Origin of the sequence: Erwinia magellanica, assembly GCF_039023495.1 — a bacterium.
In the GTDB taxonomy this organism is placed as follows: domain Bacteria; phylum Pseudomonadota; class Gammaproteobacteria; order Enterobacterales; family Enterobacteriaceae; genus Erwinia.
On record NZ_JBCHVC010000003.1, the window covers coordinates 1 to 57,671 of the forward strand.

Here is a 57,671-nt window from a genome sequence, read left to right on the forward strand (position 1 = left end):
GCGGCGCTGATATCAATCCTGCGAGTGCCCACACAGATTGTCTGATAAATTGTTAAAGAGCGTTGCGGTAAGCACCCGGAGGCGTTACTGCGAGGTGGCGTATATTACGCTTTCCTCTTTCAGAGTCAACCCCTTAATCAGGAATTTTCTCTTCATCTTTCAGCACGCTGAGCGTTTGCTCGTTGCCGTTCGATGGAGGCGCATTATAGGGATGCGCCGTGGGAAGGCAAGCATAAATCTGAACTTTTTTATCAACCGCTGAAACTTCGTGCAGAACGCTGCTTTTTAGCCCTGTTTGATGCGCGCAGGCAGGTCAGCGAGGCTGTTAATCACCCAATCGGCTGCTTTTTCGCCCTCTTCCGTTACCGGCTTCCCGCTGCGAACCAACACCTTTGTACCTACACCTGCCGCTTTGCCTGCCAGCATGTCATCAATTTTATCGCCAACCATATAAGAAGCGGCCATATCGATGTTCAGTTCTTTCTCCGCTGCCAGCAGCATACCCGGTTCGGGTTTGCGGCAGTCGCACTGCTGGCGATACTCTTCTACTACTGCTTCAGGATGATGCGGGCAGAAATAGATGCCATCCAGATCGATATCGCGGTCAGCGAGCGACCAGTCCATCCATTCGGTCAACTTCATAAAGGTATCTTCAGAGAACATGCCGCGCGCGATACCAGACTGATTGGTCACCATCACCAGCGCGTAGCCCATCTTTTTCAGTTCCTGCATCGCCTCAATAACGCCATCTATAAACTGAAAGTTGTCGATCTCATGGACGTAACCATGATCCACATTCATCGTGCCATCACGATCCAGAAATATGGCGGGGACTTTGTCTGTCACGTAGAAACTCCTGCTACTAATGTTGCCGTAGAGTATCGCATGATTGCGTGTAGGGTGAGAACGGCAGTTTGAATGACTTTGATTGATTTAGCCATCTGGATGCCTTAACATCCAATCGCCTGCCCCTGGGCGAGGCACTCATTACACGCCACGGATAACTGCACTACGATAATAAAATGATAAAACTTAACTCTATCACTAAAGTGTTCCAGCAGGGGACGCGCACAATCACAGCGCTGTCTGATGTCAGCCTGCACGTGCCTGCCGGACAAATTTATGGCGTTATTGGCGCCTCGGGTGCCGGGAAAAGTACCCTGATCCGCTGCGTTAACCTGCTTGAGCGCCCAACCTCTGGCAAAGTCCTGGTTGACGATCAGGAGCTGACCAGCCTGTCAGAAAGCGAGCTGACTCAGGCTCGTCGCCAGATTGGCATGATTTTCCAACATTTTAACCTGATGAATTCACGCACCGTGGCTGGCAACGTTGCCCTGCCGCTGGAGCTGGGAAAACTGTCACGCGGCGAGATTGCCGCACGGGTAAAAGAGCTGCTTGAGCTGGTTGGTCTGGCTGATAAGCACGATTCCTGGCCCGCTAACCTCTCCGGTGGGCAAAAGCAGCGCGTGGCCATTGCCCGTGCGCTGGCCACCAATCCAAAAGTCTTGCTGTGTGATGAAGCCACCAGCGCGCTGGATCCGGCGACCACCCGTTCAATCCTTGAATTACTGAAAGACATTAACCGTCGCCTGGGCATCACCATTTTACTGATCACGCATGAGATGGACGTGGTGAAACGTATTTGCGATCAGGTTGCGGTTATCAGTAACGGGCAGTTGATTGAACAGGACACGGTTAGCGAAGTGTTCTCCCATCCCAAGACGCCTCTGGCACAGAAGTTTATCCAGTCCACGCTGCATCTGGATATTCCGGAAGATTACAGCCTGCGTCTCTCTGCGGAGAATAAGCCCGGAAGCGTACCTTTATTGCGTCTGGAATTTACCGGCCAGTCTGTGGATGCCCCGCTGCTCTCCGAGTCGGCTCGCCGTTTCAACGTGAATAACAATATTATCAGTGCCCAGATGGATTACGCTGGTGGCGTGAAGTTCGGCATCATGCTGACCGAGATGCATGGCACCGAGGCCGACACGCAGGCGGCAATTACGTTCCTGAAAGAGCATCATGTAAAGGTTGAGGTATTAGGTTATGTCTGAGGCAATGATCCTTCTTCTCTGCCGGGGTGTCTGGGAGACGCTGGTGATGACCTTTGTCTCGGGCTTCTTTGGCTTCGTGCTGGGTTTACCACTTGGCGTTCTGCTTTATGTCACCCGTCCGGGACAGATTATTGAAAGCCGTTCTCTTTACCGCTTTCTCTCTGCGGTGGTGAACATCTTCCGCGCCATTCCTTTTATTATTCTGCTGGTCTGGATGATCCCCTTCACGCGCATGATTGTAGGGACATCGATTGGTTTGCAGGCCGCTATTGTGCCGCTGACCATCGGCGCTGCGCCCTTTATTGCCCGCATGGTTGAGAATACGCTGCTGGAACTGCCAACCGGTCTGATTGAGGCTTCCCGCGCAATGGGCGCCACGCCGCTGCAAATTGTGAAAAAAGTCCTGCTGCCGGAAGCGCTGCCAGGCCTGATTAACGCCGCGACTATTACGCTGATTACTCTGGTTGGTTACTCTGCAATGGGCGGTGCCGTGGGCGCCGGTGGTCTGGGGCAGATCGGTATTCAGTATGGTTATATCGGCTATAACGCAACGGTGATGAATACGGTATTAGTGTTGTTAGTTGTTTTAGTGTATTTGATTCAATTCTGTGGCGACCGCATTGCACGTGCTGTCACACATAAATAACAGCTCATTGAAATTAAGGAAGGGATATGTCTTTTAACTTTAAAACATTTGCCGCTGTGGGCGCGCTGATTGGTACTTTGGCGCTGGTAGGTTGCGATCAGAAAGAGAAAGATCCAAACCATATTAAAGTAGGGGTGATTGTGGGTGCCGAGCAGCAGGTTGCTGAAGTGGCTAAGCAGGTTGCCAAAGATAAATATGGTCTGGACGTTGAGTTGGTCACCTTTAACGATTACGTGTTGCCGAATGAAGCGCTGAGCAAAGGCGACATCGATGTTAACGCTTTCCAGCACAAGCCTTATCTCGATCAGCAGATCAAAGATCGTGGCTACAAGCTGGTGACTGTCGGCAACACCTTCGTTTACCCGATTGCTGGCTACTCGAAAAAAATCAAATCGCTGGACGAGCTGCAAAACGGCGCGCAGGTTGCTATTCCTAACGATCCAACCAACCTGGGGCGTTCACTGCTGCTGTTGCAGAAAGTGGGCCTGATCAAACTGAAAGAGGGCACCGGCCTGCTGCCAACCTCTCTGGATGTGGTTGAGAACCCGAAGAACATCAAGCTGGTTGAGCTGGAAGCTCCTCAACTGCCACGCTCGCTGGACGACCAGCAGATCGCGCTGGCTGTTATCAACACCACCTATGCCAGCCAGATCAATCTGACGCCGGCAAAAGATGGCATTTTTGTTGAAGATAAAGATTCGCCTTACGTGAACATGATTGTGGCGCGTGAAGATAACAAAGATGCAGAAAACGTGAAGAAATTCGTTCAGGCCTACCAGTCTGACGAAGTGAACGATGCCGCTAACAAGATTTTCAATGGCGGTGCCGTTAAAGGCTGGTAAGCGGGTCTTTATGCAGTTAACACTGCGGCCCCTCTTTCCACAGCGCAAAAGCGGGCTTATGCCCGCTTTTGCCTTCTTAAGCGCTTGTTATTTCCCCGAAGGCTTGTTTCAATAACGCCCACTTTATCCGAACCAGAGGATTGTCCCATGCGTGTTTTACCGCTCTGTTTGTTAGCCCTCTCGCTGACAGGGTGTTCGTTGCTGCATAAGCCTTATAAGCCTGTCGAACCCTTTAAGAAGACAACACAAACTCAGTCCGGAGCCAGTAAACCGCAGCCACGCCCTGTGCCGGTAAAGTTGTATACGGATGCCGGCGATCTGGTCAGCAAGCCGTTCCGCGACCTGGGTGAAGTGTATGGTGATGATTGTCAGGCAACGGCACAAAGCTCGCCGCCAAATCTCAATACCGCCCGTAAAAGAATGCAGATCCGCGCGTCAAACATGAAGGCGAATGCGGTACTGGTCCATCAGTGTGAAGTCGTCAGCAATGCTCAGGGCTGCTACCGTCAGGCCGTATGTCAGGGTTCTGCACTGAAAGTTTCCAATCAATGAGTGAATTTTCCTTCCAGCAAATCGGCACCATACACTCCCCCTGGAAGGAGAAGTTTGCCGTTCCCCGTCAGCCAGGTCTGATTCAGGATGGCGGCGGAGAGCTTCATCTTTGCGCGCCCTACAATCAGCCTGAAGCCGTTCGCGGACTGGAAGCGTTCAGTCATCTGTGGCTGCTTTTTGTTTTTCATCAGACCATGGAGGGCGGCTGGCGGCCAACCGTTCGCCCTCCCAGGCTGGGCGGTAATGCGCGGATGGGCGTTTTTGCCACACGTTCTACCTTCCGGCCAAACCCCATTGGGATGTCGCTGGTGGAACTGAAAGGCGTCCGCACAGAAAAAGGCGCCGTGGTGCTGGAACTGGGGAGCCTGGACCTGGTGGACGGCACCCCGGTCGTCGACATTAAGCCTTACCTGCCCTTTGCCGAAGCCCTACCGGAAGCGCGGGCAGGCTTTGCCCAACAGGCTCCGGAAGCGGCCATGCCGGTAACGTTTTCACCCCAGGCTCAGCAACAGCTTGCGCTCTATGGCAGGCAGTACCCGCATCTGGAACGCTTTATCACTCAGGTTCTGGCGCAGGACCCGCGCCCCGCTTACCGAAAAGGGGAAGAGCCGGAACGTGAGTATGCCGCCTGGCTGCTGGATTTCAACGTACGCTGGTGCGTTAACGCCACGGGAACCGTGGTGATTGCGCTCGATCCCCGTTAATTTGTTACCCTGCATCTTTTGACTCTTCGGACACGCTGGTACACTAGCCGTCAGAATTTTTTTTTGCCCTGCTGTCTTTGTATAGCTTTCCGCATAAATGGAATCGTAACTCATGCGTACTACTCAATATCTGCTCTCCACCCAAAAGGAGACGCCTGCCGACGCAGAAGTGATCAGCCACCAGCTGATGCTGCGTGCCGGGATGATCCGTAAGCTGGCCTCTGGGTTATATACCTGGTTGCCAACCGGCCTGCGCGTTCTGAAAAAAGTTGAAAACATCGTGCGTGAAGAGATGAACAACGCCGGTGCGATTGAGATCTCCATGCCGGTGGTACAGCCAGCCGATCTCTGGCAGGAAAGTGGACGTTGGGAACAGTATGGCCCGGAGCTGCTGCGCTTCGTAGATCGTGGCGATCGACCTTTCGTACTCGGTCCAACGCATGAAGAGGTGGTGACCGATCTGATCCGTAACGAGCTTAGCTCTTACAAACAGCTGCCGCTGAACGTGTTCCAGATCCAGACTAAATTCCGTGATGAAGTCCGCCCACGTTTTGGCGTGATGCGTTCACGTGAATTCATCATGAAAGATGCCTACTCTTTCCACGCATCGCAGGAGTCTTTACAGGCCACCTACGATGATATGTACCGCGCCTACAGCCAGAGCTTCAGGCGGATGGGGTTAGATTTCCGTGCGGTGCAGGCTGATACCGGTTCTATCGGCGGCAGCGCATCACATGAGTTCCAGGTGCTGGCACAGAGCGGCGAAGACGATGTGGTTTTCTCTACCGACTCTGACTACGCAGCCAATATTGAGTTTGCCGAAGCGGTAGCGCCTGCGGGCGGGCGTGCCGATGCCCGTCAGGAGATGCAGCAGATTGATACGCCAGAGGCGAAAACCATCGCGGCGCTGGTCGAGCAGTTCAACCTGCCCATTGAGAAAACCGTAAAAACGCTGATGGTGAAAGCGACCAAAGAGAGCGGCCATTCGCTGGTTGCCTTGCTGGTTCGTGGCGATCATGAACTCAACGAAATTAAAGCTGAAAAGCTTGATCTGGTTGCTGCCCCGCTCACCTTCGCTACCGAAGAGGAGATCCGCGCTGTCGTTGGTGCCGGCCCTGGCTCACTGGGTCCGGTTGGCCTGACGATGCCTGTTGTTATTGATCGCAGCGTCGCGGTAATGAGTGACTTCTGTGCAGGCGCTAACATTGACGGCAAGCATTTTACCGGCATCAACTGGCTGCGTGATTTACCTTTACCGCACGTGGCGGATATTCGTAACGTAGTGGAAGGCGATGCCAGTCCGGATGGGAAAGGGACGTTGCAGATCAAACGCGGCATCGAAGTGGGCCATATCTTCCAGTTGGGTACCAAGTACTCAGAAGCGATGAAGGCCTCTGTGCAGGGTGAAGATGGGCGCAATCAGATCCTGATGATGGGCTGCTACGGCATCGGCATTACCCGCATTGTAGCGGCGGCGATCGAGCAGAATCACGACGATCGCGGCATTATCTGGCCTGCTGCCCTGGCCCCGTTCCAGGTTGCGATTTTGCCTATGAACATGCATAAATCTTTCCGCGTGAAGGAGCTGGCAGAAGAGCTTTATGCTCAGCTGCGTGCCAAAGGCATTGAGGTGATCCTGGACGATCGTAAAGAGCGCCCTGGCGTGATGTTTGCCGATATGGAACTGATTGGCGTGCCGCACACCATCGTGATTGGCGACCGCAATCTCGACAGCGAAGAGATTGAGTACAAATCCCGTCGTGAAGGCGAGAAGCGCATGATCAAAACCAGCGAAATCCTTGATTTCCTGGTAGCTGAAATCAACGGCTAACATGCTCACTCCCTGACATCGAGGGAGGGAAAAGCAGAGAGTAAAACGGGGCGGCTGATACTTAAGCCGCCCCGTTTATTTCAGGCTGGTTATGCAGTGGGTACGGTTACCCGGCTCCGCAGGATTCAGCGTTCAGCACCGCCCCGACATCCGTTATCAGTGGCTACCTGTTCACCAGAAGCTCTTCTTTAACGCCACGATCAAATTTGTACCGGTGCCAGTCGGTAGCTGTTAGCAGTTTCGATGGGGTTCCCGTGGGTATCCATCATCTCCAGTCCACTTTCCAGCGGGCGGAAATAGCGTTTCTCTCCCTGGTCTGAAACCAGCACCAATTTTTCAGCGGTTCTGCTCCAGCGTCCCTGCTGCCGGGTCTGAACATTATCGGAACCGAGGTACTTCTGGTTCAGGCTGTAGCGCCCACCCTGCTGAAGCAGCAACGTCACCTCTATACCTTCGCAATCGGCACAGGGGATAACCCCTTTAAATTGTTGCACCGTCGTTTCTGGCCTCTGGCTGGCAGAGACAGAGTCGTGATTCTGGCAGCCGAGAAGTGAGCCAAAAGAGAGTGTTACCAGCATCGCTATAACAATTTTTTTCACACAGCCTCTCCGTTTTGTCAGGGTTATTCCGGCGTGCCGCGCATTTTGCCGCGCAGTGACTTGGTTGAGGCCTTACGCGCCTTTCCTTCAAGCCGGCGTTTCTTTGATGCCAGCGTCGGGCGCGTGGCCCGCCGCGTTTTCTCAACCACGGTCAGTTCCTGGATCAAATTCTCCAGCCGCCTGAGCGCCGCTTCCCGGTTCATCTCCTGGCTGCGGTACTCCTGCGCTTTGATGATCACCACCCCTTCCGGCGTTATCAGGTGATGGCTGGCCGCCAGCAGTTTTTCTTTATAGAACTCCGGCAGGCTGGAGGCGCGGATATCGAAGCGCAGATGAATGGCGGTCGAGCTTTTATTGACGTTTTGTCCGCCGTTGCCCTGCGCCCTGATAGCCGTCAGCTCCAGTTCACCGTCAGGAATTGTGACGTTGCGTGACAAAATAATCATGCCAGCTTGCCGTTAATCAGCCAGTCCGTAAAGCGCAGCTCCAGATGATTTTGATCGTCGGAGAGCCAGATCGTGCCATCCTGAATGGTCGCCTGTAAGGTCATAGAGCGCGAAGCCAGCCGGGTCAACGCTTTAAGCTGCTCATCATCCAGGAACCGTACCGTCAGATTATCCTGCTGGGCGAGTTTGCTCTGGTTCTGCTGCCACCAGATCTGCGCTGCACGTCCATTATAGGTATATAACACTACGCTGGCTGAGCGATTACAGGCTCTTTTCACCCTTCTCTCTTCCGGCAGGCCCAGCTCAACCCAAACCTCAATACCATTATGATCGTTAAGCAGCCAGATCTCTGGCTCATCTTCCGCGCTTAACCCGCGGGTAAAGGTCAATCGTTCATGCGCGTTTACCAGCCACGCCAGCAGCCGCAGCATCAGCCGCTCCTCGGTTTCAGAAGGGTGCCGGGCCAGGGTCAGGCTGCTGTCGAGAAAAACATTTCTGTCCATATCTGCAACGTTTACCGTCGCTTTATAAATGGTCGCTTTAAGTGCCATGGGGTTCCTTATCGTCAATACCTGCCATTGTAACCCGTTGAGAGAGCAAATCACTCGCCGGTGGGCTGATTTCCCGCAAAAGCCTGTGTTATAGTCGTTAAATAGCAACCCTGGGTGAGGTGCACATGCAAAAGTATTGTGAATTAGTTCGCCGTAAGTACGCTGAAATCGGCAGCGGCGATCTGGGATACGTGCCGGACGCATTAAGTTGCGTCCTGAAAGCACTCGATGAGGTAGCGGCAAATTCAGAGCTACCCTCTTCTGTCAGGGAACAGGCAGCCTTTGCTGCTGCAAACTTATTGGTGAGCGATTATGTTAATGAATGAAGTCTACAAACCGATAAACTGCGATGATTATGACAACCTCGAACTCGCCTGCCAGAACAGCTGGACGCTGACGCTGGAACTGAAAGATGGTGAAAAACTGAAGGCGAAAGCGACTGATATGGTGTCACGCAAAAACGTGGAATATCTCGCCATCGATCTTTCCGGTGAAGTCCGTGAGCTGCGGCTGGACCATATCGCCAGCTTCAGCCATCCCGACTTAGGCACTGTCGTCGTCAGCGAATCTGACTAATCTTCCGGGCGGAATAAATTCCGCCCCTGCCCTTCTCAGGGTTGCAAAGTGGCATAATAAGCCGCCAAATCGTCAATATCTCCGTCACTCAGCCCCGCGACAAACGCCTTCATGACCTCTGCCTGACCACCGTTGCGCTCCCCTTTCTTGTAAGCCTGTAAAGCATGGGCCAGATAGGCAGCATTCTGCCCGGCAAGATGCGGGTAAAGCGGCACGCTGGCCTTTCCTGCTGCACCATGACAGGCCTGACAGGCGCTGGCTTTTTGCTGCCCTGCCTGCACATTGCCTGCGGCCCAGGATACACCAGGCACGATTAACGCCATCATTAACACGACTCTTTTCATTTTATTGCTGTTCCTTGTTCCAGCTAAGGTGCCAGCAGGAATAGTTTTCCGGATCGCCTTCCCGGGTCACGAACACGCCTGCTGCGGCGATCAACCTGTCGCCATAAAAAAGTAAGGGGGTACGGTCTCGCTGCCAGGGTGGAACCCCTTTCTCCTGCCAGATTTTTTTCAGCGACCGACTGCCCGCCCGGTCCGTTAAATGGAATTTCCCCTGTGCCTGAAAGCGTACGCTCACCTCTTCATCTTTGAACGGTGCGCGAACCTTCATGCCCTCTTTATTCCACTGCAACCACCCTAAGTTCTGAGGAAGAGCGAGCGTTTTTTCTTCCTGGGGCCAGGGCAGCACCAGCCCGGCCACCGGCTGATTTACCGCCAGCCAGTAAAGCCTGTCGCGAAAGCGGCGGACTTCAAACTGCCCCAGCCGCACGCAGGGTTCTGCATCTTCCCGACTACAGGCCACTTCCTGCCAGATGCGGACAAGCGCCTCACGCGAAGGCATCAGGCCATGCTGTAACGCTATCCAGCGCCGGATCAGCGCAGCACGCCGCGCCTCACTCATCGCCAGCAGAGGAGGCCAGGCCAGGCCATTTTCACTGTCCACCAGTTCGCGCAGGGAATCTGCCAGTAGCTCGTCTAACAGCTGCTCCTGTTCAGCGCAAAGCGCGGCGCTGCGTGCTGCGGCCTGCGAAAAATGCGGCCAGCGGCTGACCAGCTGTGGGATCACGGTTTGCCGCAAAAAGTTGCGATCAAAACGGGTATCCTGATTGCTGTCATCCTCTATCCAGCTCAGCGCATGCTCTGCGGCCCAGGCCTCCAGCTGTTGACGGGTAAGAGAGAGCAGAGGCCTGAGCAATCTTTGGCCGGGGGAAAAGGATTCAGCCGCCATGCCAGATAATCCTGCTGGTCCGCTGCCGCGCTTCAGTGCCAACAGCAAAGTTTCACACTGATCGTCCTGATGCTGGGCAGTCAGCAAACACTCCGCAGGCCGCAGATGCTGAGTAAAAGCCTGATAACGCGCCGCCCGCGCGGCTGCCTCAATCCCTTTTCCTTTTGGAGCCAGCGTTACGCGAGCCACCACCAGCTCCACCTGCCAGCGACTGCACTGCTGCTGACAATGCTCCACCCAGCTGTCCGCCAGAGGATTCAGACCATGATGAATATGAATTGCGCGGATGTGCAGTTCGGGACGCTGCTCACGCAGCTTCACCAATTGGTGCAGCAATACGGTGGAATCCAGCCCACCGCTGTACCCAACCAGCAGTTGCTGGTGGCCATGGAGATGATGGGCAAGAGAATGCAGTGGCATGAAATTTCCGTAAAAATTGGCAACCCGGCCAGACCTGACCGGGTCAGAATGGCACTATCTTACGCCTGATACAGCTCCAGCGGCAAACCATCCGGATCGGAGAAGAAGGTGTAGCGCTTGTCGGTTACCGGATCGATACGCACCGGCTCGCAGGCCACGCCGTGTGCTTCCAGATGCTGTTTCGCAGCGTCAACGTCATCCACGCTGAAAGCCAGGTGGCGCAGGCCGCAGGCTTCAGGCTGCGTAGGACGCGCTGGCGGAAAGGGAAAGGAGAAAAGCTCAATAGTGTATTCACCATTCAGAGCCAGATCCCCTTTCCAGGAGTCACGCGCTTCACGGTACACTTCGCCCATCAGGGTGAACCCCAGGATGTCACAATAGAAGGCCTTACTGACCTGATATTGCTCGGTAATAATGGCGATATGGTGAACCTTTTTAAGACCTAACATAATAATTCCTTGATAATGGCTTCCATGCCCTACCTTACGCAGCCGCTCCGGCGCCCACAATGGCACAATTCTGGATTTAGTCCGCTTTCAGTACCCGCACCAGGTACTGCCCTTCATCGGTCAGGGTTGCGCCGTGAATATCCGTTTCGAAACCGGGGTAATGTCGGCCAATAGTGCAAAGCATCAGCAGGAAATCGAGCACGGCCCGACTCTCTTCCGTGATCATCTCTCCTGGCATCACCACCGGCACCCCTGGCGGATAAGGCAGGATCATATTGGCAGAGACGCGGCCCACCATCCTGGCGATATCGACCGTTTCAACGTTGCCTTTTACCTGTTGCTGAAACATCTGATGCGGTGTCATTTTCATCTCTGGCAGTGTGGCAAAGGCCTGTAGCATCAGCCGCGGCAGATCGTGCTGGCGGATCAGCGTATGGATCCCCTGCGCCAGATCCTGAATGCGCATATTACGGTAGAAATCAGGATCCTCAGCGTAGAGATCCGGCAGCATGTTTTTAACGCGCAGATTAAGATCGTAAGCCCGCTTGAATTCGGTCAGCCCGCGCAGCACGCTCATGGCTTTGGTTTTATCAATGCCGATGCTGAACAGAAACAGCAGGTTATAGGGGCCGGTTTTTTCCACTACCACACCGCGTTCGTCCAGAAATTTAGCCACCAGCGCGGCAGGAATGCCCTGATCCGCCATCACGCCCTGCTCACTCATCCCCGGCGTCAGGATCGTCACCTTGATCGGATCCAGATACATATGATCAGCATCAGCGTCCATAAAGCCGTGCCACTCTTCATCTCCCGGCTGGATCGGCCAGCATTCCGGTTCATCTACCCCTTCCGGCTGCCAGATATCAAAGAACCAGCCGTCGGACTCTTCCCGCAGCCGCTGGACTTCGCGACGGAAATGCAGCGCGCGCTCAACCGAGCGGTTGATAAGCCGTTTGCCGGGGTTTCCTCGCAGCATAGCCGCTGCCGTCTCAATTGAAGCCACGATAGCGTAGTTGGGTGAGGTGGTGGTGTGCATCATGTAGGCTTCATTAAAGGTTTGCTCGTCGTAGTCCCCTTTAATATGGATCAACGAAGCCTGAGAAAAGGCAGCCAGCAGTTTGTGAGTCGACTGCGTTTCATAAATGACTTTTCCCGGCGTGCGCTCGCCGCTCATCCCGCTCAGACCAGCATAGATAGGATGGAAATTGGTATAAGGAACCCAGGCTGAATCAAAATGGATGGAAGGGACGTCCAGCGTCTCTTTAATATATTGGGTGTTATAGAGCAGCCCATCATAGGTGGAGTTAGTGATCACCGCATGAACCGGCCAGGTGGCCCGTTCCGTCTGGGCCACCTTCAGCGCGATGCTCTCTTTAGTGAATTCACGCTTAGGAATGCCGCCAAGAATACCCAGCGCATTGCGCGTAGGCTTCAGCCAGATGGGGATAATGTCGCTCATCATCAACAGATGGGTCAGAGACTTGTGGCAGTTACGGTCAATCAGCACCGTACTGCCTGCGGCGGCAGCGTACATCCCGACAATTTTGTTCGAGGTGGAGGTGCCATTAGTGACCATATAGCTCTGCTCCGCGCCAAACGTGCGCGCCACATACTCTTCGGCATCCAGGTGCGGGCCGGTATGGTCAAGCAGCGATCCCAGCTCGGTTACCGAAATAGAGACGTCAGCCTTCAGCGCATTCGCGCCAAAGAAATCATAAAATAGCGTGCCAACCGGGCTTTTCTGAAAGGCCGTCCCGGCCATATGTCCCGGCGTACAGAAGGTATATTTCCCCTCTTTCACATAGGTAAACAGCGCTTTGGTCAGCGGGGGGGTAATGGTGTCGATATATTCATTGGTGTACTGACGGATACGCTGGCCAATCTCTTCCGCTGCGCCCAGGCCGTATTCAAAGAACCAGATAGCCATGCGCAATTCATTGACGCTGACATCCATCGTGGAATGGGTATTGATAAACGCATAAAGCGGCAGGTATTCATTCAGCAGTTGAACCTCGCAGCATAAATCCATTCCGTGTTCATCCCAGTCAAAGATGACGCCACAGATGCGGGGATTATGCTCAATCAGCTTCAGCAGATCGTTGGCATCTTTTGGATAGATGGTCTGGAACCCCTGAGTGGCCAACGCCCCGTCCAGTTCACGGATGGGTTCATCTTTATAAAATGCGTTATGCGGTCCCATGATCGCGATGATATTCAATGCTTACCTCCTGGTAACAATGTTGCATGGGTAAGCATAGCGAAGATTGCTGCCTTGCAGGCGCAAAGTGTTCCAAAGCCCGGTCTTATCTCATCAGGTTACCGAAGGGGTAACCAGTAGCCACCAGCCAGAGAGCGCCAGACAGGGGCCGAACGGCAGCGGATTATCCTGCATGCTTCGCCCTGCCAGGCGTAATAGCAGAACAGCGAGTATCCCCATGAATGCAGCATAGAGCAGCAGTGTTGGCAAACGCTGCCAGCCACACCAGGCCCCTAAAGCTGCCAGCAGCTTGAGATCGCCATAGCCTAACCCTTCTTTTCCGGTTGCCAGCTTAAATCCCCAAAAGAGTAACCACAGAGAGAGATAGCCCGCAACGGCTCCGATAACGGCCTCGTTTAGCGGCACCAGCGCCCCCTTCAAATTCGTCAGCAGGCCCAGCCAAAGTAGCGGCAGGGTCAGGAGATCGGGTAACTGCATGTGCTGGATATCGATCGCTGTCAGCGCTATCAGCAGCCAGGTAGAGAGCGCGAGGGCAAACGCCGTTTCTCCCGGAGGCCAGCAGTACGCAATCCAGCCGCTGCACAGGGCGGCCACCAGCTCCACCAGCGGATAACGCCAGCTGATACGATGCTGGCAACGGTGACAACGGCCTTTTAGCAGGAGCCAACTCAACAGGGGAATAGTATGGTAAAAAGCCAGCGGGCTGCGACAGCACGGGCAGCAGGAACGGGGCAAAAACAGATTGAAGCGCGCCTGCCCCTTCTCTTCCGGCGGGAGCAGACCGGAGAGCTGAAGCCATTCTCTCTGCGCCTGTTGTTGCAGCATCACCGGCAGACGCCAGGTAACGCAGTTCACCACGCTGCCAGCCAGCAGACCCAGTCCACACATTGTTATCAGCCATAGTGACAGCGTCATCGCCTCTTCTCCCTGTGAGGTTCACAGGCCATCTTACCCCTTCTTATGGCAGAAAAAATAAGCCGGGTTAAAAACTGGAAGGCGTATTCCAGACTGTTTGCATGCCGGTTTTTTTGATGAAAAAAGAAGAGTAAGGAAGAGAAGGTTGTTAAGAACGAATAAAGAGATTATCGGCAGGCATATTGCTGGTGGCGGCGCATGACCCTGCGATCCGCTGTTTTCACTCGCGGCAGAGAGGGTGAACGGATAGCCATAAAAAAAGCGGGTTCTGAACAGGTTCTGGCGGAGATCGTTCCTCTCCGCCTTCACCCTTCAGAACCCGCCTTTGGCGGTTACGCCCCTGTCAGGCGTAGCCGTAGTTCATCAGACGCTGATAACGGCGATCTAACAGCTCTTCTTTGCTCAGCATATCAAGCTCAGCCAAATCAGCCAGCAGCTGCGCTTTCATCGATTCGCCAATAGCCAGCGGATTGCGATGCGCTCCGCCTAACGGCTCCGGAATAACCGTATCGATAAGCTTCAGCTCTTTCAGGCGCGGTGCAACTATGCCCATTGCCTCAGCAGCCAGCGGCGCTTTATCTGCGCTTTTCCACAGAATAGAAGCGCAGCCTTCCGGCGAAATGACCGAGTAGGTGCTGTATTGCAGCATGTTGACTTTGTCGCCCACGCCGATAGCCAGCGCCCCGCCGGAACCGCCTTCACCGATAACGGTGCAGATCACCGGCACTTTCAACCCTGACATCTCACGCAGGTTGCGTGCGATAGCCTCAGACTGCCCGCGCTCTTCAGCACCCACGCCCGGATAGGCGCCAGGCGTGTCGATGAAGGTGACGATTGGCATATTAAAACGCTCAGCCATCTCCATCAGACGCAGCGCCTTGCGGTAGCCTTCTGGTGCCGGCATCCCGAAGTTACGACGAATTTTCTCTTTGGTTTCGCGACCTTTCTGATGACCAATAATCATCACCGGGCGACCTTCCAGACGAGCAATACCGCCAACTATGGCTTTATCATCCGCATAGGCGCGATCGCCAGCCAGCTCGTCAAAATCAGTAAATACGTTGCGGACATAGTCCAGCGTGTAAGGGCGCAAAGGATGGCGCGCAAGCTGCGCGATCTGCCAGGCTCCCAAATCGGAGAAGATCTTGCGGGTCAGCTCTACGCTTTTTTCACGCAGACGCTGCACCTCTTCATCCAGATTAATATCCAGTTTTTCATCCTGACGGCCAACGGACTTGAGCGAATCAATCTTCGCTTCAAGTTCTGCGATTGGCTGTTCGAAATCCAGGTAATTAAGACTCATAATATTCCTGTTTTAGTCAAACTCCAGTTCCACCTGCTCCGACCCTATCAGCGACCGCAATTCATTTAATAAACGATCGCTGGGCGACACGCGCCACGCTGCGCCAAAGCGCAGCTTCGCCCGCGCATCCTCTCTCTGGTAGTAGAGATGTACCGGAATGGTCCCAGAACGATGGGGTTCCAGGGATTGACGGAGACGGTTCAAAAGCTGGTCATCAATTTGCCTGTCCGTCAGCGAGATAGCAAGCCCGCGAGCATATTTTTCACGGGCTTCATCAATGTCCATCACATCGCGGGCGGTCATTTTAAGCCCCCCGCTGAAGTCATCGAAGCTGACCTGTCCGCTGACGATCAGGATACGGTCTTTTTCCAGCAGATGCTGGAACTTGTCTAACGCATCTGTAAATAACATCACTTCAAGCCGACCAGAGCGGTCGTCCAGCGTACAGATGCCAATCCGGTTACCGCGTTTTGTTACCATCACGCGGGCCGCCACCACCAAACCGACAGCCATGGTCATTTTGCCACGCTCGGTTGGGTGCATGTCTTTCAGGCGCATTCCCCCCACGTAGCGCTCGATCTCTTTCAGATACTGATTGATCGGGTGCCCGGTTAAGTAAAGCCCTAATGTTTCTCTTTCGCCATCAAGCTGAACCTGCTCAGGCCACGGCGTGACGTCAGCGTACGATTTCTCAATGTGTTCCGGCTCTTCCGCCAGTACGCCAAACATATCTGCCTGGCCAATCGCCTCTGCTTTGGCGTGCTGATCCGCTGCCTTGAGCGCCTCTGGCAGCGCGCTCATCAGCGCGGCGCGATGCGGCCCCAGACGGTCAAACGCGCCAGACATAATCAGCTTCTCTAACACGCGGCGGTTCAGCTTTTTGGTATCCGTGCGGGCGCAGAGATCGAACAGCTCGCGGAAATAGCCATCCTGATTACGCGCTTCAATAATGGCTTCAATCGGGCCTTCACCCACGCCTTTAATCGCCCCGATACCGTATACGATTTCACCGTCATCATTAACGTGAAACTGGTACAGACCGGAGTTGATATCCGGCGGCAGCACTTTCAGCCCCATGCGCCAGCACTCATCCACCAGCCCCACCACCTTTTCGGTGTTATCCATATCGGCCGTCATTACCGCTGCCATAAACTCGGCCGGATAGTGAGCCTTCAGCCACAGCGTCTGATACGAGACCAGCGCATAGGCGGCGGAGTGGGATTTGTTAAAACCATAACCGGCAAATTTTTCTACCAGATCGAAGATTTTAACCGCAAGTTCACCATCAATGCCGCGAGACTTAGCACCATCTTCAAAGCCCCCGCGCTGCTTGGCCATCTCGACCGGGTTCTTTTTACCCATAGCGCGACGGAGCATATCTGCGCCGCCCAGGCTGTATCCCGCCAGCACCTGAGCAATCTGCATCACCTGTTCCTGATAGAGGATGATGCCATAGGTCGGCTCCAGCACCGGCTTCAGCGACTCATGCTGCCACTGAATATCGGGATAGGAGATCGCCTCACGCCCATGCTTACGGTCGATAAAGTTATCTACCATGCCGGACTGCAACGGGCCGGGACGGAACAGGGCCACCAGCGCGATCATATCCTCAAAGCAGTCGGGCTTAAGACGTTTAATCAGATCTTTCATGCCGCGCGATTCAAGCTGGAATACCGCTGTGGTTTCCGAGCGTTGCAGCATATCGAAACTTTTTTTATCTTCAAGCGGAATGGCTGCGATATCGATCGGCGGCTCACCCTGCTTTTTACGCCGGGCGTTAATCATCTCCAGCGCCCAGTCGATGATGGTCAGCGTGCGCAGGCCCAGGAAGTCAAACTTCACCAGCCCGGCATATTCCACATCATTCTTGTCAAACTGCGTAACCGGGTGATTACCGTTTTCATCGCAATAGAGCGGCGCGAAATCGGTGATTTGCGTAGGTGCGATAACCACACCCCCGGCGTGTTTACCGGCATTACGCGTCACGCCTTCCAGCTTACGCGCCATATCGATCAGCGCTTTAACTTCTTCATCAGCTTCGTAAATTTCCGGCAGCTGAGGCTCGGCGGCGAACGCCTTTTCCAGCGTCATACCCGGATCCGGCGGGATCAGTTTGGAGATGCGATCGACAAAGCCATAGGGATGGCCCAGCACGCGTCCAACGTCACGGATAACCGCTTTAGCCGCCATGGTACCGAAAGTGATGATTTGCGATACCGCTTTACGCCCGTACATCTCCGCCACATGCTCAATCACCAGATCGCGCTTTTCCATGCAGAAGTCGACGTCGAAGTCGGGCATCGAGACGCGCTCCGGGTTCAGGAAGCGTTCAAACAGCAGGTCGAACTCCAGCGGGTCGAGGTCGGTGATTTTCAGCGCGTAGGCCACCAGCGACCCGGCGCCTGAACCACGGCCAGGCCCTACAGGCACGTCGTTATCCTTGGACCACTGGATAAACTCCATCACAATCAGGAAGTAGCCAGGGAAGCCCATCTGGTTGATAACGTTAAGCTCAAGCTCAAGGCGTTCATCATATGCCGGGCGTTTTTCCGCGCGTATCGCTTCATCGGGGAACAGGAAGGCAAGACGCTCCTCCAGGCCTTCACGCGACTTCATTACCAGGAAGTCTTCGGTGCTCATATCCCCGGTAGGGAACTGTGGCAGGAAGTATTCACCCAGGCGGATGGTCACGTTACAACGCTTAGCAATCTCTACGCTGTTTTGCAGCGCTTCAGGGATATCCGAGAACAGCTCGCACATCTCCTCTTCCGTACGCAGATATTGCTGAGGACTGTAGTTTTTCGGACGTTTAGGATCGTCCAGCGTAAAGCCGTCATGGATCGCCACGCGAATTTCGTGCGCGTCGTAATCCTCCTCCTCCAGGAAACAGACCTCATTCGTGGCCACCACGGGAATGTCGTGCGCAATAGCCAGATCCACGGCAGCATGCACCCAGGTCTCTTCATCCGGACGCCCTGTACGGATCAATTCCAGATAGTAGCACTCCGGGAAATGCTCCTGATAGAAGGCCAGGCACTCTCCTACCTGCGCATGGTTGCCACGCAGCAGCATCTGGCCCACATCGCCGCGTCTGCCGCCTGAAAGCAGGATCAGCCCCTCTTTCAGTTCAATCAGCCAGTCACGATCGATAATGGGGCCGGCTGCGCCATAGCCACGCTGGTACGCTTTGGAGATCAACAGCGTCAGATTCTGGTAACCCGTGTTATTTGCTGCCAGCACCGTGAGCTGCGCAAGCTCGTCGCCCATCGCCTCAGAACTGACTTTGAAATCAGCGCCAATGATCGGTTTCATGCCCTGCGCATGCGCGCCGCCGTAGAATTTCACCAGGCCGCACAGGTTAAGGTAATCCGTAATCCCTATAGCGGGCATGCCCAGAGAGGCAGCTTTTTTCACCAACGGACCGGTTTTGGCTAGTCCATCTACCATGGAGTAGTCGCTGTGTACGCGTAAATGAATAAAACGAGGTTCGGCCATATCGGGATCCCACTTAAGACTGAGGGGTAAAAATTACAGAATCTGTCCGGCTGATGCCGCTACTTCCGCATCCAGTATCGCATTTCTCACCGGCGCAAAACTACGGCGGTGGTGCGGGGTGACGCCATGAAGCGCCAGCCTCTCCATATGCAGCGCAGTCGGATAACCTTTATGCTGGGCAAAGCCGTACTCGGGAAATTGCAGATCCAGCTCGGTCATCTCCCTGTCGCGCGTCACTTTCGCAATAATCGAGGCCGCGCTGATTTCACGCACCAGACTGTCGCCTTTTACCACGGCCTGAGAAGGCATGGGTAGCGCCGGGCAGCGATTACCATCAATCAGGACGAAATCAGGCGTGATATGGAGACCGGCCACCGCCCGCTGCATCGCCAGCATGGTGGCATGCAGAATATTAAGCTGGTCGATCTCTTCCGGCTCTGCGCGTCCCAGACTCCAGCTTAACGCTTTTTCAGTGATCTCATCAAACAGAGCCAGCCGGCGCTTTTCAGAGAGTTTTTTCGAGTCGGCCAGGCCGACAATAGGTCTGGCAGGATCGAGGATCACCGCAGCGGTAACAACTGCGCCAACCAGTGGCCCACGTCCCACTTCGTCCACGCCCGCAATGCAGGTCGCCACAGGATAGATAAAATCACTCATGGACAGAGTTCCAGTACGGCTGCCGCGGCCTGCTCATCGGCATTCCAGCGGATTTGATGATGAAGTTCAGTAAAGGTAGCCAGCAGCCGATCGCGGGTTTCGCCTTCGGCCAGCAATGGCGCCAGCGCGGCGGCAAGCTGCTCAGGCTGACACTCATCCTGCAACAGCTCTTTCACCAGTTCGCGCCCCGCCAGCAGATTTGGCAGCGACACGTAATCGGTTTTCACCAGTCGCTTTGCCAGCCAGAAGGTAAAGGGCTTCATGCGGTAACCCACTACCATCGGACACTTGGCAAGCATACACTCCAGCGCGGCGGTGCCTGAAGCCAGTAGGGCCGCATCGCTGGCGATCATCGCCTGTCGGCCTTTGCCATCCAGTAAATGCATGGGCAAATCCGGCGCCACTTCAGCCTTAATTCGTTCAAACTGTTCGCGGCGGCGTGGGTTAACCAGCGGCACCACGATTTCCAGATCCGGCCATTTTTCCCGCAGGATCACCGCCGTTCTCAGGAAATCCGCGCTGAGCATTTCAACTTCCGCATTGCGGCTGCCCGGCAGCAGAGCAAGGCAAGGTGTGCCCTCGGCTATCCCCAGCTCGCGTCGCGCTGCCTGTTTATCTGGCTGGATGGGCATTGCATCGGCCATGGTATGCCCGATGAAACGGCACGGCACGTTGAAGCGATCGTAGAAAGCTTTTTCAAACGGCAAAAAGGCCAGCACCAGATCGGTTGAGCGGCCAATTTTAAATACGCGCTTCTGTCGCCAGGCCCAGACAGAGGGACTGACGTAATGAATAGTGCGAATGCCCTTCTGCTTGAGGCGCCCTTCAAGCGTGATATTGAAATCGGGCGCATCAATGCCGACGAACACATCGGGTTGCAGCTCGGTAAAGCGCTGCGTCAAATCGCGGCGAATTTTCAGCAGCCGGGGCAGACGTTCAACCACCTCGACAATGCCCATCACCGCCAGCTCTTCCATCTCATACCAGGCTTCACAGCCTTCGGCCTGCATCAGCGGCCCCGCGACGCCCACAAAGCGGGTGTCCGGATGCTTCTCTTTCAGCGCGCGGATAAGACCGGCACCAAGAATATCGCCGGAGGTTTCTCCGGCGACAAGGGCAATCGTTAAAGGATGCTTTGGCATGAGTTAACGAATCAGACCTCGCGTGGAGCGCGTGAAGAAGTCGTAGAAAGGCTGCACTTCCGGATGCTGCCGTGCAATCTCTTCGATTTCCGGCTTAGCTTCGTCCAGCGTTTTACCGCTGCGATAAAGGATCTTATACGCATTACGGATCGCGTGCAGCGCTTCCTTGCTGTAGCCGCGACGTTGCAGGCCAACCAGGTTAATGCCAAATGGCGTAGCGTGGTTACCCTGGGCGATGACAAATGGCGGCACATCCTGAGCAACGCCAGAGCAGCCGCCAACCATCACGTGCGCGCCGATAATGCAGAACTGATGAACGGCTGTCATCCCACCAATAATGGCAAAATCATCCACTACCACATGCCCGCCCAGCGTTGCGTTATTGGCGAGGATACAGCGGTCGCCAATGATGCAGTCGTGGGCAATATGAGCATTGACCATCAACAGGTTATCGCTACCGACTTTGGTGAGTCCTTCAGCCTGAGCGGTACCACGATGAATGGTGACGCTCTCACGAATGCTGTTGCGGTCGCCCACCTCAACACGGGTTGGCTCTCCAGCGTATTTCAAATCCTGGTTAGCTTCACCGATAGTGGCGAACTGATAAATGGTATTGTCTTTGCCAATACGGGTATGACCATTGACCACAACGTGAGACTTGAGAACGGTACCTTCCCCAATTTCAACGTTTGCCCCAATAAAGCAGAAGGGGCCGATGTGGACGCGAGCACCAATAATGGCGCCCTCTTCAATGACGGAACTTGGATGGATTACAGCAGTTTCATCAATCACGGATTATGACTCCCGGCTGCGGGCACACATCATCGTTGCTTCGCAGACAATTTTACCGTCTACGGTCGCCACGCCTTTAAAGCGCGTCAGACCACGGCGGGTTTTCTCGAAGGTGACTTCCATGATCATCTGATCGCCAGGCACCACAGGACGCTTGAAGCGTGCATCGTCAATACCGGCAAAATAGTACAGCTCACCCGGTTCCAGTTTACCTACGCTTTTAAACGCAAGGATGCCTGTTGCCTGAGCCATAGCTTCTAAAATCAGTACGCCTGGGAAAATCGGTTTACCAGGGAAATGGCCCTGGAAAAACGGTTCGTTAACCGATACGTTTTTTACCGCGCGAAGGAACTTGTGCTCTTCAAACTCGAGTACGCGATCGACCAGCAGAAACGGATAGCGGTGCGGCAGCAGTTCAATAATCTCTTCAATTTTCAGAGTATGAGTTTCAGTAGTCAAAATACTCTTCCTGTCCTAAAAATTCTGATGGCATCAATAACACGGCCTGCAAAGATCGCAAGATCACCGCAGGCCGCAAATCAGTTTCCGTGCGCAAGCCTTCCCTGCTTAGCTTTCTAATTCTACCCTGGTGGGTACTGAAGGCTGCTCAGGCTGCTGGCAAGGCGCTTAGTCTTTGTGGACTTTACGCTCGATGGCTTTTAAGCGTTTGCTTATTTCATCGATATTCATCACCAACGCGGCCGTTTTGCGCCAGGTTTTGTTGGGTTGCAGCGGAATCCCGGAGGAGTATACCCCAGGTTCAGTAATTGGTCGCATGACCATTCCCATTCCGGTGACTGTCACTTTGTCACAAATTTCCATGTGGCCATTAATGACACTTGCACCGCCAATCATGCAGTAGCGGCCGATTTTCAGGCTGCCAGCCATGATGACGCCACCCGCAACCGCGGTATTGTCGCCAATCACAACGTTATGTGCAATCTGGCACTGGTTATCAATGATAACACCATTCCCGATCCGAGTGTTATCCAACGCACCGCGATCGATAGTGGTACAGGCACCGATTTCCACCCGATCGCCAATGATTACGGTACCCAACTGCGGGATTTTCACCCAGTTGCCGCGATCGTTAGCGTAACCAAAACCGTCCGCGCCGATAACCGTGCCGGACTGGATCAGGCAGTGTTCGCCAATCTGAATTTCATGGTAAACAGAGACATTCGCCCAAAGACGGCTCCCTTTACCAATGCGGGTATTCTTACCGATGAAACAGCCGGCGCCAATCACCACGTTATCACCCAGCTCTACGCCAGATTCGATAACGGCATTCGCCCCGACAGAAACATGCTGGCCCAGCTTCGCGCTGGGATCGATCACCGCGCTGGGCGCGATATTTGTGGCAGGTTGTGGGGTAGTGTCCAGAATCTGCGCCATGCGGGCATAGGTCAGATAGGGATCTTTTACCACCAGCGCGGCACCCTGCACACACTCCAGATCCTCAGCTAAAAGCACCACGGCAGAGGCCTTGCAGGTTGCAAGCTGCTCGCGGTAACGGCTGTTAGAGAGAAAAGTGATTTGACCGGATTGGGCGGATTGCATAGAAGCAATGCCGGAGATGACGAGGTCGCCATCTCCGTGCAATTCTGCATCCAACTGCTGGGCTAAATCAGCCAGTCGAATTGATGACATCGATTATTTAACCTGTTTCAGAACATCAGCAGTGATGTCTTTAGATTTAGCTGCATACGCCACGGCGTTAGCATCAACAACGACGTCGTAACCTTCATCATCTGCAACTTTACGCACAGCATCCTGAATACGGCTCAGGATTTTATTGCGTTCTTCTGCCTGACGACGACGGTTATCCTGCTCGAAAGCCTGAGCTTTTGAAGAGAAGGCTTCACGCTGCGCCATCACGTCTTTTTCCATGCGGCTGCGTTCGCTCGCCTTCATGGTAGAGCCGTCACGCTGCAAACGCTGCATTTTGGTTTGCAGATCGCGCTCCATACCTTGCAGCTCAGTTGCACGGCCTTTGAACTCATTTTCAAGCTGTTTCGCAACTGTCGCACGCGCCGGTAACTGTTGGAAAATGCTGGAAACGTTCACCACTGCAATCTTATCTGCAGCCTGAGCACCAGCGGAAACCGCCAGAGCAATTGAGAGGCCTGCGGCACACAACAACTTTTTCACTATAAACTCCTTACCATCAACGTTTGTGTCTGAGACACATGTGTTGCGCGTTAAGGCAACCATGCAGGTTGCCTTTAAACGGCGCGATACTCACTTAGAAGCTTCCTTGCTGAACCGCGTTACCAGGTTTTACCAATGTTAAACTGGAACTGTTCGGCTTTATCTCCATCATACTTTTTGAACGGCTGGGCATAAGAGAAGACCAGCGGCCCCAGTGGCGACATCCACTGTAGCGCCAGACCAGCCGACATACGGATATTGCCAGGATCGCTGTAGTCAGGAATTCCAGCCGCACGCGTTTCGGCGGTGTTTTCCCACTTGGTATCCCACACTGTACCGGCATCCACAAACAGCGATGTCCGCACAGAGTTCGCATATTTCTCACTCAGGAACGGCGTTGGCGTGATCAGCTCTGCACTGGCTGTTGCCATAGCATTACCGCCAACGGCATCGTTTGAATCACAGAGTACGCCGGTTGAGCAGGTGTCTGAGTTATTGTTGTAGTAAGCCGCTTTTGGACCAATGGTATTAGAGCGGAAACCACGCACGGTGCTGGAACCACCGGCATAGAAGTTCTCATAGAACGGCAGCTCTTTGCCATCCAGGCCATCGCCATAGCCGACTTTCCCGCGACCCAACAGCACCCAGGTACGATCCTGGTTCAAAGGCACATACTGCTGCGTATCCAGCGTCGCTTTGTAGAAGGCGTTATCGGAACCTGGGATAGTCACTTTACCATTCAGGTTGGTACGGTTACCGGCCGTTGGGAAGAATCCGCGGTCCAGGTTGTTGTATGTCCAACCATAGTTAAAGGTAAAGTCGTCGGCAGCATAATCAGCATCGCCGTTGAGATCCGGGTTCTGACCCACAGAATTCAGATAGCGGAACATGGCTACCTGCGGCTGCATATTGGAGAGGTCGTTATGAACATACCCCAGACCAACGCGCAACGTGTTGTTTTCATTGACCGGGAAACCGAGCGTACCGTCTAAACCATAACTTTTGTTGGTATAGTCAGAGAGGTCAGCGTCATCCGCTTTAAAGTCGTTATAGAACACACGACCGCCGAGGCTCACACCGTCAACCGTGAAGTACGGGTCGGTCAGTGAGAATTCCGCATAGGTCTGATAATCGTTTTTCGTGCCGCTGATGCCAACGGTGTTACCGGTGCCGAGCCAGTTTTCCTGGGTCACGCCAACCTGGAAGCTCACGCCACTTTCCGTGCCGTAGCCCACGCCAAAGTTGAAGGTACCGGTGTTACGCTCTTTCACCTTGTACACCACGTCTACCTGATCCGGCGAGCCTGGCACGCGCTGCGTGTCGGTATCTACCGTTTCAAAATAGCCGGTACGGTTCAGACGCTCTTTGCCCTGATCGACCAGGTCGCTGCCCAGCCAGGCACCTTCCATCTGGCGCATTTCGCGGCGCAGAACGGAATCTTTAGAGGTGTCATTGCCTTCAAAGCGCACTTTACGAACGTAGTAGCGGTTGCCCGCATCGACGTTGACGTGCAGCTTCACCGTTTTATCGGCATCGTTGATTTCTGGCTGCGTGACAACGCGTGGATAGGCATAGCCATATCGACCCAGCATCTTCTTGATGTCATCTTCCATTTTGGTCACTTTGGCGCCGTTATAAAGCTCGCCTGGCTTAACCTTAGTCAGCGTTTCGACTTCCGCTGAGTGGCCCGCCATGCTGCCATTAACCACAACGCCGGAAAGCTTGTACTGATCGCCTTCGGTGATATTGATGGTGATGTAGATGCCTTTTTTATCCGGCGTCAGGCTGACCTGCGTCGAATCGATGTTGAAACGGGCATAACCGCGGTCCAGGTAGAAGCTGCGCAGGGTTTCAAGGTCGCCGGCCAGCTTTTGCTTCTGATACTTACGATCCCCTACCACGTTCCACCACGGTACTTCATCACGCAGCTGGAAGCGGGAGATCAGCTCATCAGATGAGAAAGCTTTGTTGCCCACCACGTTGATTTGCTGAATCTTGGCAGAGACGCCTTCGGTAAAGACCAGCTTCAGGTCTACGCGGTTACGCGGCAGAGGAGTAACCACTGCCTTCACACTGGCGCTGTATTTACCCACGCTGTAGTAGAAGTCTTCAAGCCCCTTCTCAATAGAAGAGATGGTGGTGCGGTCAAGGGCTTCGCCCACGCGCACGCCAGAGGCTTCCAGATTCTGCTTCAGCATGTCATCTTTCACCGCTTTGTTACCGGAGAAGGTGATGCTGGCGATCGTCGGGCGCTCTTTAACCTGAACGATCAGCGTGTCGCCGTCGCGCAGGACTTGTACGTCTTCGAAGTTTCCGGTCGCGAAGAGAGCACGAATAGTATTACTGATATCATCATCGGAGACGGTGTCTCCCACGCGGACAGGCATACTCAGCAATGCCGCGCCGACGGCGACTCGCTGCAGGCCTTCGAAATGAATATCCTTCACTACGAAGCCGTCTGCCGCGTATACGGTAGCGCTGCTAAACAGCAGCGACGCTATGAGCAACTTTTTCATCGCCATCGTTGTTATGCATTCTTCCTAACTGGTTCTCACGGGTAGCGTGCGCCTGGCCTGCTAAAGACGTGAGAAATCATTGAATAGTGCAAGCCCCATTAACAGCACCAGCAATATAGAGCCAATGCGATAACTGAAGTCCTGAACTCGCTCAGACACCGGCCCACCTTTGATCTTTTCGATCGCCAGGAACAGCAAATGCCCACCATCTAATACCGGCAACGGGAACAGATTGATTATCCCGAGGTTCACGCTGATCAAAGCCAGGAACATCAGGTAGTAGATCAAACCATATTCCGCCGACATCCCAGCACCCTGGGCGATTGAAATCGGCCCGCTGAGATTGTTTAACTTCACTTCGCCGACTATCAGTTTGCCCAGCATGTTTACCGTCAGCTTCATCAGCTGCCAGGTTTTGGCGCTCGCCTCACCTATTGCAGCAAACGGGCCATACTGTCGTACCGTTTTAAATTCATCCGGCAGAGGAATAATGCGCGGGATAACCCCTGCGAACCCTTCTGCTTTGTTGCCAGGCTTAACGTCTGGCGTCAGGGTTAACCGGACAGGGGAACCCTCTCGTTCAACCTCTACAACCAACGCCTGCCCCGGATTATCGCGTACCAGCGTAACAAAACGCTGCCACTGGTCTACCGGCTGACCATCGACTTTAACGATCCTGTCGCCCGCTTGCAAACCCGCCTTGCTTGCTGCCGAGTTCGCCTGCACTTCTGCCAGTACCGTTTCGATCTGGGGGCCACGAGGCTGAATGCCCAGCGACGCTACCGGATCCTGCTTATCCGGCTCGAACTGCCAGTTGCGCAGATCGAGCCGCTTTTCTGTGACCTGAGAAGAGCCAAAAGGCGTCACGCTCAGCGTCGTTTGCTGGTCGCCTATTTTTGCCACCAGCGCCATACGCACAGCATCCCAGTCAGGCGTTTCGATACCGTCGACAGCTTTAAGTTCCATTCCTGGCGTAATTTGAGCCTCTGCCGCCTGCGAACCGCTCACTATTTCGCCAACGACCGGACGAACGCCAGGGACGCCGATGATAAACACCAGCCAGTAAGCAAAAATGGCAAACAGGAAATTCGCGACAGGCCCGGCACTGATGATGGCTGCGCGCTGTAGGACGGTTTTGTTATTGAAAGCGTGATGGCGCAGCTCTGGCGCTACGCTTTCAACACGCTCATCGAGCATTTTGACGTAGCCGCCCAGCGGGATAAGTGCAATGACATATTCGGTTCCCTGCTTGTCGCGACGACGCCACAAGGCTTTTCCAAATCCCACAGAGAAACGTTCTACTTTGACACCACAGCGACGGGCCACCCAGAAGTGGCCAAATTCGTGCACGGTGATCAATACGCCAAGGGCAACAATAAATGCCCCCAGGCTCCAGAGAATGCTCAGCATAACGTCCCTTATAGCGTCCCGAAGACCAGCAACAGCAGACAGGCAAAGACCGGCACGGCGGCGGTCAGGCTGTCGATACGGTCAAGGATCCCACCATGACCGGGAATGAGATTACCGCTGTCTTTTATGCCCGCCTCACGTTTAAACATACTCTCTGTTAAGTCGCCCAGCACGGAAGCCAGCGCGGCCACCAGCGAACAAATCAACAGCGTAGTAATGGGCACGCTTAGCGGCGCCCACAGACTGAACAGCCAGGCAATAATAGCAGAGGTCACCAGACCGCCAAAGAAGCCTTCCCAGGTTTTGCCTGGTGAAACTTTTGGAGAGAGCTTGTGCTTACCAAACAGGCGGCCAAACATATAGGCTCCCGAATCCGCCCCCCACACCAGCAGCATCACGTATAACAGCCACCAGGCGCCGGCGAAATGATCGGTATCGTAGTGATACTGGCGCAGCGTGAGCATACCCCAGAAAAACGGCACGATGGTCAGGATACCAAACAGCAGACGAAGAGGTTTAGAGGAGCGCCACAAAGCGGCAGAGCCGGGATAGCGCAGCACCAGCACCAACGCCACCACCCACCAGCAGAGGGCAGCCCAGAGCGAGCCAGCAACCTGGGGCAGATGCACGGAGTGCTGATAGGCAGGAAGGGTGAACATCATGAAGGCGAGAAGCAGCCCGCACAGGACCGCCAGCCAGATGCGTTGCGATTTAGACGCGAAGCCCGCGAACTGCCCCCACTCCCAGGCGGCGAGCATACATACCGCCAGGGTGATAATGGCAAATCCAGCAGGCGGCAGCAAAAACAGCGCTGCAATCACAATCGGGATAAGTATAAACGCGGTAATCAGGCGTGACTTCAGCAAAGATTACCCCCAGAGCGCTCAGGCGCCGCCGGGTGCTGCACCGCCAAAGCGACGCTCTCGTTGTGCAAATGCATTCAGTGCACCTTCAAAGACTTGTTCATCAAAATCAGGCCAGAGAACATCGGTAAAAAAGAACTCTGCGTAGGCAACCTGCCACAGCAAAAAGTTACTGATTCGATGCTCTCCCCCTGTCCTTATTACCAGATCCACGGGAGCCAGATCATTGAGGCAGAGATAGTTGCCGAGGGTGTCTTCCTCGATCTGATCGGGACGGAGTAGACCTTCCTGAACCTGCTCTGCTATTTTTCTGACGCCATGGATGATATCCCAACGTCCGCCATAATTCGCGGCAATGTTGAGGGTTAGTCCATTATTTTGTTGAGTAAGTTCCTCGGCGCGGCGAATGCGCTCCTGCAGACGGGCATTAAAACGACCGGTGTCGCCGATGATCCGCAGACGAACATTATGCTTATGCAGACTTTTCACTTCGCTGTCGAGCGCCCAGACGAAGAGCTCCATCAACGCCAGGACTTCCTGCGGCGGACGGTTCCAGTTCTCACTGCTGAATGCATAAAGCGTCAGCGCATCAAGCTTGTTGCTGACAGCAAAACTTACCGCCCGACGAACTGACTTCACACCGGCTTTATGCCCCGAGATGCGCAGCTTGCCACGGTTTTTAGCCCAACGGCCATTGCCATCCATAATGATGGCCACGTGACGGGGGTTTTCCCCTTGCAGGTCATCGGTTTTTAATTGATTTTCGGACGACATAACGCGTAATGATTTCCTTTAATCAGAAATACAACGGCTTCTGAAATATCTTACCCGCTCGACGTAAAAAAGCCGTGTCTCGCACGGCCTGCGTTACCGCTTCATCGCAACGTGATACTCAAACAGCGGCGGAAGACTATACCATCTCCGCCCCCGCCCCACAAATGGCCGCACCCTGATTGGCTGAATTACCGGGCTTCAGAGAAGCGTGACAGCATGGCACCTGCCGAGGCGCGCGCCTGCCTGTCAATCTCCAGTACCGCCTCAACGCTGTCAGGTTCCGCACAGGATAACTTCTCCAGCACGGCCGTATTGAGTGCGGCGATATCGGTAAAGCGGATTTGCGAATCCAGGAAAGCGGCAACCGCAATCTCGTTGGCTGCATTCAGCGTCGTGGTCGCAGCCTGTCCGGCAGAACAGGCATCGATAGCCAGCTTCAGGCAGGGATAGCGCGCAAAATCCGGCTCGGCGAAGGTCATCGCCCCCATGCGGGTGAAATCCAGTGGCGTAGCCCCGGACGGCACTCGCTGAGGCCAGGCCATCACGTGTGCAATAGGCGTCCGCATGTCAGGTGAACCCAACTGAGCCAGTACGCTGCCATCACGGTAACGCACCATAGAGTGGATTACCGACTGGGGATGCAGGATGACTTCCATTTGGGCGTCGGTTGCATTAAACAGCCAGCGGGCTTCAATATATTCCAGGCCTTTATTCATCATGGTGGCAGAGTCAACGGAGATTTTTCGCCCCATTGACCAGTTCGGATGCGCACAGGCCTGATCCGGCGTCATGCGCTCAAGCAGGTGTAACGGCGTCTCGCGAAACGGGCCACCAGACCCCGTGAGGATAATGCTGTCAATGCCATTATCTTCCAGAGAAGCGTACCCTAACTGTTGCTGGAGGGAAGCAGGCAAACTCTGAAAAATGGCGTTGTGCTCGCTATCCACGGGCAACAGCTGCGCTTTTGACGCGCTTACCGCCTCCAGAAAAAGCTGGCCGCAGGTAACCAGAGACTCTTTATTAGCAAGAAGCACCTGTTTTCCAGCGCGAATTGCCGATAACGTAGGCATTAATCCTGCCGCGCCAACAATTGCCGCCATAACCTGATCCACCTCATCCAGCGCCGCCAGGTCGCAGGCTGCCTGCTCACCGCTCAAGACCTCGGTCGCTACGTTCAGGCTTTTCAGACGAAGTCGCAGGGCCGCAGCAGAGCGTTCATCAGACATTGAGGCATAGGCAGGGCGAAAGGCCAGACACTGTTCAGCCATCCGCTCAACATTATGACCCGCGACCAGCGCCTTAACGGCAAACAGATGCGGATTGGCGCTAACTACCGCCAGCGTGCTGGTCCCGATTGAACCCGTTGAACCGAGGATCGTCAATTGCTTCATGAGGGTGCTCTGTGTCATCACCGACGGCCTGGCTCTTCCGGCCATCAGCTAAGCGAATAAATGCAAAACGCCGTAAGACTGACCACTCATTTGAACGGCAATCTGTACGGCGTTTCATGGGAAAATGACGAACTCAGAAGTCCATCAGCTCCGTTTCTTTTTCTGCCAGCGCTGTATCAACTTTCTTGATAAAGAGGTCGGTCATTTTCTGGATATCATCCTGAGAACGCCGCTCTTCGTCTTCGCTGATCTCTTTGTCTTTCAGTAAAGCTTTAACTTTGTCGTTCGCGTCACGGCGGACGTTACGCACGGACACGCGACCCTGCTCTGCTTCGCCACGGACAATTTTGATCAGGTCTTTACGACGCTCTTCCGTCAGCGCAGGCAGCGGAACGCGAATATCGGTGCCAGCTGAGCTTGGGTTAAGACCCAGGTCAGAGGTCATGATCGCTTTTTCTACAGCCGCGCTGATAGAGCGGTCAAACACGTTGATTTTCAGCGTGCGGGAATCTTCAACGGTGACGCTGGCCAGCTGGCGCAGCGGCGTGGAAGAGCCGTAATAGTCAACCATGATGCCATCAAGAATGCTTGGCGAGGCGCGACCAGTACGGATTTTGCCGATAGTGTTTTTGAATGCTTCCACGCATTTATCCATGCGCGTTTCAGCATCTTTTCTGATTTCGTTAATCACGTTGGAACCCTTGGATTCTGGTTAGCACGGGTCGTATGGCACCCGTGTCAACATAGTCTTGGTGAATCTGATTATAGTGCGCAACGCACTACAAAAGCAGAATATACCTTATTTTACGCAGCGGCGGATATTATTGCGTAATCAGGGTGCCTTCTTTTTCGCCCATTACCACGCGACGCAGTGCGCCTGGCTTATTCATATTGAAGACACGAATCGGCAGTTTGTGATCGCGAGCCAGCGTAAAGGCCGCCAGGTCCATTACCTTCAGCTCTTTATCCAGCACGTCAGTGTAACTGATCTGATCGTACAGGGTCGCATCCGGGTTTTTCACCGGATCGGCTGAATAGACGCCATCTACTTTGGTGGCTTTCAGCACCACATCTGCTTCAATTTCGATGCCACGCAGGCAGGCGGCGGAATCGGTAGTAAAGAACGGGTTACCCGTACCGGCGGAGAAGATCACCACGCGGTTGTTGCGCAGCAGGCTGATCGCTTCTGCCCAGCTGTAGTTATCGCATACGCCGTTCAGCGGTATCGCGGACATCAGGCGGGCGTTCACATAGGCACGATGCAGAGCATCACGCATTGCCAGACCGTTCATCACGGTCGCCAGCATGCCCATATGGTCGCCAACGACGCGATTCATTCCAGCCTGCGCCAGACCAGCGCCACGGAACAGATTACCACCACCGATAACCACACCCACCTGAATGCCCAGTTCTACCAGTTCTTTCACTTCCTGAGCCATACGATCCAGTACGCTTGCGTCGATGCCGAAGCCTTCAGCACCTTGCAGCGCTTCGCCACTCAGTTTAAGCAGAATACGTTGATATACAGGTTTTGCATTGGTCGCCATGGTGTTTTTTCCTGGATGGTTTGGTCGATGTGAGGAGTTAAATCTGATCTATCATCCTCTTAGCACCGGAGAAATGCTATTGGGATGAGACTGAAAATGCGTGGTGCTAACGGCAGACAAAAAAGAACCGCCGATTGGCGGTTCTTATCAATCATTAAGACTGCTTGGACATCGCCGCAACTTCTGCTGCGAAATCGGTTTCTGCTTTCTCAATGCCTTCGCCCACTTCAAAGCGGATGAAGTTAACAACGTCTGCGTTTTTCTCTTTCAGCAGCTGGCCCACAGTTTTTGATGGGTCCATCACGAAAGGCTGACCAGTCAGAGAGACTTCGCCGGTGAATTTCTTCATGCGGCCTTCAACCATCTTCTCTGCGATCTCTTTCGGCTTACCGGACTGCATGGCGATGTCCAGCTGAACCTGGAACTCTTTCTCAACCACGTCAGCAGAAACGTCTTCTGGCTTAACGAATTCTGGCTTGCTTGCTGCAACGTGCATTGCCAGCTGCTTAACCAGCTCTTCATCAGCACCTGTTGCTGAAATCAGAACGCCGATACGTGCGCCGTGCAGGTAGCTGCCCAGTGCATCGCCTTCCAGTGAAGATACGCGACGAATATTGATGTTTTCACCAATTTTTGCCACCAGCGCCACGCGCTCTTCTTCGAACTGAGCTTTCAGCGCTTCAACATCGGTGATTTTGCCAGCAACAGCAGCATCCAGCACTTTGTCAGCAAAGGCCTGGAAACCGCTATCTTTAGCCACGAAGTCAGTCTGGCAGTTTACTTCCAGAATCACACCGTAGTTGCCTTCGATCTTGGTTTTGATCACGCCGTCAGCAGCAACGTTGCCTGCTTTCTTAGCCGCTTTGATCGCGCCAGATTTACGCATGTTCTCGATTGCCAGTTCGATGTCGCCATTGGCTTCGGTCAGCGCTTTCTTACAATCCATCATGCCAGCGCCAGTGCGCTCACGCAGTTCTTTTACCAGAGCCGCAGTAATATCAGCCATTCTCTAATCCTCGGTTATTCAGCATTTGTTGGCATCCCGCCGGAACGGGGGAGACAAATGTCTCTTCTCGGGAGAAACATTCTGCCCCGCCGATTGTGACAACCGGCAGAGCGAATTCGAATAAAATAAAGGGGCCATCCGGCCCCTTACAGATTTACATCTGATCAATAAGGGCTCTCTGAGGAGCGATCCTTATTACTCAGTTTCGGCGAAGGTTTCTTCAGCCTGCTGAGCCAGGTCCTGAGAGCGACCTTCACGCACAGTGGTAGCCACTGCGGTCAGGTACAGGCTCACAGCACGGATTGCATCGTCATTACCAGGAATGATGAAGTCAACGCCGTCCGGATCAGAGTTAGTATCAACGATAGCAAAGACCGGAATACCCAGGTTGTTTGCTTCTTTGATTGCGATGTGCTCGTGGTCTGCATCAACAACGAACAGAGCGTCAGGCAGGCCGCCCATGTCCTTGATTCCGCCCAGGCTGTTTTCCAGCTTGCCCAGTTCACGGGTGCGCATCAGCGCTTCTTTCTTGGTCAGTTTATCGAAGGTACCGTCCTGAGACTGGGTTTCCAGATCTTTCAGACGTTTGATGGACTGACGAACGGTTTTCCAGTTAGTCAGCATGCCACCCAACCAGCGATGGTTTACGAAGAACTGGTCACAGCTCAGCGCAGACTCTTTTACCGCTTCGCTTGCAGCGCGCTTAGTACCGACCATCAGGATCTTTCCTTTACGGGAAGCGATCTTGTTCAGTTCAGCCAGAGCTTCGTTGAACATTGGTACGGTTTTTTCAAGGTTGATGATGTGAACTTTGTTACGAGCGCCGAAGATGAATGGCTTCATTTTCGGGTTCCAGTAACGGGTCTGGTGACCGAAGTGTACACCAGCCTTGAGCATGTCGCGCATGGAAACAGTTGCCATGATTACCTCTATAGAGTGATTTGGGGTTAAGCCTCCATGTATCCCATACAACCGACCCGTCAGACTGCTTGCGCAGGCTTTAAGGCACCCCGGCGTATGTGTCGATACATGTGTGTTATTTACACATAATGAGAGTTATGCGTTTCGCTGAGAAAAGTTCTTCACAGAGAATCGTCGGCGCGCTTTATATCACAAAGCGCCCTGTGAAGCCAAATTTTGTTAGCAACGCCCTTCCTGCCACAAACTGCAATTGGCAGAGCAAAGGTGGGCTGCTACCATTGCTGCACTTCCTTTATTATTGTCGAAAATAGCGGCAACTGCGGACAAAATTAATGGCGATTACAATTAAAACCCCTGAAGAAATCGAAAAAATGCGCGTGGCGGGCCGTCTGGCTGCTGAAGTGCTCGAAATGATTGAAGAACATGTTAAGCCCGGTATCAGCACCGGCGAGCTGGATCGCATTTGTCACGATTACATCGTTAACACTCAGAAAGCGGTTTCGGCCAGCCTGGGTTATCACGGTTTTCCGAAATCGGTCTGCATCTCCATCAACGAAGTGGTCTGCCACGGTATCCCAAGTGATGAGCGCATCCTGAAAGAGGGCGACATCGTCAATATTGATGTCACCGTGATCAAAGATGAATACCACGGTGATACCTCTAAAATGTTTATCGCCGGTAAACCTACTATTCTGGGCGAGCGTCTGTGCCGCATCACGCAGGAGAGCCTTTATCTGGCGCTGCGGATGGTGAAACCAGGCATCCGCCTGCGCACTATTGGCCGCGAAATTCAGAAGTTTGTTGAAGCGCAGGATTTCTCTGTTGTACGCGAATATTGCGGACACGGTATCGGTAAGGGGTTTCATGAAGAGCCGCAGGTTCTGCATTACGATGCGGACGACGGCGGCGTTGTGCTTCAGGCTGGCATGGCCTTTACCATTGAGCCGATGGTTAACGCTGGTGATTACCGCATTCGCAGCATGAAAGATGGCTGGACGGTGAAAACCAAAGATCGCAGCCTCTCAGCACAATATGAGCACACCATTGTGGTGACGGAAAACGGCTGCGAAATTATGACGCTGCGTAAGGATGACACCATTCCCGCCATCCTGACCCACGACGCGTAAGGCAAAAGAAATAAAAAAACCGGCTCCGGCCGGTTTTTTTTGATCTCAGGCTGCTGCTGGCGCTATTGTCGGTGTTCTATTCCGATCCGCAGCGCATTAAGCAGGAGCACCGGCGTGACCAAAACCCTTAAGGATTATAAAAAGTCTGGCTCCCCTGCCCACTGGGCCGATGAGGAGCTGACTCGCGAATCCCTGAAGCAACATCTTGAGCAGTTCAATCTGCTGCTGGCAGATGCGTTTGACCAGGGCGAAGACGTTGAAAAACTGATCGATGCCCGCACGCTCTTTATCGATCGTCTGCTCAGACGCCTCTGGCGTTTTTATGGCTTCCCGGAAAAAGAGGGCATTGCCCTGGTGGCTGTGGGCGGCTATGGACGCGGTGAACTGCACCCGCTTTCCGATATTGATGTGCTGATCCTCAGCCGTCGTACCCTCTCTGAACAGGATGCCCAACGCACCGGCGAGCTGCTGACGCTGATGTGGGACTTAAAGCTGGAAGTGGGGCACAGCGTCCGCACGCTGGAAGAGTGCCTGCTTGAAGGGTTGTCTGACCTCACTGTCGCCACCAATCTGATTGAATCCCGCATGTTAACCGGTGATGTGGCGCTGTTTCTTGAGCTGCAAAAGAACGTCTTCAGCGACGGTTTCTGGCCTTCAGACCAGTTTTTCGCGGCAAAGATTTCAGAGCAGCAGGAGCGCCACAATCGCTATCATGGCACCAGCTACAATCTGGAGCCGGACATCAAAAGCAGCCCTGGTGGCCTTCGCGATATCCATACGCTGTTGTGGGTTGCCCGCCGTCATTTCGGGGCAACCTCACTGGATGAGATGGTTGGATTTGGCTTCCTGACGGAAGTGGAGCGCAACGAGCTGAACGAGTGCCAGAGCTTTTTGTGGCGCATCCGGTTTGCCCTGCATCTGACCCTGCCCCGCTACGATAACCGCCTGCTGTTTGATCGCCAGCTTACCGTGGCTCAGCGCCTGAACTACCAGGGCGAAGTTAACGAGCCGGTTGAGCGGATGATGAAGGATTTCTACCGGGTGACCGCGCGTATCAGCGAACTTAACCATATGCTGCTGCAACTGTTTGATGAGGCGATCCTTGCGCTTGGCGAAGATGAGAAGCCGCGTCCCATCGATCAAGAGTTCCAGCTACGCGGTTCGCTGATCGATCTGATCGATGAAACGCTGTTCTCGCGCGAGCCGGAAGCGATCATGCGGATGTTCTATACCATGGTGCGCATGCAGAACATCAGCGGGATCTACTCCACTACGCTGCGCCAGTTGCGCCATGCCCGCCGTCATCTGGCCCAGCCGCTTTGCACTATTCCGGAAGCGCGCCGTCTGTTTATGTCCATTTTGCGCCATCCGGGCGCCGTCAGTCGGGCGCTGCTCCCTATGCATCGCCATAACGTGCTCTGGGCCTATATGCCGCAGTGGGGCAATATTGTCGGGCAGATGCAGTTCGACCTGTTTCACGCTTATACGGTGGATGAGCACACCATCCGGGTGCTACAGAAGCTGGAGAGTTTTGCCAACGAGGCGACTCGTCCGCGCCATCCTCTCTGTGTGGAAATCTGGCCACGCTTGCCGCAGGTGGAACTGCTGTTGATGGCCGCGCTGTTCCATGACATAGCGAAAGGACGCGGCGGTGACCACTCTCTTCTCGGCGCTCAGGATGTGCTGGAATTTGCTGAACTTCATGGCCTGAACTCGCGTGAAACCCAGCTGGTTGCCTGGCTGGTGCGCCATCATCTGTTGATGTCGGTAACGGCGCAGCGGCGTGATATTCAGGATCCCACAGAGATCCAGCAATTTGCCGAAGTGATGCAAAACGAGAACCGACTGCGTTACCTGGTCTGCCTGACGGTGGCGGATATCTGCGCCACTAACGAGAATTTATGGAACAGCTGGAAGCAGAGTTTGCTGCGCGAGCTGTTCTTCGCCACCGAAAAACAGCTGCGTCGCGGCATGGAAAACAGCCCGGATCTGCGTGAGCGGGTGCGTCATCATCGCTTGCAGGCTCTGGCGTTATTACGGATGGATAATATCGACGAGCGCGCCCTGCACCCTATCTGGAGCCGCTGCCGCGCTGATTATTTCCTTCGCCATACGCCCAATCAGCTCGCCTGGCATGCCCGCCATCTGCTGCAACACGACTTAACGCAGCCGCTGGTGCTGGTCAGCCCGCAGGCGACACGCGGCGGCACGGAGATCTTTATCTGGAGTCCGGATCGGCCTTATCTTTTCGCCACCGTAGCGGGAGAGCTGGATCGCCGTAATCTCAGCGTGCATGACGCGCAGATCTTCACCAGCCGCGACGGCATGGCGATGGATACCTTTATCGTGCTGGAGCCGGATGGCAGCCCGCTGGCCGCAGACCGTCATGAAATGATCCGGCAGGCGCTGGAACAGGCGATAGGCCAGACCAGCTGGCAGTCACCGCGCACCCGGCGGCAGTCCGCCCGGCTTAAACATTTCAGCGTGGACACTCAGGCGAAGTTTTTACCGGGTCACACAGACCGTCGCACCTACATGGAGCTGATCGCGCTGGATCAGCCAGGCCTGCTGGCCCGCGTGGGGGAAGTCTTTGCCGACTTAGGCATTTCACTACACGGCGCGCGTATCAGCACCATCGGTGAACGCGTGGAGGATTTATTTATCCTCGCTAACAGTGAGCGGCGAGCTTTGGGGCCGGAATTGCGCGAACAGTTACAACAACGGTTGACAGACGCCCTTAATCCAAACGATAAAGTGTGACCCGGATTTAATTTTTAACACACCATGTGGGGCAACGTGGCGGGGTTAACACCCCCCTTCCCGCATCGGGAACATGAGTGAAACAGGAAGAACTAATGCAACAATTACAGAGTGTTATTGAGAGCGCCTTCGAGCGCCGCGCAGAGATCACCCCCGCTAATGCAGATACTGTTACCCGCGAAGCGGTCAAACAGGTTATCAGCCTGCTTGACAGCGGTGCCCTGCGCGTCGCTGAAAAGATTGACGGTGAGTGGGTAACGCATCAGTGGCTGAAAAAGGCCGTACTCCTCTCCTTCCGCATCAATGACAATCAGGTGATTGAGGGTGCAGAAAGCCGCTTCTACGACAAAGTGCCGATGAAGTTTGCCGACTATGACGACGCGCGCTTTAAAAAAGAGGGCTTCCGCGTAGTGCCACCCGCTGCCGTTCGCCAGGGCGCCTATATCGCCCGCAATACCGTACTGATGCCTTCTTACGTTAATATCGGTGCCTATGTGGACGAAGGTTCAATGGTAGATACCTGGGCGACCGTGGGTTCCTGTGCGCAGATTGGTAAAAACGTGCATCTTTCTGGCGGCGTGGGTATTGGCGGCGTGCTTGAACCTCTTCAGGCTAACCCCACTATCATCGAAGACAACTGCTTTATCGGCGCACGCTCGGAGATCGTTGAAGGGGTGATTGTTGAAGAGGGTGCGGTTATCTCTATGGGCGTCTATATCGGCCAGAGCACTAAAATTTACGATCGTGAAACGGGCGAAGTGCATTATGGACGCGTACCAGCCGGTTCTGTAGTGGTTTCCGGTAACCTGCCTTCAAAAGATGGCAGCTACAGCCTCTACTGTGCGGTTATCGTGAAGAAAGTTGACGCGAAAACTCGCGGTAAAGTGGGCATCAACGAACTGCTGCGCACCATCGACTGATCCTCTGCGGGTCACGCCCTGTGGCCCGTAATCTTTTCTTTACAGTCAGCCTGCCAACAACCTCTTTCGCGTGACGAAATAACGGATGCTATTGCGCAACAACTGAGCGATAATCCGCGCCGTTAAGCGCACAGACGCTCCCCGATTGCGTTTCTGATTTACACATACTCATCTGAGTACGGGACGAGCGGGCAAAACTGACAAGGCGCCAGCGCCCCGCCTGCCTACTTAAGTAGGGGTGAGCACTGACACCGCAGCATTTGCAACGCGCAGCCGAAACAATAATCTCCCGCATAAGGAATCTGAAAAGTATGTATGACAATCTGAAAGGCCTGGGTATCTCTTCTCCTGACGATATTGACCGTTACAGCCTGCGTCAGGAAGCTAACAACGACATCCTGAAAATCTATTTCCGTAAAGATAAAGGCGAATTTTTTGCCAAAAGCGTGAAATTTAAATACCCGCGCCAGCGCAAAACCGTGGTGGCTGATAACGGCAGCCAGGGATATAAAGAGATCCAGGAAATCAGCCCTAACCTGCGTTATGTGATCGACGAACTGGACCAGATTTGCCAGCGTGACCAGGTTGAAGTGGATCTGAAACGTAAAATTCTGGAAGACCTGCGCCATCTGGAGCATGTTGTTTCCAATAAAATCAGCGAGATCGAATCCGATCTTGAAAAGCTGACCCGCAACGGCCGTTAATTCCCGGTAAGTTGTCGAAAAGGGCGGAGGCGATCTCCGCCCTTTTTTTATTTATGGCTGTTCATCCAGCTGTAGCGCAACATAGAGCAACAGTCTGTCGTCAAAATTACTCAGATTGAGTCCGGTCAGCTCAGATATGCGGTTAAGCCGGTATTCCAGCGTGTTGCGGTGGATATAGAGCGCTTTCGCCGTTGCCGAGGGCTGCACGTTATTGCTGAACCACGAGGTCAGCGTTCTGCGTAACAGCCCGTTATTGTCCATCGACTTTAGCCGGGCCAGTGGACGGGAGAGTTCACCAGCCTGCCAGCCGCCACGCAGGCTGTCGAGCAGTACGGGCAGCACTAAATCCTGATAGAAGTAGCTGCGCTGTTCAGGCATTCGCTGCTTGCCTACCAGCATTGTGGTGTGGGCGGTACGGTAGGAGCGCGCAATGCTACCCGGCCCGGTGAAAAAATTCCCCAATGCGATACGCATCCGCAGATGTCCGCTCTCCTTCATGCGCGATTGCAGCAGCTCAACCCGTTTGCGGTGATCGTCTGCGTCATACCGGCCATGCGCGTTGAAAGCTGGTTTCAGTACCACCATCTCCGTCAGTGAAACAATCGCAATCAGGTTATCTCTCTCCGGCGTGGTCAGCAGCGTTTGCAGCTGCTGTAACTCTGACATGGCGCTGTCCACGCCCAGCTGGCCGCTGTCCACTTCAACCACCGCCACCACTCTGGGCTGATTAAGATCGATACGCAGACGCTGTGCCCATTCCACTAATGCGGGTGAAAGCGTATCGCTACGGATCAGGTTCAGCACCAGCTCTTCACGAAGACGGCTATCCTGCGCCAGCATATGCAGCAGACGCGCCTGCTCCAGCATCATCTCCGCCGTCATGCAGACCAGTTCACCATAGTGCCGCAGCGTTTCCGGTTCGCCAGTCAGGCCAATAACGCCAACGATGTCGCCATCAATGCGCATCGGCAGGTTAATCCCCGGCCGCACACCGTGCAGGTGCTTAGCCACTCCCTCATCAATGTCCACAACCCGTGCCTGAGAGAGCGCCAGCAGCGCCCCTTCGTGCATTTCACCAATACGTTCAGGGTCGCCGCTGCCGATGATACGGCCCCGCGCGTCCATCACGTTGACATTGCTGTCAATAATTTGCATCGTGCGGGCAACAATTTCCTGCGCCAGCCGGGCATCCAGATGATAGGTAGCCATTTACCTCTCCAGCAAAGCATCATTCTTTCAGCATACCTGCGGCACCAGAGCGAAACATTGTGCAACTGCACTAAGCGCGGTGCGGACTGTAAAAATTGCGGGGAATATCACAAAGAGAGAGGACAATAACGGGGATTTCAAAACAGAAGTGCCGACGGGGTCGTCGGCACTTAAGGCAATTACTGCATCAACAGATAGATGGAGCTGTCGCCACGCTGGATATTCAGAGCCAGTACGGAAGGCTTGGTATCCAGAATTTTACGCAGCTCGCCCAGATTAGCGATCGCCTGCTGATTCACGCCCAGGATCACATCATCTTTCTTCAGACCAATGCGCGCTGCGGCAGAACCCGCCTTCACATTATCCACCTTGACGCCTTTAACGCCCTTCTCGTCAAAGTTACTCAGGTCAGCACCCTCAATACCGGTGTAAATCGTTGCGGATTCCACCTTATTCTGGGTACTTTGCTGAAGTTCAACGTTAACGGTAATAGGCTTGCCATCGCGGATCAGGCCCAGCGCCATTTTGGTGCCGACCGGCAGCGAGCCAACCTGAGCACGCAGTGCGGCAAAGCTGGAGATCTGCTTACCGTTGATGGAGGTGACCACATCGCCCGCCTTCACGCCCGCTTTTGCGGCTGAGGAGTTGGGCAGAACCTGGCTGACAAACGCGCCGCGCTGTGCGTCCACTTTCATCGCTTTCGCCAGCTCCGAGTTCAGCTCGGTGCCCATGATGCCCAGCTCACCGCGTTTCACCTGGCCATACTCCACCATCTGCGCCGTCAGGTTTTTCACCATGGTGCTGGGAATGGCAAAGCCGATACCGATATTGCCGCCGTCCGGTGCCAGGATGGCGGTGTTGATGCCAATCAGCTCGCCGTTAAGATTAACCAGCGCACCACCGGAGTTACCGCGGTTGATGGCGGCATCGGTCTGGATAAAGTTTTCGTAATTTTCAACGTTCAGGCCGCTGCGGCCAAGCGCAGAAACGATCCCGGAGGTGACCGTCTCACCCAGGCCATAGGGGTTACCAATAGCCACGGTGTAATCACCGACGCGAAGATCGTCAGAATCTGCCATTTTGATGGCCGTCAGGTTCTTCGCATCCTTCAGCTGGATCAGGGCGATATCTGAACGCGGATCTTTTCCAATCACTTTTGCGTCGTACTTGCGCCCGTCGCTGAGCTGCACCTGAATTTTGGTGGCGTTATCAACCACGTGATTATTGGTGACCACATAGCCTTTAGCGGCATCAATCACCACACCCGAGCCAAGCGCGCGGAATTTCTCCTGCTGAGTATTGGCTCCGCCCTGATCCTGCCCCTGTCCACCGCCGCCCTGACACATAGGGGAGCTTTGGAAAGGCGAGCCGTCCTGGCAGAATGGCGAATTGTCGCCAAAGAACTGCTGGAACTGCTGTGGCATCCGTGGCGTTTTCACCGTGGTGCTGCCTTCAACATTGATACTCACTACCGAAGGCATAACTTTTTCTAACATAGGGGCCAGGCTTGGAAGCTGCTGGCTGGAGGAAGAAGCGGTTTCTGCGGCCAAAGCAGTAAGCGGAGTCATCGCCATTCCCAGGCTCAGAGCCAACGCGCCAGCTAAAAGTGTTTTTTTCATGCGTCTGTTTCTCTATATGTCCAATTATGCAACCATTGCTGTGGTCGTGATGATGAGAGTGAAGTTTTAGCGCTAAGTTCATGAAAAAGATTGCGCTAAAGGTAAATATTTATGCTTCATCTTTACAATTCAAGGGGGGCGGCGTTATTCCACGGCCATCAGACGCCGATACTCATCCCAGGCAAACAGATCTGTCATGCCACTAACGTAATCCTGTAGCATTCTCGCCCGGTAATAATATTCCCAGATGGCGATATCGCCCGCGCGATTATCCAGGCGCCCCATCGCTTCACTATAAGCCAGACGAAAGCGCGTGGAAAGTTTGTGGAACAGGCGCGTTTCTATCGGGTAGCCTTTTAAATAATCCTTCTCAATCAGCTCGCCAAATTCCTGCTGAGTCAGCGCTAATAAAGGCTGATAAATATCTAATAAGCCGCTGATAACACGGTATCCCTGCAACTCCAGTTGCTCAACGTCAGGATGGTTAAACACATGACGGAAAGCGACTTTTTTGAAAATTTCCAGCAGCTGATTTTGTGCCGTGCCATCTTCCAGCAGCGCCTGATTGAATTTCCCGTCAAAGACTTCCGCTAAATTATCAATAAACCGGCCAGCGGCATGCGGTACCAGACGGGCAACGGTATTCACCCTTAAATACATAAAGAACTGATCTTCGCTGCTGCGGCTGGTTTGTGAACTTCTGGATTTATCCAGCGCGTTCGTTACAACCAGACTAAATAGATCGCCCGGTTGATGTGCAGGCCACAGCGCAAATAAGTGTTCATAGAGTTGCTCAACGGTGAAAATATTTTTCTCGACCGCATCTTCCAAATCGGCCACACAATAGGAGATGTCATCGGCCGCTTCCATAATATAGGTCAAAGGAAAACGACAATGAGGCTGAAGATCCAGTTCTTTGCGTAACCGGGCGACATATTCCGCCTCAGCCAGATAATAGCCCGGTTTTTTCATCAGATAATCGTGGCCTGGCGGAATCTTTCCTTTATGCCAGGCGGGACGAGTATATTTCAGAATACAGCCCACCTGCGCCCAGGTCAGGTTCATCCTCAGCAGCGAATGCACCATGCGGATAGCCTGCGCATTTCCCTCAAAGTGGGATAAATCTTGACGAATCTTTGCACGAAGATCGTTAAAGCCATCTGTCTGATAACGTAACGCTTCCGGTTCACAGCGATCGGTACGTGGATTTTCGGGCTGATAATCGTTATCCAGCCGCTGGCGGAACCAGTCGTTGATTGCCGATTCGCCAAAATGACCAAAAGGAGGATTGCCGATGTCGTGCATCAGGCAGGCCATCTCAACGATACTTTCAAAAGGCCCGGTTAGCTGAGCAAGGCCATAATTTTCCAGTTGCCCCAGCTCTTTCAGCCGGGTAAGGATCTCCTTGGCGATATAGCGCCCCACCTGCTGCACTTCCAGCGAATGGGTCAGCCTTGAGCGGACGGCGGCATTGCGTTCCAGCGGGAAAACCTGGGTTTTCTGTTGCAGACGGCGGATAGCCGCTGAATTAATAATGCGTCCGCGATCGCTCTCGAAGATCCGCAATATTTCATGCTCGCTTTTCACCCCCTGTAGAGGACGATAACGGCGCTGATAATTGATTTTTTTCCTGAAGTCGATATCGGTCATGCCAGCTTCCCATTCTGCGGCACCAGATCCATGCCTGTACCCTCTTGCGGATTATGTCCTTCATCCTGCCATGATAGACTATGCGCCGAAAGCACAGTTTACTTCCACAACATTAGCGAGTATCCCTATGAAAGCAGGCATTATTGGTGCAATGGAGCAGGAAATTACCCTGCTGCGCGACAAAATTGAAAATCGTCAGACGCTGGCCCTGGCAGGCTGTGAAATTTACACCGGAACCCTGAACGGTGTGGAGGTCGCCCTGCTGAAGTCGGGCATTGGCAAAGTTTCTGCCGCGCTGGGCACCACCCTGCTGTTACAGTTGTGCAAGCCAGACTTTATTATCAATACCGGCTCCGCTGGCGGTCTGGCTCCTTCGCTGAAGGTGGGCGATATTGTGGTGTCAGATGAAGTCCGTTATCACGATGCCGACGTCACCGCGTTTGGATACGAGCCAGGCCAGATGGCGGGCTGCCCAGCCGCCTTCACCGCCGATACCGCACTGATTGAAGCCGCAGAAAGCTGCATCGAACAGCTTGGCCTGTATGCCGTGCGCGGTCTGGTCGTGAGTGGCGATGCCTTTATCAACGGCGCAGAACCGCTGGCACGCATCCGCTCAACCTTCCCGCAGGCCATTGGCGTGGAGATGGAAGCCACGGCTATTGCGCACGTTTGTCACCAGTTTGCCGTGCCCTTTGTTGTGATTAGAGCCATTTCTGACGTGGCCGATCGGGAATCCCACCTGAGCTTTGATGAATTCCTGGTTGTGGCAGCGAAGCAATCCTCTCTGATGGTTGAGACGCTGCTGACCAATCTGTCGCGTGGCTAGGTTTCTTGTCGTCCTGCTGCTGCTGACCTGCTTCAGCGCAGCCGCCGCGCCCAGGGTGATTACTCTGGCTCCAGCCCTGACGGAGCTGGCTTTTGCCGCAGGTATCAGACCTGTGGCAGTCAGTGCTTACTCAGACTATCCCCCAGAAGCTAACCAGCTGGAGCAGGTCGCCAACTGGCAGGGTATCAATGTGGAACGCATTCTGGCACTCAAGCCAGACCTGGTGCTCGCCTGGCGTGAGGGTAATCCTCAACGTCAGGTGGATCAGCTCAGCGCTTTCGGCATCAAAATCGTCTGGATCAATCCCGTGACGATCAAAGAGGTGGCGGACAGCCTGCGTCAGTTGAAGGCCTGGAGTCCCGCTCCTGAAAAAGCCGATCGTGCCGCTGAAGCCCTTTTAAACCAGCAGGCGGCTTTATACCAGCATTACGCCAGCCAGCCCAAAAAGAAGGTATTTTTGCAGTTTGGCCAGCGCCCTCTCTTCACCGCCTCTGGCAACACTTTGCAGAATGAAATTCTTCAGCTCTGCGCGGGAGAGAATATTTTTGCCGACAGTCGGGTTGCCTGGCCACAGGTGAGCCGCGAACAGGTACTGATGAGAAAACCGCAAATTGTCATCACGGGGGGCGATGCGAAACGTATAGCTGAAGTGGAGGCTTTCTGGCGACCGCAGTTAGCGGTGCCGGTGATCGCCGTTAATGAAGACTGGTTCAGTCGGCCAGGCCCGCGCATTATGCAGGCAGCGCAACAAATATGCCGCCAACTGCATCCGCAATCCGGAGTGAAGGCGTGAAATATCAGGACCGCAGCAAAGCCGGTTAAAGTTTCAGCAGGAATTGTCGTTAATTAAATAACGAGGCGGCGAAATATTTTATTCTCGCTGCCCATTTTTGGGGCTGATGCCCTGATTTTATCTACACCAGGATAACAGCAAAATGAAAGCCGTTTATCTGGCCTTTGGCCTAATGATGGCTGGTCACGCCTGTGCTGCATCCATTACGGGCAGCATCGGGGTCAAACTGACCATTTACTCGCAATGTCATATTGACGGGCAAAGTGTTACACCAGCAAAAGCACCTGTAGTCAGCTGCGGCAAGCAGGGATCGGCACAGCCTAAAGTCACTGAGTCGGTAATTTCACAAAATAGCGGAGGCCGCGCGGTGGCGAAGTTAGTGACGGTAGAGTGGTAAGAACCCCGGCAGCAAAGGTGCCGGGGCAGCAGCATCAGATGCTGAACGAAGAACCGCAGCCACAGGTGGTTTTGGCGTTAGGGTTGGTGACGATAAACCGGGAGCCTTCAAGGCCTTCGGTATAATCGACTGCGCCACCCACCAGATATTGCAGGCTCATCGGGTCCACTACCAGCGCGACGCCCGCTTTCTCAATGGTCATATCGCCGTCGTTTACCTTGTCATCAAAGGTAAAACCGTACTGGAAGCCACTACAGCCGCCACCGGTGATATAAACACGCAGTTTCAGATCCGGGTTCTCTTCATCTGAAATCAGGTTTTTGACTTTACTGGCCGCTGCTTCAGTGAATTGCAGGGGCAGAGCTATATCGTCACTCATTTAATACTCCAGTATGTATTCGGGCGACTGGTCATAATTCGACCATCTCTGGCACCATTATCTTATATACCAGTATAGCAATCAAGTATCCGCCGTTTTCCCTTTCGGCTGCGTGGCACTCTGTGCTGCCGCTTTTTCATCATCTTTCTGCTGCTGGCTGGCCAGGGTGCGCGCCAGCAGCGAAGAATAGAGCGGCTGGCCGCCAAGAAACTGTGCCAGTAAGGTTGCGCCAAGACAGGTGATAATCATCGGCAGAATAAGCTGATAATTATCGGTCATTTCCAGAACCAGCACGATCCCGGTCAGCGGCGCCCTGACTGAAGCGGCAAAGAGCGCCCCCATGCCCGCAATGGCAAAGGTTCCGGCTTCCAGGTGATACGCCGGGAACAGCGAAGCGCTGGCCATGCCGAAGGCGGTTCCCAGTAAAGTGCCAAGCGCCAGCATAGGCGCGAAAATCCCGCCCGGCGCGCCGGAGCCAAAGCAGAGCAGCGTGGTGGCTACACGAGTGATAAAAATAAACAGCAGCATTCCAACCGTGTAATTGCCCGCAGCCGCAATGGGAATCAGGTTAAAGCCGCCTCCAGCTGCTTCCGGTTCAATCACCCCCAGCACACCACAAACGCCGCCCAGCACGCCGCCGATAAGCAGAATTTTGCGCAGATTACCGCCATGCAGCCGCTTGAACATATCCTGTGTGCGGAAAATCAGCGCGTTAAACGCCACGCCAATCACGCCAAACAGCATTCCCAACAGCAGATAGAGCCACAGCGTGTTGACCGGTGCGCTGGCCAGTTTGCCCACGGCAATAACCGCTCCTTCTCCGTTGAAAATGCGGAATACCACGCTGGACATGATCACACCGATAAAGACGGCTTTAACAGAAATCACGCTGTAGCGGAACTGTAGCCGCATCTCTTCAATAATAAACAGAATGCCCGCCAGCGGCGCGTTAAAGGCAGCGGAGAGTCCGGCAGCGGCACCGGTCGCCAGCAGCGAGTGGCGCGCCTCGGCGCTTTTCATGCGGAAAATATCCAGCACCATCCGGCCTATATTGCCGCCGAGTTGCACCGTCGGCCCCTCCCGCCCCAGCACCATGCCCGCGCCTAACGTGCCCATGCCGCCGATAAATTTGACCGGGATAACTCGCCACCAGCGCACGGGACGCAGCTCTTCCAGCGCGCCCTCGATTTCAGGAATGCCCGATCCGGACGCTTCCGGCGCAAATTGTCTGACCAGGTAATAGCCCACCATCGCCAGCAGCCCGGAGAGAATAAAGGCCAGCGGGAAAACCAGCAGCCAGTGCTGCTCAACAGTCGCCAGCATGCTCAGGCGCTGAGTGCTGACAGCGTTGACCGCTTTCTCAAAGGCGACGCCAACAAGGCCAGCCAGTGTTCCGACAATACCCGCTAAAATAAGCACCGCTATGGGCGTTTTATCTCCCCGAAGCAGCAGACGTAAAAAATCCCCCCGCCGCACCGGAACGCTGTTTAACTGCTCAGTAGATGACGTAGGCTCGTTCATATCCTGTTCATTTCCCGGTAAAGATAAGTCAATATCTTACCCTTCCCGCCGGTGATGTCCCGGAAAAATTTCCAGGCTATTGTGTCAAAAGCGCGACTTGCCTTTTATCCCGGCCCCATGTTCCCTTAGAATGAGGGTGTTTTTTTAAATGCATTCTCAGGAGCGGAACCATGAGTAAGTCTGAAAATCTGTATGCCCAGGCGCAGCAGTTAATTCCCGGCGGCGTAAACTCGCCGGTGCGTGCGTTTAGCGGCGTTGGCGGAGTCCCGCTCTTTATTGAACGAGCCGACGGCGCTTACCTTTACGATGCCGACGGCAAAGAGTACATCGACTACGTAGGCTCCTGGGGGCCAATGGTGCTGGGCCATAACCACCCCGCTATCCGCAACGCGGTCATTGAAGCGGCTGAACGCGGCCTGAGCTTTGGCGCGCCGACGGAGATGGAAGTAAAAATGGCGCAGCTGGTCACCGAGCTGGTGCCAACCATGGATATGGTGCGCATGGTGAACTCCGGCACCGAAGCCACCATGAGCGCGATTCGCCTGGCGCGCGGCTACACCCATCGCGACAAAATCATCAAATTTGAAGGGTGCTATCACGGCCATGCGGACTGCCTGCTGGTGAAAGCTGGCTCCGGTGCGCTGACCCTCGGCCAGCCCAACTCGCCGGGCGTGCCAGCCGATTTCGCCAAACACACCCTGACCTGCACCTACAACGATCTTGATTCCGTACGGGCGGCTTTTGAGCAATATCCGCATGAGATCGCCTGTATTATCGTTGAACCGGTAGCGGGCAACATGAACTGCATCCCGCCGAACGAAGGTTTCCTACAGGGCCTGCGCGCGCTGTGTGATGAGTTTGGTGCGCTGTTTATTATTGATGAAGTGATGACCGGCTTCCGTGTCGCGCTGGCTGGCGCGCAGGCGCACTATGGCGTGAAGCCCGACCTGACCTGCCTTGGCAAAATCATTGGCGGCGGCATGCCGGTTGGCGCATTTGGTGGTCGTCGTGAAGTGATGGCTGAGCTGGCACCTGGCGGCCCGGTTTATCAGGCCGGTACGCTTTCGGGCAACCCGATTGCCATGGCGGCAGGTTTTGCCTGCCTGAGCGAAATTGCCAAACCCGGTAGCCATGAAAAACTTACCGCACTGACCACGCAGCTGGCGGAAGGGTTGCTGGCGGCAGCAAAAGAGACTGGCATCCCATTGGTGGTAAACCATGTGGGCGGGATGTTTGGCCTCTTCTTTACTTCAGCCGACACCGTAACCTGCTACCAGGATGTCACCGAATGTGATGTGGAACGCTTTAAAAAGTTCTTCCATCTGATGCTGGAAGAAGGAGTCTATCTGGCACCTTCCGCCTTTGAAGCGGGCTTTATGTCTCTGGCGCACAGCCAGCAGGATATTGAGCGCACCCTGGATGCGGCACGCCGTAGCTTTGCAAAATTAGCCTGAGTCCTGGCGGCTGAACCGCCGCTCAGGGCATAAAAAAACGCCTGACTGCTGAGTCAGGCGTTTTTTTTATGGGGTACTGCTCAGGCAACCAGCCTTACAGCCATGTTCTGCCACCAGGCTCCTCTCCCCTTAGGTTCAGCCCGTCAGACTTTACGCAGCAGATAAACAAAGTATGGCGCACCGATAAAGGTTGCCAGCAGCCCGGCCGGGATCTGGTTCGGGAAAGCGACAATCCTGCCGCACCAGTCCGCTATCGCCATCAGAATGCCCCCCATCATTGCGGCCATAACCAGCTGTGGCACGGCGCGACGGAAGCCCAGCATGCGCACTATGTGCGGCGCCATTAAGCCAATAAAGCTCAGCGGCCCAATGGTCAGCGTGGCGGCAGCAGTCAGCGCAGCAGCCAGCAGCAACAGAGCAAAACGTGAAGGCTTCAACGCCACGCCCAGCGCGCGCGCGGTCTCGCCTCCCAGCGGCAACAGGGTCAGCCAGCGGCGGCAGAGCGGCACCAGCGCCAGCAGCACCGCCGCCACCCACACCGTCCGCCAGGCCTGAGCAGCATCCACGCCATAGGTTGAGCCGGAGATCCAGGTCATCAGGTTCGCCATCCGCGGGTCGCCGCTGGCCAGCAGCATCAGCAGCAGGGTAGTGAAGGCGGTACTGAGCGCCATACCGGCCAGCAGCATGCGCTCCGGCGAGAAGCCGCCGCGCCCTCCTGTCACCGTGATGATCAGCAGCGTCAGCGCCGCGCCCAGGCTTCCGGCGGGCAGCAGCCAGCCAAAAGCATCACCCGGCACCAGGAACAGCATGATCACCACGCCAAAAGCGGCACCAGAGCTGATGCCCAGCACTTCCGGGCTGGCCATAGGATTGCCCGTCAGACGCTGCACAATGCAGCCAGCCACACCCAACATCATGCCGGTAGCAATGGCGGCCACCAGGCGCGGCATACGCCACGGCATCAGCTGCTGCCAGAGATCGCCAGAGACCCAGCTCCAGCCCTGGGCATCGCGGCCAAAGCTCAGCGCCACAGCACTGACAAGCAGCAGCAATACTGCCCCCGCTGCCGCCCAGTACAGGAGATGGTGACGTTCCACAGGAACACGATCGCCCTGATTCATCGCGGGTGGCACCGCCGTCGTCCGCAAACGGGGCAACAGCCAGAGCAGCAGCGGGGAACCAATCAGCGCCGTTGCGGTACCGGTAGAGACCTCACGCCAGTTATCGGTCAGCCAGATCACCACCTGATCCGCCAGCCACAGCAGCAGCATACCAATCAGCGGAGCCAGCAGCAGACGACTGAGCAGACGTCGTGCGCCCAGCATCTTCGCCAGCAGCGGCGAAAACAGGCCGATAAAGCCAATTATTCCCGCGGCGTTAACCAGCTGAGCGCTCAATATAATCGCCAGCGCCAGTACCCCAAGGCGTGCCGCAGAAAGCGCCAGACCAAGATTTTTTGCTACGCCGTCGTCCAGGCCCATTAACGCCATCGGACGCAGCAGCAGCAGTGAAATCACAAACCCCACCAGCAGCTTTGGCCAGATAAAGCTGACGCTGTGCCAGTCCATCTGGTTCAGCGTTCCGGTACTCCAGAGAAACATGCTCTGTAGCCGTTCATGGTTAAACAGCCCCAGGATCTGATTCACCGCCCCGCAGTACATCGACATCACCAGACCCGCAAGGATCAGCGTCACCGGGGAAAGACGTTTTCCCCAGGCGATGCCAAAGACAATCAGCCCCACCACAATTGCGCCCGCCATCGCTGCAATCTGCTGGGTCATTACCCCACCGGGCAGGCTCCAGAGCGTCACTACGGTGAGGCCAAGCTGCGCACCCGTGGCCACGCCCAGCGTGGCAGGCTCTGCCAGCGGGTTGCGCAGCACCTGCTGGAACAGTAACCCCACCAGACCAAGCCCGGCGCCGACCAGCAGCGCAAGGCTCAGACGAGGCAGCAGGCTGTAATGAAACACCATCTGATCCACATTCAGCGGGTCGGCGGACCAGAGCGCACTTCGCCACTGAGTCACGGGCAGATGCTGGCTGAAGTTGTAATACGTCAGGCCAGCGGCAAACAGTATCAGCGCTGATAACAGCATGACCGGGAAACGTGCAGTCGTTTTCATGTTGCCTCCAGCGCGTTATCCAGCACCCGGCAAAAGCGCATTGCCGAGAGCGTTCCGCCGTAGAACCACACCTGAGGCACCAGGCGGAAACGGTTTTCACGCACAAACGGCATGGCGCGCCAGAGTGGCATTGCAGCGATTTGCTGCATAATCGCGTCATCACCATGGCCGAAACAGACAACGTCTGCCTCGCGGATAGCAGCCAGTCGCTCAATGCCTACAATGGTGCTGCCCCAGTAGGTGGTTTCGCCGTGCCAGGCATTTTCAATTCCCAGCGCTTCCATCACTTCCAGGAACAGGCTCCCTTTGCCAAACACCATTGCATGGCGGGTATCCAGGAAGGAGATCAACAGCATGGGCCGCTGCACTCTGGCCGCCTGCCGGGCTTTGGCTTCGGCAATAAACGCGTCAAATTCAGCGAGATGCAGCCTGGCCTGCTCAAGGCGATCGATTCTTCCGGCGAGCTGCACCAGCGAGTGGCGGGCAACGGTCAGCGGCTTACCGCTCTCATCACTGAAGGCAAAACCCATGCCCGGCGCAATTTTCTCAAGGGTTTCAGGGGAAGGGCCATAGCCTGAGGAGTAGACGATCAGCGACGGTTTCATCTGGATCATCAGCTCGATATTTGGCTCTGTACGCAGTCCCACATCCACCGTCGAGGCGGGTAATGCTGGCTCCCCTACCCACAGCCGATAGTTGTACAGCTCTGCGGCTCCCATCGGCGGCACACCCAGCGCCATCAGCATCTCAGTAGGACGCCATTCCAGGCTGATAATCCGGCCAGGATCGGGCGGCTGCTCCGCCTGAACACGCCAGGCAGGAACAAGAGGAGAGAGTGCCATCGCCATCAGCAGGCGGCGGCGAAAATAATCTGGCATAAACACGCCCATCCGTCAGTAAACAAAACTCACCGGCGAACCGCCGTTAGGGTGAGGCAGGATCCCCATAGGGATACCGTAAATTTCATCCAGCACGCTGCTCTGCATAATTGCCTGGGCATCGCCCTGCGCAATCATACCGCCGTGCCGAAGCGCTATCAGGTGGTCACAGTAGCGAGCCGCCATGTTGATATCATGCAGCACCGCTATCACTGTCAGACCGCGCTCGCGGCTCAGACGCTGGATCAACGCCAGCACCTCAACCTGATGCGCGATATCCAGCGCAGAGGTCGGCTCATCCAGCAGCAGACAGCGACTGTTTTGCGCCACCAGCATGGCAATCCAGGCCCGCTGGCGCTCGCCGCCGGAGAGACTGTCGACCAGACGTTGTGCAAAAGGCTTAAGCCCCACCAGCGAGATCGCCTCCTCCACACGCTCACGATCTTCTGCACCATAGCGGCCCAGCGCTCCGTGCCAGGGATACCGACCCATCGACACCAGTTCACGCACCGTCATTCCTTCTGCCGCCGGCAGCTGCTGCGGCAGGTAGGCCACCTCACGGGCAAATGCTTTACTCTGCCAGTCAGACAGCGCTTTACCGTTCAGCAGCACCTGGCCTTTTGAGGCGGGCTGATGCCGCCCAAGCAGCTTAAGCAAAGTCGATTTTCCGGAGCCGTTGTGGCCAATCAGCCCACAAACTTTTCCGGCGGGAAAGGTCATTGACAGCGGTTGCAATAACGTCCGCCCCGGAACGGTAAAAGCAGCGTTATCGAGCGTGAAGGTTGTTTCTGTAGCATGCGGATGAGACATAGCGGTCTTCTGATTGGAGGGCGCGGCGAACCGCGCCCGATGTAAAGATTAGAAACGGAAGGTTGCGGTACCGACCACCTGACGTTCTGCGCCCCAATAGCAGGCATAGTCACGATAGCAACTCGCGACGTAATCGCGATCGAACAGGTTGTTGACGTTAACCGCTAAAGAAGAGCCTGGTAAACCAAAACGTCCGAGGTCATATTTGACCAGTGCGTTAACAGTGGTATAGCTGGCTACGTTGAAGTTTTGGTTGTTATTAGCGCCGGTGCTGTAAAGCCCTTTGCTCTCACCAACATAGCGTACGCCAGCACCTACTGTCAGGCCAGACAGCGCGGTTTCATTGAAGGTGTAATCTGTCCACAAAGAGGCCATGTTTTCAGGTACCTGAACCGGCGTTCTCCCTTTGAGCAGCGTGTCGTGAGTATATTCAGCATCGGTATAGGTATAAGAGGCCATAACGTTAACGTTGGCGTTAACCGCAGCTTTCGCTTCAAGCTCAACACCACGAGAGCGAATTTCTCCCCCCTGATTACTGAACAACAACTGATCCGGATCGGCCGTCAAGTTTTTGGTTTTCGTCAGCTGATAAACCGCACCGGTAATAACGATGGGACGATCTTTCGGTACATATTTCACCCCAGCTTCGTACTGTTTGGCCCGTGAAGGATCAAACGGCTCTCCCTGAGAATTGGTGCCGGAAGTAGGAATAAAGGATTCGCTGTAGCTGAAGTAAGGTGCAACGCCGTTATCAAAGACGTAATTCAGGCCACCACGCCAGGTGAAAGCCTGATCGTGATTTTTCGTCAGGCTGTCGCCGTTACGGTTAAGGGCAGAGGTCATTGCATAATCGTAACGGGCGCCCAGCGTCATTACCCAGCGATCCCACTCCAGCTGATCCTGAGCATACAGGCCGGTCTGTTCCTGCTTGTTCAGATAATGGTAAGGGAAATTCAGCGCATAGCTGTCGTTACCGTATTGCGGATTTAGTGCGCTCAGCGAAGCAGCGGAGCCAAAATAGCCATCAATATCATTCCGGGTACGCTGATAATCCACGCCCAGCAGTAACGTATGATCCACGGCACCGGTAGCGAACTTAGCCTGCACCTGGTTATCAAGCGCAAACTGATTTAGCGTCTCTTCAGAAAGCGCCACACCGCGAGTGATGGCGTTAGTAGTGGTATCAAAACCGTTACCGTAGATGCTGCGATAGTCGGTACGCAGGTCGGCATAACGCAAATTCTGACGCACGGTCCAGGTATCATTGAAGCTGTGCGAGAAGTTATAGCCAATCATCTTGGTGTTGCGGGAGATTTTGTTGCTGGCTTCGCCTTCATCAAAATCGGTCGGCAACTTGTGCTGATTACCATTGCCATCCGTGATGGGAACAACGGTGCCCTGACGAGGCAACCAGCCGTAATAACCCGTTTGTGGTTCGTTCTGGAAATAGGTCAGCAGCGTAAAATTGGTATTCGCGTCAGGCTGCCAGCTAAAGGAAGGCGCCACGGTGTAACGCTTCTCCTTTTGCATATCCTGCTGCGCATCCTGGCTACGTGCCAGGCCAGTCAGACGGTAGGAGTAAACACCGTCATCATCAATGGCACCCCCAAAGTCAAAACCGGTTGAAAACAGGTTGTCGGTGCCCATCCTGAACTGAACTTCACGCAGCGTTTCCGTGGTTGGGCGTTTGCTGACCAGGGAAACGACACCGCCTGGATTACTTTTGCCATAAAGCACGGAGACAGGGCCGCGAAGCAGTTCGGCACGCTCCAGGAAATAGGGATCGATGGCAAACTCAGAGTAGTTATCGCCCTGAAGTTTAAGTCCGTCTAAATACTGGTTGGTATTTGTCTCGCTGAAGCCACGAATGGATAAGGCATCAATGACGCCAGAGCTGCCGCGATTACCTGTAAGAACGCCTGGCGTATAGTCAAACGCGCTTTTCACGGTGGTGACGGCATGCAGATCCATCTCTTCTCTGGTCACCACGGACACGGACTGCGGGTTCTTCTCAATCGGCGTGTCGGTTTTGGTGCCCGTGGCGCTCTGTTTTGCGGCGATGGTCGGGGCGGGTCCCCAGGCGCTCTCCTGCGGGACGGCGCTGCCTGCGCTGGCATCCACAGTAATCGTCTCTTCGGCCGCCGCAAAAGCGGAGGAGGAAAGGCACAGAGCAATAACGACCGCCAGTCGGCGTTTTGCGGTTTTCACTGGCAAAAGCAAAGGATTAAAAGACAAAGTAGCCATTTTGCATTTCTCTGAATGAGATTATTGAAATGTAAACGTAAACGAGAATTATTATTATAACGATTGGATAATATGCGAATTAACGGCGCTACTGCAAGCAGAAATCCCTTGCCAGCAGGCCAAATGCCGCAGGAATAACCTGATGTAAAATGTGGGAAATAACGGGGTAACTGTGAGGTTAAGCTGAAACGTACAAATGTAAGGTTTTCGTAGCTGGCGTGCAGAATAACGGGCAAAAAAAACCGGCTCCAGAGGAGCCGGTCTGTTCAGGTGGGAAAATTACTTGCCGAACATATCCTTGATCCAGCCAGCCACACCGTTGCTGTCTTTCTGCTCGTCCTGCTGCTGCTGTTGCAACTGTTGCTGTTGCTGAACCTGCTGTTGCTGCTGCTGGCAGAGTGCATTTGCATCGGTGGTCCAGACCGGCAGAGTGCGCCAGGCGCTGCTGCCCGTACCGCAGACGAAGTTACCCGCTGAGTCCACGGTCATCGGCGCTATATCCTCCGGCGGCGTTGGGTTCAGCGGCATTGGCGCCTGGTTATCCAGATAACGACGATAAATCTGCATCGCCCCGCTTGCGCCGTAGAGTTTGGTCGGCTGGTTATTGTCCCGGCCTACCCAGGTGATAGCCACTTCTTTGCCATCTACGCCCGCAAACCAGCTGTCAACCAGGTTGTTGGTGGTACCGGTTTTGCCTGCCAGATGCGCGCGGGGGTAACGGGCACCTAAAGCGCGCGCCGTACCGTGATCCGCCACCTGCTGCATGGTATAGAGCGTCAGATAGGCTGCCTGAGCCGGAACGGCGCGTTCAGCCTGAGGGAAGCTCTGATACAGCACCGTGCCATCTTCAGCAATCACCGAACGTAGCGCAGAGAGTGGCGCCCGGTTGCCGCCGCTGGCAATGGTCTGGAATGCCTGAGCAACTTCAATCGGCGTCAGGTTAAGCGCACCCAGCAGCATAGCGGGCACCGCCGGAAGCTGATCTTTGTTCACGCCCAGTTTGGTCCAGGTATCCACCACCTGTGGCAGACCCAGCGTCATCCCCAGGTTTACGGTTGGCACGTTCATGGAGTTGGTTAATGCATCCACCAACATCACCTGGCCGCTGAAGCGTTTGTCGTCGTTCTGCGGTTTCCAGATCGAGCCATTAGGCTGTTTCAGCGCGATTGGGTTATCGGCAATCCAGCTGTTCAGACGATACTTGTCCGGCTGGCTGAGCGCTGTCAGATAGGTCGCTGGTTTAGCCAGAGAACCAATCGAGCGGCGAGCCTGTAGCGCACGGTTGTAGCCCGCAAACTGCGGATCGGCGCCGCCCACCAGCGCACGGACTTCACCGCTGAAGCGGTCAACCACCACCATTGCTGTCTCCAGGTCTTTCAGCCCACGTTGCTTACGCAGCGTCGGGATGCCCTCCTCTACCGACTTCTCGGCAGCATCCTGAGAAACCGGGTCCATCGTGGTAAAGATCTTCACGCCGGAGAGATCTTTTACCTTATCGCCAAGCTTAGCCTGAAGCTCGTTACGCACCATCTGCATAAAGGCTGGCTGCGGCGTGATCACCCCACCCTTCGGCTGTACTCCCAACGGCCGCGCGCTGAGCATGTCATACAGCTCCTGGTCGATCACTTTCTGCTGTTGCAGCAGGCGCAGTACCAGATTACGGCGCTCCAGCGACAGTTTCGGGTTACGCCACGGGTTATAAAGCGACGCCCCTTTCACCATTCCCACTAACAGTGCCTGCTGGTCGAGGCTCAGCTCATCAACCGGACGACCGAAGTAGTAAAGGCTCGCCAGCGGGAAGCCACGGATCTGATCGTTACCCGCCTGACCGAGATAGACTTCGTTCAGATAGAGTTCAAGAATGCGGTCTTTGCTGTAACGCGCATCCATGATCAGCGCCATGTACGCTTCGTTGGCTTTACGCCACAGTGAACGCTTGTTAGTCAGGAACAGGTTTTTCACCAGCTGCTGCGTTAAGGTACTGCCGCCCTGCACCGCCCTTCCGGCAGTGATATTTGCCAGGAAGGCGCGACCAATCGAGTAGAGGCTGATGCCATCATGCTGATAGAAGTGACGATCCTCTGTAGCAACCAGCGTATCCACCAGCAGATCGGGGAAGCCCGCACGGGGTACAAACAGACGCTGCTCGCCGTTTGGCGACTGCAACATAGTGATCAGACGCGGATCGAGACGGAAGAAGCCAAAATCACGGCCGCTGTCGAGATTTTTGATCTCACTCAGTGTGTCGCCACTGAA

General features: G+C 54.6%; 52 protein-coding genes (1 of these 52 running past the window's edge). 16 read left to right on the forward strand and 36 right to left on the reverse strand.

The genetic code is table 11. From position 1 onward, the window contains the following. Positions 1-285: 285 nt before the first annotated feature. Positions 286-846: a D-glycero-beta-D-manno-heptose 1,7-bisphosphate 7-phosphatase gene (gene gmhB / locus AAH450_RS11745; protein WP_342910401.1), complete on the reverse strand. Its 561-nt coding sequence runs from the start codon at positions 844-846 to the stop codon at positions 286-288. 176 nt (positions 847-1,022) lie between these two features. Between gmhB and metN the strand changes: the two genes are divergently transcribed. From metN to proS, 6 genes are all read left to right on the forward strand, one after another. Further along, positions 1,023-2,054, forward strand: coding sequence for a methionine ABC transporter ATP-binding protein MetN (gene metN, locus AAH450_RS11750; RefSeq protein ID WP_318788910.1), 1,032 nt, complete (start codon positions 1,023-1,025; stop codon positions 2,052-2,054). Further along, complete coding sequence (locus AAH450_RS11755; protein WP_306207756.1) at positions 2,047-2,700, forward strand: methionine ABC transporter permease MetI; 654 nt, start codon at positions 2,047-2,049, stop codon at positions 2,698-2,700. Before metN ends, AAH450_RS11755 begins: the two co-directional genes overlap by 8 nt. Positions 2,701-2,726: 26 nt before the next feature. Then, positions 2,727-3,542, forward strand: coding sequence for a MetQ/NlpA family lipoprotein (locus tag AAH450_RS11760; RefSeq protein WP_318788909.1), 816 nt, complete (start codon positions 2,727-2,729; stop codon positions 3,540-3,542). Positions 3,543-3,689: 147 nt separating this feature from the next. Next, on the forward strand, positions 3,690-4,094 hold the full coding sequence (gene rcsF / locus AAH450_RS11765) for an Rcs stress response system protein RcsF (RefSeq protein ID WP_342910402.1): 405 nt from the start codon (positions 3,690-3,692) through the stop codon (positions 4,092-4,094). Next, positions 4,091-4,798 (forward strand): tRNA (N6-threonylcarbamoyladenosine(37)-N6)-methyltransferase TrmO, encoded by a 708-nt coding sequence (tsaA, locus tag AAH450_RS11770; protein ID WP_342910403.1) that lies wholly within the window; start codon positions 4,091-4,093, stop codon positions 4,796-4,798. Before rcsF ends, tsaA begins: the two co-directional genes overlap by 4 nt. 112 nt (positions 4,799-4,910) lie before the next feature. Beyond that, a complete protein-coding gene (gene proS / locus AAH450_RS11775) occupies positions 4,911-6,629 on the forward strand; it encodes a proline--tRNA ligase (RefSeq protein WP_342910404.1) in 1,719 nt (572 codons plus the stop codon). Positions 6,630-6,829: 200 nt separating this feature from the next. On the opposite strand, the gene AAH450_RS11780 is transcribed toward proS, so the two are convergent. From AAH450_RS11780 to AAH450_RS11790, 3 genes are read right to left on the reverse strand one after another with little or no spacing between them, the layout of a single operon-like run. Next, positions 6,830-7,228, reverse strand: a complete 399-nt coding sequence (locus AAH450_RS11780) for a copper resistance protein NlpE N-terminal domain-containing protein (protein ID WP_342910405.1) — start codon at positions 7,226-7,228, stop codon at positions 6,830-6,832. 23 nt (positions 7,229-7,251) lie between these two features. Beyond that, positions 7,252-7,674 carry an alternative ribosome rescue aminoacyl-tRNA hydrolase ArfB gene (gene arfB, locus AAH450_RS11785; RefSeq protein WP_318788904.1) on the reverse strand — a complete coding sequence of 141 codons (423 nt, stop codon included), beginning with the start codon at positions 7,672-7,674 and terminating at the stop codon, positions 7,252-7,254. Beyond that, on the reverse strand, positions 7,671-8,225 hold the full coding sequence (locus AAH450_RS11790; protein WP_342910406.1) for a YaeQ family protein: 555 nt from the start codon (positions 8,223-8,225) through the stop codon (positions 7,671-7,673). The genes arfB and AAH450_RS11790 overlap by 4 nt, the downstream gene beginning before the upstream one ends. 125 nt (positions 8,226-8,350) lie before the next feature. Between AAH450_RS11790 and AAH450_RS11795 the strand changes: the two genes are divergently transcribed. Both AAH450_RS11795 and rof read left to right on the forward strand, forming a co-directional pair. Next, positions 8,351-8,551, forward strand: a complete 201-nt coding sequence (locus tag AAH450_RS11795; protein ID WP_318788902.1) for a YaeP family protein — start codon at positions 8,351-8,353, stop codon at positions 8,549-8,551. Then, positions 8,538-8,801, forward strand: a complete 264-nt coding sequence (rof, locus tag AAH450_RS11800; protein WP_342910407.1) for a Rho-binding antiterminator — start codon at positions 8,538-8,540, stop codon at positions 8,799-8,801. Before AAH450_RS11795 ends, rof begins: the two co-directional genes overlap by 14 nt. 35 nt (positions 8,802-8,836) lie before the next feature. Here rof and AAH450_RS11805 read toward each other — a convergent pair whose 3' ends face one another. The 22 genes from AAH450_RS11805 to rpsB form a co-directional block, all read right to left on the reverse strand. Continuing rightward, positions 8,837-9,145, reverse strand: coding sequence for a c-type cytochrome (locus AAH450_RS11805; RefSeq protein WP_342910408.1), 309 nt, complete (start codon positions 9,143-9,145; stop codon positions 8,837-8,839). Between the two features lies 1 nt (position 9,146). Then, positions 9,147-10,451 carry a tRNA lysidine(34) synthetase TilS gene (tilS, locus tag AAH450_RS11810; RefSeq protein WP_342910409.1) on the reverse strand — a complete coding sequence of 435 codons (1,305 nt, stop codon included), beginning with the start codon at positions 10,449-10,451 and terminating at the stop codon, positions 9,147-9,149. Between the two features lie 59 nt (positions 10,452-10,510). Next, entirely contained in the window at positions 10,511-10,900 is a 390-nt protein-coding gene (locus AAH450_RS11815) for a VOC family protein (RefSeq protein WP_342910410.1), read from the reverse strand. A gap of 76 nt (positions 10,901-10,976) precedes the next feature. Further along, complete coding sequence (locus tag AAH450_RS11820; RefSeq protein ID WP_342910411.1) at positions 10,977-13,118, reverse strand: lysine decarboxylase LdcC; 2,142 nt, start codon at positions 13,116-13,118, stop codon at positions 10,977-10,979. Between the two features lie 93 nt (positions 13,119-13,211). Then, positions 13,212-14,033, reverse strand: coding sequence for a prepilin peptidase (locus AAH450_RS11825; protein WP_342910412.1), 822 nt, complete (start codon positions 14,031-14,033; stop codon positions 13,212-13,214). Positions 14,034-14,376: 343 nt separating this feature from the next. Beyond that, a complete protein-coding gene (accA, locus tag AAH450_RS11830; RefSeq protein WP_306207787.1) occupies positions 14,377-15,336 on the reverse strand; it encodes an acetyl-CoA carboxylase carboxyl transferase subunit alpha in 960 nt (319 codons plus the stop codon). A 12-nt stretch (positions 15,337-15,348) separates the two neighbouring features. Beyond that, positions 15,349-18,831, reverse strand: a complete 3,483-nt coding sequence (dnaE, locus tag AAH450_RS11835) for a DNA polymerase III subunit alpha (protein ID WP_342910413.1) — start codon at positions 18,829-18,831, stop codon at positions 15,349-15,351. Between the two features lie 33 nt (positions 18,832-18,864). Next, positions 18,865-19,488, reverse strand: a complete 624-nt coding sequence (rnhB, locus tag AAH450_RS11840) for a ribonuclease HII (RefSeq protein WP_342910414.1) — start codon at positions 19,486-19,488, stop codon at positions 18,865-18,867. Further along, positions 19,485-20,630, reverse strand: coding sequence for a lipid-A-disaccharide synthase (gene lpxB, locus AAH450_RS11845; protein ID WP_342910415.1), 1,146 nt, complete (start codon positions 20,628-20,630; stop codon positions 19,485-19,487). Before lpxB ends, rnhB begins: the two co-directional genes overlap by 4 nt. Positions 20,631-20,633: 3 nt before the next feature. Next, complete coding sequence (gene lpxA, locus AAH450_RS11850) at positions 20,634-21,422, reverse strand: acyl-ACP--UDP-N-acetylglucosamine O-acyltransferase (RefSeq protein ID WP_342910416.1); 789 nt, start codon at positions 21,420-21,422, stop codon at positions 20,634-20,636. Between the two features lie 3 nt (positions 21,423-21,425). Then, positions 21,426-21,881, reverse strand: coding sequence for a 3-hydroxyacyl-ACP dehydratase FabZ (fabZ, locus tag AAH450_RS11855; RefSeq protein WP_306207798.1), 456 nt, complete (start codon positions 21,879-21,881; stop codon positions 21,426-21,428). A gap of 168 nt (positions 21,882-22,049) precedes the next feature. Then, positions 22,050-23,072 carry a UDP-3-O-(3-hydroxymyristoyl)glucosamine N-acyltransferase gene (gene lpxD / locus AAH450_RS11860; RefSeq protein ID WP_342910417.1) on the reverse strand — a complete coding sequence of 341 codons (1,023 nt, stop codon included), beginning with the start codon at positions 23,070-23,072 and terminating at the stop codon, positions 22,050-22,052. A gap of 3 nt (positions 23,073-23,075) precedes the next feature. Further along, complete coding sequence (gene skp / locus AAH450_RS11865) at positions 23,076-23,573, reverse strand: molecular chaperone Skp (protein WP_318788890.1); 498 nt, start codon at positions 23,571-23,573, stop codon at positions 23,076-23,078. 119 nt (positions 23,574-23,692) lie between these two features. Next, positions 23,693-26,095, reverse strand: a complete 2,403-nt coding sequence (bamA, locus tag AAH450_RS11870) for an outer membrane protein assembly factor BamA (protein WP_342910418.1) — start codon at positions 26,093-26,095, stop codon at positions 23,693-23,695. 54 nt (positions 26,096-26,149) lie between these two features. Then, positions 26,150-27,499, reverse strand: a complete 1,350-nt coding sequence (rseP, locus tag AAH450_RS11875) for a sigma E protease regulator RseP (protein ID WP_342910419.1) — start codon at positions 27,497-27,499, stop codon at positions 26,150-26,152. 8 nt (positions 27,500-27,507) lie between these two features. Next, positions 27,508-28,365, reverse strand: coding sequence for a phosphatidate cytidylyltransferase (cdsA, locus tag AAH450_RS11880; RefSeq protein ID WP_342910420.1), 858 nt, complete (start codon positions 28,363-28,365; stop codon positions 27,508-27,510). A gap of 18 nt (positions 28,366-28,383) precedes the next feature. Next, positions 28,384-29,136: a (2E,6E)-farnesyl-diphosphate-specific ditrans,polycis-undecaprenyl-diphosphate synthase gene (ispU, locus tag AAH450_RS11885; RefSeq protein WP_342910421.1), complete on the reverse strand. Its 753-nt coding sequence runs from the start codon at positions 29,134-29,136 to the stop codon at positions 28,384-28,386. A gap of 188 nt (positions 29,137-29,324) precedes the next feature. Then, positions 29,325-30,527, reverse strand: a complete 1,203-nt coding sequence (gene ispC / locus AAH450_RS11890; protein ID WP_342910422.1) for a 1-deoxy-D-xylulose-5-phosphate reductoisomerase — start codon at positions 30,525-30,527, stop codon at positions 29,325-29,327. Positions 30,528-30,660: 133 nt separating this feature from the next. Next, the gene (frr, locus tag AAH450_RS11895) at positions 30,661-31,218 is read right to left on the reverse strand and encodes a ribosome recycling factor (RefSeq protein WP_318788885.1); all 558 of its coding nucleotides are present in this window, start codon (positions 31,216-31,218) and stop codon (positions 30,661-30,663) included. Positions 31,219-31,348: 130 nt separating this feature from the next. After that, a complete protein-coding gene (pyrH, locus tag AAH450_RS11900) occupies positions 31,349-32,074 on the reverse strand; it encodes a UMP kinase (protein WP_013200846.1) in 726 nt (241 codons plus the stop codon). Positions 32,075-32,228: 154 nt separating this feature from the next. Further along, a complete protein-coding gene (gene tsf / locus AAH450_RS11905; RefSeq protein WP_306207820.1) occupies positions 32,229-33,080 on the reverse strand; it encodes a translation elongation factor Ts in 852 nt (283 codons plus the stop codon). Positions 33,081-33,275: 195 nt separating this feature from the next. Continuing rightward, the gene (rpsB, locus tag AAH450_RS11910) at positions 33,276-34,001 is read right to left on the reverse strand and encodes a 30S ribosomal protein S2 (RefSeq protein ID WP_342910423.1); all 726 of its coding nucleotides are present in this window, start codon (positions 33,999-34,001) and stop codon (positions 33,276-33,278) included. 332 nt (positions 34,002-34,333) lie between these two features. Between rpsB and map the strand changes: the two genes are divergently transcribed. The 4 genes from map (at position 34,334) to AAH450_RS11930 (ending at position 39,512) form a co-directional block, all read left to right on the forward strand. Beyond that, a complete protein-coding gene (map, locus tag AAH450_RS11915; protein ID WP_342910424.1) occupies positions 34,334-35,128 on the forward strand; it encodes a type I methionyl aminopeptidase in 795 nt (264 codons plus the stop codon). Positions 35,129-35,242: 114 nt separating this feature from the next. Continuing rightward, complete coding sequence (gene glnD / locus AAH450_RS11920; RefSeq protein ID WP_342910425.1) at positions 35,243-37,888, forward strand: bifunctional uridylyltransferase/uridylyl-removing protein GlnD; 2,646 nt, start codon at positions 35,243-35,245, stop codon at positions 37,886-37,888. 95 nt (positions 37,889-37,983) lie between these two features. Then, the gene (gene dapD, locus AAH450_RS11925; RefSeq protein WP_318788882.1) at positions 37,984-38,808 is read left to right on the forward strand and encodes a 2,3,4,5-tetrahydropyridine-2,6-dicarboxylate N-succinyltransferase; all 825 of its coding nucleotides are present in this window, start codon (positions 37,984-37,986) and stop codon (positions 38,806-38,808) included. A 311-nt stretch (positions 38,809-39,119) separates the two neighbouring features. Beyond that, entirely contained in the window at positions 39,120-39,512 is a 393-nt protein-coding gene (locus AAH450_RS11930) for a DUF3461 family protein (RefSeq protein ID WP_342910426.1), read from the forward strand. A gap of 51 nt (positions 39,513-39,563) precedes the next feature. Here AAH450_RS11930 and AAH450_RS11935 read toward each other — a convergent pair whose 3' ends face one another. The 3 genes from AAH450_RS11935 to dgt form a co-directional block, all read right to left on the reverse strand. Further along, positions 39,564-40,721 carry a CdaR family transcriptional regulator gene (locus AAH450_RS11935; protein ID WP_342910427.1) on the reverse strand — a complete coding sequence of 386 codons (1,158 nt, stop codon included), beginning with the start codon at positions 40,719-40,721 and terminating at the stop codon, positions 39,564-39,566. Positions 40,722-40,900: 179 nt separating this feature from the next. Further along, positions 40,901-42,340 carry a serine endoprotease DegP gene (gene degP / locus AAH450_RS11940; RefSeq protein ID WP_342910428.1) on the reverse strand — a complete coding sequence of 480 codons (1,440 nt, stop codon included), beginning with the start codon at positions 42,338-42,340 and terminating at the stop codon, positions 40,901-40,903. A gap of 144 nt (positions 42,341-42,484) precedes the next feature. Continuing rightward, complete coding sequence (gene dgt / locus AAH450_RS11945) at positions 42,485-43,990, reverse strand: dGTPase (RefSeq protein WP_342910429.1); 1,506 nt, start codon at positions 43,988-43,990, stop codon at positions 42,485-42,487. Positions 43,991-44,117: 127 nt separating this feature from the next. Between dgt and mtnN the strand changes: the two genes are divergently transcribed. The 3 genes from mtnN to AAH450_RS11960 all read left to right on the forward strand — a co-directional run bounded on the left by mtnN (position 44,118) and on the right by AAH450_RS11960 (position 46,006). After that, positions 44,118-44,816, forward strand: a complete 699-nt coding sequence (gene mtnN / locus AAH450_RS11950; protein ID WP_342910430.1) for a 5'-methylthioadenosine/S-adenosylhomocysteine nucleosidase — start codon at positions 44,118-44,120, stop codon at positions 44,814-44,816. Next, a complete protein-coding gene (btuF, locus tag AAH450_RS11955; RefSeq protein WP_342910431.1) occupies positions 44,809-45,609 on the forward strand; it encodes a vitamin B12 ABC transporter substrate-binding protein BtuF in 801 nt (266 codons plus the stop codon). The genes mtnN and btuF overlap by 8 nt, the downstream gene beginning before the upstream one ends. A 142-nt stretch (positions 45,610-45,751) precedes the next feature. After that, a complete protein-coding gene (locus tag AAH450_RS11960; protein ID WP_342910432.1) occupies positions 45,752-46,006 on the forward strand; it encodes a hypothetical protein in 255 nt (84 codons plus the stop codon). Between the two features lie 34 nt (positions 46,007-46,040). Here the strand turns inward: AAH450_RS11960 and erpA are convergent, their stop codons facing one another. Further along, positions 46,041-46,385 (reverse strand): iron-sulfur cluster insertion protein ErpA, encoded by a 345-nt coding sequence (gene erpA / locus AAH450_RS11965; RefSeq protein WP_318788876.1) that lies wholly within the window; start codon positions 46,383-46,385, stop codon positions 46,041-46,043. An 81-nt stretch (positions 46,386-46,466) separates the two neighbouring features. Next, positions 46,467-47,906, reverse strand: a complete 1,440-nt coding sequence (gene clcA / locus AAH450_RS11970) for a H(+)/Cl(-) exchange transporter ClcA (protein WP_342910433.1) — start codon at positions 47,904-47,906, stop codon at positions 46,467-46,469. Between the two features lie 170 nt (positions 47,907-48,076). On the opposite strand from clcA, the gene hemL reads away from it, so the two are divergent. Continuing rightward, on the forward strand, positions 48,077-49,360 hold the full coding sequence (gene hemL / locus AAH450_RS11975; RefSeq protein ID WP_342910434.1) for a glutamate-1-semialdehyde 2,1-aminomutase: 1,284 nt from the start codon (positions 48,077-48,079) through the stop codon (positions 49,358-49,360). A 143-nt stretch (positions 49,361-49,503) separates the two neighbouring features. Here the strand turns inward: hemL and fhuB are convergent, their stop codons facing one another. From fhuB to mrcB, 5 genes are all read right to left on the reverse strand, one after another. Further along, a complete protein-coding gene (gene fhuB, locus AAH450_RS11980) occupies positions 49,504-51,483 on the reverse strand; it encodes a Fe(3+)-hydroxamate ABC transporter permease FhuB (protein WP_342910435.1) in 1,980 nt (659 codons plus the stop codon). After that, positions 51,480-52,361, reverse strand: a complete 882-nt coding sequence (gene fhuD / locus AAH450_RS11985) for a Fe(3+)-hydroxamate ABC transporter substrate-binding protein FhuD (RefSeq protein WP_342910436.1) — start codon at positions 52,359-52,361, stop codon at positions 51,480-51,482. The genes fhuB and fhuD overlap by 4 nt, the downstream gene beginning before the upstream one ends. Positions 52,362-52,376: 15 nt before the next feature. Then, a complete protein-coding gene (gene fhuC, locus AAH450_RS11990) occupies positions 52,377-53,171 on the reverse strand; it encodes a Fe3+-hydroxamate ABC transporter ATP-binding protein FhuC (RefSeq protein ID WP_342910437.1) in 795 nt (264 codons plus the stop codon). Between the two features lie 48 nt (positions 53,172-53,219). Beyond that, positions 53,220-55,415 carry a ferrichrome porin FhuA gene (gene fhuA, locus AAH450_RS11995; RefSeq protein ID WP_342910438.1) on the reverse strand — a complete coding sequence of 732 codons (2,196 nt, stop codon included), beginning with the start codon at positions 55,413-55,415 and terminating at the stop codon, positions 53,220-53,222. A gap of 279 nt (positions 55,416-55,694) precedes the next feature. Beyond that, positions 55,695-57,671 carry the 3' portion of a bifunctional glycosyl transferase/transpeptidase gene (gene mrcB, locus AAH450_RS12000; RefSeq protein ID WP_342910439.1) on the reverse strand. It continues 525 nt past the right edge of the window, so only the last 1,977 of its 2,502 coding nucleotides appear in the window; its start codon lies off the right edge, out of view — the gene reads right to left on this strand; it ends in the stop codon at positions 55,695-55,697.

Coding starts and splice junctions, on each gene's coding strand:
- metN (WP_318788910.1), top strand. CDS start 1,023: ATGATAAAACTTAACTCTATCACTAAAGTGTTCCAGCAGGGGACGCGC.
- AAH450_RS11755 (WP_306207756.1), top strand. CDS start 2,047: ATGTCTGAGGCAATGATCCTTCTTCTCTGCCGGGGTGTCTGGGAGACG.
- AAH450_RS11760 (WP_318788909.1), top strand. CDS start 2,727: ATGTCTTTTAACTTTAAAACATTTGCCGCTGTGGGCGCGCTGATTGGT.
- rcsF (WP_342910402.1), top strand. CDS start 3,690: ATGCGTGTTTTACCGCTCTGTTTGTTAGCCCTCTCGCTGACAGGGTGT.
- tsaA (WP_342910403.1), top strand. CDS start 4,091: ATGAGTGAATTTTCCTTCCAGCAAATCGGCACCATACACTCCCCCTGG.
- proS (WP_342910404.1), top strand. CDS start 4,911: ATGCGTACTACTCAATATCTGCTCTCCACCCAAAAGGAGACGCCTGCC.
- arfB (WP_318788904.1), bottom strand. CDS start 7,674: ATGATTATTTTGTCACGCAACGTCACAATTCCTGACGGTGAACTGGAG.
- AAH450_RS11790 (WP_342910406.1), bottom strand. CDS start 8,225: ATGGCACTTAAAGCGACCATTTATAAAGCGACGGTAAACGTTGCAGAT.
- AAH450_RS11795 (WP_318788902.1), top strand. CDS start 8,351: ATGCAAAAGTATTGTGAATTAGTTCGCCGTAAGTACGCTGAAATCGGC.
- rof (WP_342910407.1), top strand. CDS start 8,538: ATGTTAATGAATGAAGTCTACAAACCGATAAACTGCGATGATTATGAC.
- AAH450_RS11805 (WP_342910408.1), bottom strand. CDS start 9,145: ATGAAAAGAGTCGTGTTAATGATGGCGTTAATCGTGCCTGGTGTATCC.
- tilS (WP_342910409.1), bottom strand. CDS start 10,451: ATGCCACTGCATTCTCTTGCCCATCATCTCCATGGCCACCAGCAACTG.
- AAH450_RS11815 (WP_342910410.1), bottom strand. CDS start 10,900: ATGTTAGGTCTTAAAAAGGTTCACCATATCGCCATTATTACCGAGCAA.
- AAH450_RS11825 (WP_342910412.1), bottom strand. CDS start 14,033: ATGACGCTGTCACTATGGCTGATAACAATGTGTGGACTGGGTCTGCTG.
- accA (WP_306207787.1), bottom strand. CDS start 15,336: ATGAGTCTTAATTACCTGGATTTCGAACAGCCAATCGCAGAACTTGAA.
- dnaE (WP_342910413.1), bottom strand. CDS start 18,831: ATGGCCGAACCTCGTTTTATTCATTTACGCGTACACAGCGACTACTCC.
- rnhB (WP_342910414.1), bottom strand. CDS start 19,488: ATGAGTGATTTTATCTATCCTGTGGCGACCTGCATTGCGGGCGTGGAC.
- lpxB (WP_342910415.1), bottom strand. CDS start 20,630: ATGCCAAAGCATCCTTTAACGATTGCCCTTGTCGCCGGAGAAACCTCC.
- lpxD (WP_342910417.1), bottom strand. CDS start 23,072: ATGTCATCAATTCGACTGGCTGATTTAGCCCAGCAGTTGGATGCAGAA.
- bamA (WP_342910418.1), bottom strand. CDS start 26,095: ATGGCGATGAAAAAGTTGCTCATAGCGTCGCTGCTGTTTAGCAGCGCT.
- rseP (WP_342910419.1), bottom strand. CDS start 27,499: ATGCTGAGCATTCTCTGGAGCCTGGGGGCATTTATTGTTGCCCTTGGC.
- ispU (WP_342910421.1), bottom strand. CDS start 29,136: ATGTCGTCCGAAAATCAATTAAAAACCGATGACCTGCAAGGGGAAAAC.
- ispC (WP_342910422.1), bottom strand. CDS start 30,527: ATGAAGCAATTGACGATCCTCGGTTCAACGGGTTCAATCGGGACCAGC.
- pyrH (WP_013200846.1), bottom strand. CDS start 32,074: ATGGCGACCAATGCAAAACCTGTATATCAACGTATTCTGCTTAAACTG.
- tsf (WP_306207820.1), bottom strand. CDS start 33,080: ATGGCTGATATTACTGCGGCTCTGGTAAAAGAACTGCGTGAGCGCACT.
- rpsB (WP_342910423.1), bottom strand. CDS start 34,001: ATGGCAACTGTTTCCATGCGCGACATGCTCAAGGCTGGTGTACACTTC.
- map (WP_342910424.1), top strand. CDS start 34,334: ATGGCGATTACAATTAAAACCCCTGAAGAAATCGAAAAAATGCGCGTG.
- dapD (WP_318788882.1), top strand. CDS start 37,984: ATGCAACAATTACAGAGTGTTATTGAGAGCGCCTTCGAGCGCCGCGCA.
- AAH450_RS11930 (WP_342910426.1), top strand. CDS start 39,120: ATGTATGACAATCTGAAAGGCCTGGGTATCTCTTCTCCTGACGATATT.
- AAH450_RS11935 (WP_342910427.1), bottom strand. CDS start 40,721: ATGGCTACCTATCATCTGGATGCCCGGCTGGCGCAGGAAATTGTTGCC.
- degP (WP_342910428.1), bottom strand. CDS start 42,340: ATGAAAAAAACACTTTTAGCTGGCGCGTTGGCTCTGAGCCTGGGAATG.
- dgt (WP_342910429.1), bottom strand. CDS start 43,990: ATGACCGATATCGACTTCAGGAAAAAAATCAATTATCAGCGCCGTTAT.
- mtnN (WP_342910430.1), top strand. CDS start 44,118: ATGAAAGCAGGCATTATTGGTGCAATGGAGCAGGAAATTACCCTGCTG.
- AAH450_RS11960 (WP_342910432.1), top strand. CDS start 45,752: ATGAAAGCCGTTTATCTGGCCTTTGGCCTAATGATGGCTGGTCACGCC.
- erpA (WP_318788876.1), bottom strand. CDS start 46,385: ATGAGTGACGATATAGCTCTGCCCCTGCAATTCACTGAAGCAGCGGCC.
- clcA (WP_342910433.1), bottom strand. CDS start 47,906: ATGAACGAGCCTACGTCATCTACTGAGCAGTTAAACAGCGTTCCGGTG.
- hemL (WP_342910434.1), top strand. CDS start 48,077: ATGAGTAAGTCTGAAAATCTGTATGCCCAGGCGCAGCAGTTAATTCCC.
- fhuB (WP_342910435.1), bottom strand. CDS start 51,483: ATGAAAACGACTGCACGTTTCCCGGTCATGCTGTTATCAGCGCTGATA.
- fhuD (WP_342910436.1), bottom strand. CDS start 52,361: ATGCCAGATTATTTTCGCCGCCGCCTGCTGATGGCGATGGCACTCTCT.
- fhuC (WP_342910437.1), bottom strand. CDS start 53,171: ATGTCTCATCCGCATGCTACAGAAACAACCTTCACGCTCGATAACGCT.
- fhuA (WP_342910438.1), bottom strand. CDS start 55,415: ATGGCTACTTTGTCTTTTAATCCTTTGCTTTTGCCAGTGAAAACCGCA.